Below are 57671 nucleotides of genomic sequence, written 5' to 3' on the forward strand. Positions count from 1 at the left end.
GCGTGGACCGATCTCATCTTCGTTAGGACCAATCAATGGGTTTTGACCTGTGAAGTTGATATGATCAGTAATCAACATCAAATCGCCAGGAACAAATGATTCATTTACCCCACCACTTGCATTCGTGACAATCACCGAATGAGCCTTTAATGCTGCCATTACCCGCACAGGATAAGTGACAGTTTGCATTGAATGACCTTCATAAAAATGGAATCGTCCTTGCATTGCCAGAACTTTTTTACCAGACAAGGTACCATAGACTAATTGACCAGCATGGCCGACAACTGTTGATGTTGGGAAAAATGGGATTTGGTCATAAGGAATCACGATCGCTTCCTCGATTTCTTCCGCTAACTCTCCTAAACCTGAACCTAAGATCAAACCAAAATCAATTTCTTTTACGCCCTTTTCTAGAATAAATTGAGTCGTTTCTTGTAACATTTCGCTTAATTGGGTCATTTACTTTCTCCTATTAACTATTTTTTTCTACAGAAGTCAAGAGGTTAGAAGCCCTGTCGTTCGACTAGCTAAAAAAACAGGTATGCCTGATTAACAAGGCTTTTTCACCTCTTGATTGATACTGTTAAAGCAAGATGGCTCTTTGAACAAAATGATTGACCTATCTTAGTTACGCTTTTTCAGGTCAAATTTTCAAACGCGGTCTGTCATTCCTATTTCAAAAGTTTTAAGAAACTTTCGCCGTTTTCGGTAGCAGGAACATCGAAGTTTTCAGCAATCGTTGCTGCGATATCTGAATAGTAGCCTTGTGGCAAGCTTCCTTGTCCTTGCATTTTTTTGCTGAAAACTAATAATGGTACATATTCACGTGTATGATCTGTTCCAGGGAATGTTGGATCATTTCCATGGTCAGCAGTAATCATCAGTAAGTCGTCCTCTGCCATTGCCTCTAATATTTCAGGAATACGTAAATCAAAATCTTCAATTGCGTGGGCATAACCTACAACATCCCGACGATGTCCAAATAATGCATCAAAATCAACTAAATTAGTAAAACTGATCCCTGTAAACTCTTTTTTCATCACATTTAATAATTGGTCAACGCCATCCATGTTGCTTTTCGTACGGACGAACTCTGTAATCCCTTGACCGTTGAAGATATCGTTGATTTTTCCAACAGCGATAACGTCTTTTCCTGCTTCTTTTAATGAATCTAAAACCGTATGCCCGAATGGATCCAATGCGTAATCATGTCGGTTGCTCGTACGAGTAAAATTACCAGGTTCTCCAACGTAAGGTCGCGCAATAATTCGACCAATCATGTATGGGTCGTCTTTAGTAATGTCACGAACGAACTGACAAATCCGATAAAGTTCTTCTAAAGGAATAATTTCTTCATGCGCAGCAATTTGTAGAACTGGATCTGCGGACGTATAGACGATCAAATCACCAGTTTTCATTTGATGTTCACCATAGTCATCTATAACAGCGGTTCCACTATATGGTTGATTGCAAACAATTTTGCGTCCTGAGAAGTCTTCAATTTGTTTGAGTAATTCATCAGGGAAACCGTTAGGAAATACTCGAAATGGTGTCTTGATGTTCAGACCCATGATTTCCCAGTGACCGGTCATTGTATCTTTTCCTACAGATACTTCCTCTAATTTAGTGGCATAGCCTTGGTGGTTTTTAACCGCTTCGACACCTTCTAATGGGCGAATCGTTCCTAATCCTAACTGTTCTAAATGAGGAATTGTCAAACCAGCTTCTTTTGCGATATGCCCTAGTGTATCTGAACCTTTATCACCAAATTTTTCAGCATCTGGCGCTTCACCGATTCCTACTGAATCCATGACAATCAAATGTACGCGTTTAAACATGATTATTCCTTCTTTCTTTTTTATTATTGCTATTAAATCAAAAAGGGCGAGTCGAAAAAACATTTCCCGTAACCCACCCTTTTTATTCACTAAAAGTTTATTTTGATTTTATATAATTTTTACCGTTCGCTTTAGGTCCAGATGCTTTTCCTAAGAACGCTACTAACACAATAACGGTTAATAGGTAAGGTGCAATCTGCAGCAATACTGGCGGTATCGAAGAAATCACTGGTAATTGAGCTCCGATGATACTTAAACTTTGCGCAAAACCAAAGAATAAAGAAGCGCCCATGGCCCCTAGTGGATTCCATTTACCGAAGATCATAGCAGCCATTGAGATAAACCCTTGACCTACGATCGTTCCGGCAGAGAAATTCCCTGAAATCGATTGAGCGAATACTGCGCCACCCATTCCGCCAAGTAAACCAGAGATCAATACCCCAGAATAACGCATCGCGTAAACATTGATTCCCAATGTATCCGCTGCTTGAGGATTTTCACCCACTGAACGTAAGCGAAGTCCGAACTTTGTCTTAAAGATAATAAACCAAGCAAGAATCGCAATTAAAATGGCACAATAAGCTGGTAAAAATGTATTTTTAAAGAAAATTGGTCCAATTACTGGAATTTTTGATAATCCAGGAAATGAGAAATATCCTAAGTTAACTGAAATGTTATCAGTTTGTCCTTTTCCATACCATGTTTTAATTAAAAATACACCCAAAGCTGGTGCCATCAAGTTGATAACTGTCCCGCTGATGATATGGTCTGCACGTAAACTAACAGTTGCTACTGCATGTAATAAAGAGAATAACACACCAACTATCCCACCGACTAAAATAGCGATCCATGGTGTCATGTCTCCTAAGGTAGGACTCATGGTTAGATTAAATACTACCGCACTGAAAGCACCCATAACCATGATGCCTTCTAAACCTACATTGACAATCCCACTTCGTTCAGAAAAAGTTCCACCTAAAGATGTAAGAATTAATGGTGTTGAATAAACCAACGTTGAAGTGAGGATTAAAGCAATTAACTCAGTTGTTGACATTATAATTCTCCTCCTTCTTGACTCTGATTTGTTGGTTTCGATTCAACAGTCTCCACGATCGCTTCTTGTTTTTTACCTTGGAAGAATTTCGCCATAATGAAACGAATCAAGAAGTTGATCCCAACAAAGAAAATAATCAATGCAATCGATACATTTACGATTTCAAATGGTATACCGGCACCTGTTTGCATCCCCAAACCACCGATTTTCAAGATACTGAACAAGAGTGCTGAAAGTAAAATTCCAATCGCTGAACCAGAACCTAACAGTGACACAGCCATTCCGTCAAATCCGATGGCTAAGGAAGTTGTTTGAACGAAAAAGTTTTGATACGTTCCTAATCCTTCGACTACTCCACCAAGTCCTGCTAAAGCGCCTGAAATCATCATGGAGAAGACGATCGTACGTTTACTACTCATTCCAGCATACTCAGAAGCAAAAGGATTTAGACCTACCGAACGAATTTCAAAGCCTAACGTCGTTTTCTTCATCAATAGCCAAACAACAACCAGTGCAATCAATGCTAAAAACAAACCAGCATTTACACGAGAACCGCCAAACATTTGTGTCAGCCAAGGTAATCTAAGAGAAGCATTTTGCCCAATCAAATTTGAAGAATCTAAGCTTGAACGATACGTATCTGGCATGATGTCATGTAAAGCAAAAGTACTTAAATAAAGTAAAATATAGTTCATCATAATAGTGACGATTACTTCACTTGTACCGAAAAAGGCTCTTAATACCCCTGGGATAGCCGCAGCCAAAGCTCCTGCCAAAGCACCTAAAATCACACAAGTCGGTAATAAAATGACTTTTGGCAGATCAGGAAAGGCAAGTGCTACCCACACACTAACGATCCAACCACAGAGTGCTTGTCCCGAAAGCCCGATATTGAAGAATCCTGCTGAGTTCGCAACAGAAAAACCTAATGCAGTAAAAATCAACGGTGTTGCTTGCCGTAATGTTTCACCAATACTTCTTTGAGAACCAAGGGACGCATTTAACATTGAAGAATAACCTTGGCCTGGGTTATAACCAAAAGCTGCCATCAAGATAGCACCTAAAACTAAACCTAGAATTACCGAAAAAATAGGAACTAGGAGATTACGTATCTTTTCATTGCGATCATTCATGTGCGCCACCAACCTTTTCTAACTCTTTTCTTGCTTCTTCTAAAGAATAGCCCGCCATAAGTAATCCTAGTTCATTTTCAGAAGTTTCTTTTGGATCAACGATTCCCACGATTTTTCCTTCGTGGAGTACCGCAATACGATCAGAAACATTCAAAATTTCTTCTAATTCAAAACTAATCAATAAGACCGCTTTGTATTTGTCTCTTTGTTCAATCAAACGTTTATGAATAAACTCGATTGCTCCAACATCTAGTCCACGTGTCGGATTAGCAACGATCAACAAGTCAGGATCACGATCGATTTCCCGAGCGATGATTGCTTTTTGTTGGTTCCCACCTGATAATGCTTTTGCTGGCACAAGTTCATTCGTTGTCCGAACATCATACTCTTCGATTAATTCACGTGCATGTTCATTTATCAAAGAATAATTCAATAAGCCATTCCTACTGTAAGGTTTTTGGTAGTAATTTTGTAAAGCAATATTCTCCGCTAACGTCATATCCAGAACTAAGCCATACTTATGACGGTCTTCGGGCACATGTCCTACACCAGCCTCCGTAATTTTTCTTGGCTTTTTATTCGTGATATCTTCATCTTTTAAGCGGATCGTTCCACTTTCTGCTTTACGTAAACCGGTTAACGCCTGGATCAATTCTGACTGTCCGTTACCATCAATACCAGCAATTCCTAAAACTTCTCCTGCTCGTACTTCTAAACTTAAGTCTTTGACTGCGTCCAATCCTCGGTTTTCTTTAACCACTAGATTTTCAATCGATAACACAACTTCTTGAGGCTGACTTTCTTTCTTCATTGTCTTAAATGAAACCGTACGTCCAACCATCATATCTGCCAATTGTTGTGAAGAGACATCTTTTACATTTACTGTACCAATCCCTTTACCACGACGGATAACTGTACAACGATCTGCTACAGCTTTAATCTCATCTAACTTATGGGTGATCAAAATGATCGATTTTCCTTCTTTGACCAACTCTTTCATGATTACAATCAGTTCGTCAATCTCTTGTGGCGTTAATACTGCTGTAGGTTCGTCAAAAATCAAGACATCTGCCCCACGATAAAGTGTTTTTAAAATTTCTACCCGTTGTTCCATTCCAACAGAGATATCTCGGACATACGCATCAGGATTGACCGATAAACCATATTGTTCAGAAAGCTTTTGGATTTCTTCACGTGCTTGGCGACGATCAAGTACCCCTGCTCGACTTGGCTCACTTCCCAAAACAATATTTTCAGTAACAGTAAATGCATCCACAAGCATAAAGTGCTGATGGACCATTCCGATACCTAGCTGGTTCGCTTTTGTCGGACTTGTAATTTTCACTTCTTTCCCATGCATCAGTATTTCACCTGATGTTGGCTCTAAAAGGCCTGAGAGCACATTCATCAAGGTTGATTTTCCGGCACCATTTTCTCCAAGTAAAGCGTGGATCTCTCCTGCTTTCACTTGCAAGTTGATGTTGTCATTTGCTTTGAACGTACCAAACTGTTTGGTGATATTCCGCATTTCGATGACAATATTTTCTTGAACCACAATTTTTCACATCCTAACGATTTCTATCTAGGCAACGATTAACAAAGATTTTTCATAAAATCTCAAATTGAAGCAAAAACTTCAGGGGATTATTCCCTTATCAAGAGGCTGTGAAAAGAGCGTTTTGACCTGATCATTAAGGAAGAAAATCTCGAAACAGCTTTTCATGTTTTGAGATTTTTTGACTTAATGCCGAAGGTCAGCTCTTTGAATGCCGTTTAGCAAGAGGCTGTGAAAGAAGCGTTTAGCTCCGAGCAAATAAGAGAGGATTTTTTAAAATAGCTTCTCATATTTTTAAAAATCATCGCTTATTGTTGAGGAGCTGCTTCTTGAACGCCGTTTAGTAAGAGGCTGTGAGCAGCATGTTCTACTTCAAGAATTAAGAACAAAAAAACGAAAATAGCTTCTCAGCAACATCTTGATAAAGAAACAATCGTTAGTTATTTACTAAACCATAGCCTTGTCAAACAATTGTCCAACAAGGCTATAGAAATTCGTTTGATTATTTTTCAGGAGTTTCTGGTACTTTGATATCTCCTGAGATGATTTTTTCTTTTGCTTCATTCACAGCTTTTTCTGCTTTTTCTGAAAGTTGACCTTTTGTGATACCAACACCGTCTTCTTTCAATCCGTAAACGGTATGTTCTCCACCAGGGAAATCACCGTCAGCTGATTTTTGAGCTAAGTCTTCAACAACAGTTCCTACACCTTTTAGAGTTGATGTCAAAGTAAAGTTTTTCTTTTCACCGTTTAAAGTGTATTCGCCTTCGTCCGATTGGTCACGGTCAACCCCGATAACCCAAACTTTTTTGTCGCCTGATTCGTTTAATGATTTCGCTTCTTGGAATACACCGTTACCAGTACCACCAGATGCGTGGAAAATGATATCTGCATTTTGTGCATACATTCCTTGAGCAATTGAACGTCCTTTATCTGGCGCTGAGAAGTCTCCTGCATATTGATTCAAGACTTTAATTTCTTTGTTTAAAGCTTTTGCACCAGCATCTACACCAGCTTTGAATCCTGCGTCAAAACGATCGATTACTTCACCTTTTACCCCACCAATGAAACCAACAGTGTTTGTTTCAGTTGTGTAAGCTGCGGCAATCCCAGCAAGATAAGAAGCTTCGTTATCTTTAAATGTTGCTGAAACCACGTTGTCTTTGCCGTCGATAACGTCATCAATAATAGCAAAGTTTGTTTCAGGATTTGATGCAGCTTGCTCTTCAATAGCTGGCTTCAATTTATAACCAATACCAAAGATTGTTTTAAAACCTGCATTCAAAGCTTGGTCAATATTAGGGATATAATCTGATTCATTTGCTGATTGGAAATATTGGAACCCATCATTTCCACGTGATAGATCATGATCTTTCCCCCAAGCTTGTAGTCCTTCCCAAGCTGACTGGTTGAATGAACGGTCATCAACACCGCCCGTATCTGTGATCAATGCTGCAGTTGCTGTTTTTGAACCGCTGTTTCCACCGGTTGAATCAGTTGAATCTGATCCGCTGCCACATGCGCCCAATAATAACCCAGCAGATAACGCTACAGCACTTAAACCAAATAATTTTGCTTTTTTCATTTCTGTAAAGCCCCCTAAAATAATTGTTTTATTTTTCAACAGTCAGCTGACTGAATGAACATGAGTGATAATTCTATAGATCTTTTTCTGTAAAGGCGTAAGGTAATAGTTCTTTAACCGTCATTGCCTTAGTCACACCGTTATCCCCTACTAAAGTTACCGGCATGTCTGGTACACAAAACTCAGCCATTACTTGACGACAAGCACCACAAGGAGAAATTGGCTCTGGCGTATGACCAGCCACTACTAAATGAGTAAACTCTTTTTCTCCTTCAGAAACAGCTTTGAAAAAAGCCGTGCGCTCCGCACAATTGGTTAAACCAAACGAGGCATTTTCGATGTTGACCCCTTGATACGTTTTTCCAGATTCAGTGACTAAACATGCACCTACTGGAAAATGTGAATATGGTACATATGCTTTATCCAATGCTTCTACTGCAATGTTGATCCATTCTTGCTTCACTTCTGTCATAAGCTTCCCCTTACTACTTAATAGCCTTCGCCAGTAGATCCTGACATAATCGAAACTCCTGCACTGGTACCAATTCTTGTCGCACCAGCTTCAATCATTGCCAAAGCTTCAGCTTCGTTATGGATACCACCAGATGCTTTTACACCCATTTCAGGTCCAACAGTTTCACGCATTAAACGAACATCTTCGACTTTTGCTCCTCCAGTTGAAAATCCTGTAGAAGTTTTAACAAAGTCTGCCCCAGCGGCTTTTGCCAGCTCACAAGCTTTTACAATTTCCTCATGATTTAATAAAGCTGTTTCGATGATGACTTTGACTAAAGCACGATCTTTGGCCGCTGCAACCACTGCTTCAATATCTTTTTGGACTTTATCAAACTGTTGAGACTTCATTGCCCCAATATTGATGACCATATCCACTTCATCTGCGCCATTTTCAATCGCATTTGTAGTTTCAAAAGCCTTAGTTTCAGCAGTATTAGCTCCTAAAGGAAAGCCAATTACTGTACATACTGCCACTGGTTCGCCTTTTAATTGTTCTTTTGCTAGTGCGACCCATGTTGGGTTGATACAAACAGAATAGAAATGGTATTTCTTTGCTTCTTCAATAATTCGCATAACGTCTTCTTGAGAAGCATCTGCTTTTAAGATGGTGTGATCGATCATTCGGTTCAATTCCATTTTTTTCTCTCCTTTTATTCGGTGATGATATCATGTATCAACGTAGGCTTTTCAGCCGAGTCACTAATTTGGATATTTTGATAGAGCAATTCTTGAACAGAAGAAATCTCTTTTGTATTACTGTAGATTGTCAACAATGATTCTCCCTCTTTTACAGGATCACCAATTTTTTTATTTAATTTAAGACCAACTGCGTGATCAATATCATCTTCTTTAGTTTTGCGTCCTGAACCTAACATCATAGCTGCAATCCCCAACTCATTCGCAACGAGTTTTGAGACAATACCACTCGATTTGGCTGGCAACTCAACAACATACTTAGCTGTCAGTAATCGTTCTGGTTGGTCTACGATAGAGTCATCTCCACCTTGATTACGGATCATTTCCTTAAATTTGTCTAAGGCTTTGCCAGATTCTAGCGCTTCTTGCAGTAAACTTCTAGCTTCTTCGATTGTTGCTGCTTGATTGGCTAAGACCACCATCTGACTCCCTAATGCATAACACATTTCCAGCAAGTCTTCTGGTCCATTGCCGTTTAACGTTTCAATTGCTTCCACAACTTCAAGACTATTACCAATTGCTTCACCAAGAGGTTCAGACATATCAGAAATTACGGCTACTGTCTGACGATGAGCTAATTTTCCAATACTAGTCATTGTTTTTGCTAAACGTCTAGCATCTTCAATATTCTTCATAAAGGCGCCGTCACCTGTCGTCACGTCTAAAACGATCGCATCTGCTCCTGCGGCAATTTTCTTACTCATAATCGAACTGGCAATCAAAGGAATCGAATCCACTGTCGCAGTCACATCCCGCAAAGCATAAAGTTTTTTATCTGCTGGTGCAAGATTTCCTGATTGTCCAATAACAGCCACTTTACTCTCATTGACAATTCGGATAAACGCTTCATCAGAAAGTTCGATTTGAAATCCAGGAATTGCTTCTAGTTTATCCAGCGTACCACCTGTATACCCCAAACCTCTACCAGACATTTTGGCAACTGTAACACCCACACTTGCGACTAAAGGTGCTAAGATCAACGTTGTCGTATCTCCCACACCACCTGTAGAGTGTTTATCCACTTTGATCCCATCTAAAGGACTTAAATCAATGACATCTCCTGAGTGGGCAATGGCAAGTGTTAAATCCGTGATTTCTCTATCGGTCATATCTTGATAAAAGATCGCCATCAACAATGCGCTGATTTGATAATCTGGAATTTCACCATTCGTGTATTTTGTAATAATATACTCGATTTCTTTTGTCGATAATTCATTTCCGTCTCGCTTTTTTTCAATCAGATCCACCATTCGCATTGCTTGATCCTCCTCGTCTTCATTCGGTATTATACAGGAATTTTCCAAAAGGTAAACCACTTTAGTAAACCAGTTTACTAAGAATACAAAGAGCTACTCAACGCCTTTGTAAACACTTACATAAGCAATATAACGCTGAGTTATCCCTTTGTCAATGTTTTTATGCTCTCACGAATAATTAATTTTGTTTCAAAGACTTTGTTCGGAACTTTGCGTTGTGGGAACTCGATCGTGTCGATCAAAAATCTTGCGGCATAAAATCCAATATCAGAACTTGGCTGTTTCACTGTTGTCAATTGAGGGATCATATACTCGGATAACTTCAACCCATCGAAACCAATAACTGAAATATCATCGGGGATTTTTTTGCCTAATTCATCAATCGCTTGGTAACAACCAATCGCCATTGCGTCATTTCCACAAAAAATTGCTGTAAGATCTTTGTGCTTTAAGAGCCGTTTAGACGCCTCGTATCCACCTTGGACCGTCAACTCCCCTTGTTCTACATACTTTCCATTGAAAGGGATTCCATGATCCTTTAGTGCATGACGATACCCGTTGAACCGTTCTTCTAACTGGTAATAGCCTGTTGTTTCTTTGAGCATACCGATTTTGGTATGACCGTTCTTAATAAACAAAGAAACTGCTTGATAAGCCCCCTCATACTCTTTTACAATCAACCGACCATTATCTCTGGTATTCAATCCACGATCAATCAAAATAATCGGCATATTTTTATAAAAACCACTATCTAAAGAATAGTCATCTGGCAAAACATTGGGCGTAGCCAATAAGATTCCATCCACTGAGCGATGAGCCAATTCTTTTAAATACTTGATTTCATTTTCTTGACTATGACGAGAGTTGCAAAGCATGATCACATACCCCAGTGGATTCAAGTAACTCTCGACCCCTTCAATCAATTTAGAAAAGAAGAAGTCAGTGACATCTGGCACGATCATACCAATCGTTTTAGAATGACGATTGATCACATTCGAGGCAAAGTAATCTGGTTTATAATGGTGCTCGTTAACAATATTCAGGACTTTTTTTCGTGTTTTATCACTAAAGCGGCTCCCTTTATTATTTAAAATTTGTGATACAGTGGTGACTGAAACACCTGCCATTTCTGCAATGTCTCGGATCGTTAGTTTCACTTCTTCTCCTCCTTTATGATGTAAATTCTTTTTTAGTTTACCAAAAGCATATAAAAAGAATAGATAGAAAAAATAAGAAAAAATCTTTTATTCACTAATAAAAATAAATAGCTTGGAAAGTGCCAATTTCCTAAACTGACTTCTTAAAAACTGCTGTAACTGCCGATCATCTGTCATTGTTCTTCTCTTTCATAGGAGTTTTTTCATTAGCTTGAGTAACTAGCGATTGATCTTTTCTATTATTGATTGCACTAGTTACTTTCTCACTCAAAGAAGACTTCTGACTTTGGGTTACTAAATTATCAGCAGCTAGATGTTCAGAATCCCGTTTTTCAATCGCTCCTACCATTCCATCTACCTGCTTGAGAAGTATTTTTTTCTCATCATGAGCTATTTCCTAATCGTTTAAGATTTCATTATGGAGTTCTAGAATCTTTTCTCGAACAGATGAAAAAAGTTGAAGCTCTTTTTGATAACCTGCCGTTCGATCCGTGGCGATCATCGTTTTGTTTTTCATTACTATTCGTGGCTTTTTCTATTTGTTCAAAAAGCGGCTGATAGGTTTTATCCGTTGCCACTAGTTCTTTTAGTACTTCTAACAGTTGCTTTCTAATGAAAAATTCCTGTTTGATAACTGATATTTTTTTGATGTTGTTCTTTTTCGCTTCCTCTGAGGGATTAATTTCAGAAATGAGAGCTTTTTTTATTTCTTCTGAATACTCTTTGCTTTGTTTGATGCTAGCTACCACTTCTCGGGTCAATTGTTTGTCACTCATCAGTGCTTTATATGTATCTAGTTTTTCTTGAGCCACTTGTTTTCTTACTAATTCTTCGGTCAACACATTCTTTGTTAGCCAATCCAAATTTGACTCATCTTTGATTCCTTTGAGCAAGTCAATTCGCTCTTGTGGTACATCTTTTTTGAACATCTTATGTAAATCCATATTTTTTTCACTTAAATCCGCAACTGCTTCTTCAAACAGTATAGCTTGACTATTAAATTTGGCGATACGTGCATCTAAATCGTTATGAAGTGCCTGTTTTTCTTCTGGAGTCAATCCATCTTGATGATCAATTTGTTCTTTCACATGTTTTACTTTAGAATAATCTGCCACACTTCTAATACTAACAAACTCCCAATAGACTGTTTTATTTCTCTGTGAAAGCTTGTCAAGCGTTGCCGCAGGACGATTTTGAATTTCTTGATTTAAGTTGTCTCGTCGCTGATCGTTGGGAATCGTATGGGTTAGAAATTCTTTTACCAGTTGTTCCCTCTCTGAGCGAGAAAAATCAAGTAGTTCAAACAGCAGCATGTTTCCAACAAATAGGACATCGTTGTTTTTTTGAGAATGGTAGCCTTTTTTGATCTGAGCAAATTTCTTTGGTTTTTTTGGTAAAGCTTAATAATAGGCTTGTCGTTCATGATTTGAGTGAACCCGTTCTTAGCATCTCGATTCTTAAGTAAGAAATCAAATTTTTCTTGATCTTTCCATATCAATAGATTTTTATACTTAGACACCAGCGTGGGACGATACTGATGCAAACCATGATGTACTAATCCATCTAAGAGATCTAAAAGTTCATTTGTTAAAGCAACATGTTGATCATCTGGCTGAACTTCACTTTTTTCTCTTTTGCTATTTAATTTTTCTCTTTTCGTTTTATTGTTCTGGACGATCCCCTTCGCCTTTTCTTCCCATGCTTTAAATGTTGTAGCCATTTCGACATGGTCTTTTTCTAAATACCTTAATACGTTTTCCTGGTTATACATGGGTAATTCTAAAATAGATTTAGTATCTACTATCATTCTGGTTTGTGTCATCTTTTTATTCTCCTTTCAAGTCACTCAAATTTTTCAATACCATGCTAGTTTTGTTTTCTAAAAAAGGAAGAAACGTTATTCAATTATTAGCTCCTTGAAATACGCCACTTTTCAATAGGAAAAAGTTCCACTAGTTAGCGAAGTGTTTCACTCCTTTCATCAACTTTTTTACGATCTCCATATTCCCATGACCTAGAGTACCTATCGCCTGTTTTTTAATAGAAAGAAAGGGACAAAAATAAACCGAAGGACCCGAAAATAGTTACTTCTATTTTAGGATTCTTCGGTTGCTTTTAGAGTGTGTTATTTTGTCATAGCTTTTTATTTAGTCTCAAACACCACAATCAAACAGTTATTCTTTGATACTTTTGATGATATAGTACCCTTTCTCTTTATGGACGATTTCAGCATTCCCAAAGGTCTCTGCCATTTTGCTTTTCGCACTAGGAGCCCCTTGTTTTTTTGAATGACAATGGTTAGTGTTCCACCCGATTTTAACCTTGGATATGCTTCGGTTAAAATTTCGTGTACCACTTTTTTACCGGCACGAATTGGCGGATTGCTGACGATTGCTGCATAAGTTTCTTCATGAACTGCTTCATAGATATTCGATTGATGAATATCCACCTGTTTGATCCCATTGCGGTTCGCATTTCCTTGAGCTAATTCTACTGCCCGAGAGTTAATATCGACCATCTCAACAAATCGCTGACTAGCAAAAGCGATCGCCAATCCAATCGGACCATAGCCACAACCAACATCCAAAATTTTGCCATCAGCTGGCAGCTCTTCCCAATTAAAGGTATCAATTAACACTCGTGAACCAAAGTCGACTGTTTCACGTGAAAATACTCCTGAATCTGTTACAAATTGGAAGTTTTTTCCTTTTAATTCAAATGACCATTGTTCAAAGTCATGTTCTGTCGTTGGCTCTTGCGAATAATAATGATTCGTCATATCGTTCATCCTTTTTATATTGTTTCTTGTTTCTTAGTCTATCCTTTTATCAATTGGCATGCAATGTCTATTTTTCCTAGTTTAAATAAATAGTTGATCAGAAACACGAACAGAATGAATTTTGATATGTCATCCTTTTTATTTATTCAGTTAAAAATAAGAGACTTATAACCATTCTCGTTTAGTGGTGGGGTTTAGCCGTGTTTTATGTTAAAATGATTCCATTGATGGGAGAATGCAGGAGGCTATTATGAATGATCCAATGAACTACTACCGTGTGGCAAGAGAAGAATGGCGTGAATTTTATCGTAATGGACAAGCACCTTTGACCCAAGACGAGCTAGATAACATCAAAAGTTTAAATGACCGTATTTCAATGCAAGATGTTCGAGATATCTATGTTCCTCTTGCTCATTTGATTTATCTATATATGAAAGAATTTGAATCTCTTTCATTAAGTAAAGGTCTATTTCTTCATAAATATGTCGAAGTACCGCCATTTATTATTGGAATTGCTGGGAGTGTTGCCGTTGGAAAAAGCACAACAGCTCGCCTGTTACAAACGATCTTATCACGTACATTTAAACGCAGGAATGTTCAGTTGATTACAACTGATGGTTTTTTATATCCTAATGAAACGTTAAAAGAACGAGGGATCATGAATCGTAAAGGATTCCCAGAAAGTTATGATATGGAGATGTTGATCGATTTTCTTAATCGAGTAAAATCCGGTCAGGAAGAAATAAAAGTACCTGTTTATTCACATGACATTTACAATATCATTCCTGGCGAATATGAATTGATCCAACAACCTGATATTCTGATTATTGAAGGAATCAACACGCTGCAACTGCCTGCTAATCAACAAATCTATGTCAGTGATTTTTTTGATTTTTCTGTTTATGTTGATGCTGATTCATCATTAATTGAAAAATGGTATTTAGATCGATTCGGTGCCTTACTCGACACCGCTTTTCAAAATCCACAAAATTATTACTATCAATTTGCTATTGGCGATCGTGACGATGCATTTAAAATGGCGCAAGAAGTATGGAAAAATGTGAATTTGAAAAATTTAAACGAATATATCTTGCCTACTCGTGGCAGAGCAGATATAATTCTCCATAAAACTGAAAATCATATTATCGATTCGATTTTCATGCGAAAATATTAGCATTTTAAAATAGTTTATTCTATTTTGAGATAAAATTTAAAGGGATAGGGGTAATAAATGTGACAAACGTTGCCGACATGACAAACGTTGAAAAGATTATCGTATTAGACTACGGTAGCCAGTATAACCAATTGATTACACGACGCATCCGTGATTTAGGAGTTTTTTCTGAATTATTGAGCCATCGGGTTTCTGCTGAAGAAGTAAAAGCAATGAATCCAAAAGGAATCATTCTTTCCGGTGGTCCTAACAGTGTGTATGATGAAAATGCTTTTGGAATCGATCCAGAAATCTTTAACTTAGGGATTCCTGTATTGGGTATTTGCTACGGTATGCAATTGATTACGTATAAGCTAGGTGGGAAAGTTGAACCAGCTAAAAACCGTGAATACGGAAAAGCTCAGTTAGAAGTAACCAGTGACGATGCAGTATTGTTCAATGACACACCTAAACAACAAACCGTTTGGATGAGCCACGGGGACTTAGTAACCCAAGTTCCTGAAGGATTTGAAATCGTTGGTACAAGTAAAGACTGCCCGATCGCATCCATCCAAGACACAAAACGTAATTTCTATGGTATCCAATTCCATGCAGAAGTTCGTCATTCTGAATACGGAATCGAATTACTCCGTCATTTTGCTTTTGATGTTTGTCATTGTGAAGGAAACTGGACAATGAATAACTTCATCGATATGCAAATCGAAAAAATTCGTGAACAAGTTGGCGATAAAAAAGTATTGCTTGGACTTTCTGGCGGCGTGGATTCTAGTGTCGTTGGTGTTCTTTTACAAAAAGCAATCGGTGATCAGCTAACTTCCATCTTTGTTGACCATGGTTTATTGCGTAAAGGCGAAGCAGACCAAGTAATGGAAAGCTTAGGCGGGAAATTTGGTCTAAATATTATCAAAGTGGATGCAAGAAAACGTTTCTTAGACAAGTTAGCCGGCGTTTCTGATCCTGAGCAAAAACGTAAAATCATTGGTAATGAATTTGTGTATGTTTTTGATGATGAAGCAACAAAATTAGCGGGAGAAGAAGGAATTGCTTTCTTAGCCCAAGGAACACTTTATACTGATGTGATCGAAAGTGGAACGGAAACTGCTCAAACGATCAAATCTCACCATAACGTGGGTGGACTACCAGAAGACATGCAATTCCAATTGATCGAACCTTTGAACACATTATTCAAAGATGAAGTCCGTGAATTAGGAACACAACTAGGAATGCCAGATTCAATCGTTTGGCGTCAACCTTTCCCAGGTCCTGGTCTAGGTATCCGTGTCTTGGGTGAAATCAGTGAAGAAAAACTAGAAATCGTCCGTGAATCAGATGCGATCTTACGTGAAGAAATCGCAGCAGCTGGCTTAGATCGTGACATTTGGCAATATTTCACTGTTCTACCAGGAATCCGCTCTGTCGGTGTAATGGGCGATGGCCGTACTTACGACTATACAGTAGGTATCCGTGCAGTCACTTCTATTGATGGGATGACAGCAGACTTTGCCCGTATCCCATGGGATGTTTTACAAAAAATCTCTGTCCGCATCGTAAACGAAGTCGCTCACGTCAACCGTATCGTGTACGACATCACTTCTAAACCACCTGCAACTGTGGAGTGGGAATAATAAAAAACAGCCAACAAACGTTGTTAAATCAATGTTTGTTGGCTGTTTTTCATTATCACACTTATTCTGTAGCCTTTTGATAAAATTCTTTCTATCTCCATTCCAATCAATCGTTCTAATTTCTTGCCACTCTTATCTTTGACAATCAATTGACTATTCGTATAAAATCGGAGATCTTGCTAAAAATAAAGAACGTAAAAAATCAGAAAAGCTAACTCGATGACCATAAAGTTAATAACTTGTTTTTTCTTATTGCAGTTATCTTTTCGACATCTTCCCTGTCCAACAGAACGATTTTCAATGGATTATCGGGATGTTGATTTAGATAATTCTCCCAAAACTGTGTTTGTTTCTGACTTGACGGAGCGATTATACTAAGAAGTAAAATACAAAAGGTTAATGCAATGATAAATAGGAAACTAGTCGAAAAATCTTGATAAAGCATACTAGTGACCAAAGCGCCTATAATACTTGCAAGTAATGCAACAGTCAATAACATTTGAATACCTCTTTTAAAAGTGGTATTCAAATACATATTTTGATAATTTATAATTGCTGTTTTTCTCAGCTTTAAGTCCTCTTTACTAAGTTCGGGGAACATTTCACTCACTTTATTTTTTTCTTCTTTTCCATAGCCCTTCTTTGATTACGTAATCTAAAACCACAAAAAATAAAGACGGGTATCGCTATAATTGCATAAAATTGACTAACTAATCTCAGTACTTCCATTGAGAACCTCCATCTGTTTCCTAATTAATTAGTCCATAATAGCAAAGTACATTAAACTTTTCATTAATATTAAATGAGTAATTTTTACTGCAAACTTACTTGAATTACTACCAAAACAATGAGGAAATATTTGCCTTCTCTAAAAGAACAGAAAGAAGTTTTTCTTCTTTCTGTCCAAATGATTCTAAGATTTCTCTTTACCAATATCATATCATTTAACAAAGAGCCCATAAAATTAGGTTAACTTTTAACCTATCTCTTCTTTTTGTTTCTTTTATCTGTGGAATATTCATTCACCATTGATCAGCGTTTCCCCTTATTGACCACCTATGTTCAAACTAACAATTTCTCAAAGTTAATAACTATCAAACACGCTATGTAATTTCTGTTCTTGTTTGTTGATAAAAGAAAATCAAGTTTTGAATTTCTCTTGATTTGGGATATATAGAAATACCAAATATAGGGATATTGAACTGTCTGTTCAGCATCGTATTGGAAACAATACAATCATAATTTTCCTTATGTAGCATCTGATCTGTAACTACCGGGGTTTTGCTGGCTACAAAACGATATCGTCCTCCTAGATAAAGCTCAAGCTTTGCAATAATGTAGCTAGCATATTGTTCAGAATTGGTTACAATCAAAGCCCTAATTTGTTTACTCGTTTCAATCTTTTTTAGCAGATCATGCCAGTAGACAAGTAACAAAGCGACTAATTTTCTGGTAAATTCGTCATTTTTCATATACTTTAATAACTCTTTTTGATCCTTGTTAATTAAATAATTCTTTAGTCCTACTTGAATACTTTCGATTTCTGGAAGTATCTGTTTTAAAAACTGATGATGTTTATCATATAAAATAAAAGAAAGATTTTCCATATAGTCGCCATCATTAATTATTTTATAGCAGATTTCTTGTCGTTCTTCACATTTGATCTGATATTTTATTTCCAAATAATCAAGCAATATCCCAACCATCTTTGTTAAATAAGGTTTTTGTTGGTAGTCATCGCTGTTGTTCTGTATATCCAGTAGCGAACAAACAAACGGCTGTTCAAAGATGTATTTTATCAGATCCTGATCCTCTTCAAGAGATAACCATAAAGAAGTATTTTGCTTCTCATTTGATTCTAGGCATAAAAGATTATTCTGCTCTTTTTCAATAAATTGTTTTTCGTTTTTACTTGGTAAATTTTCATAGCAATATAAAATAAAAGCTGATTATGTTTTCGGTGTTCCAGTTTACGAATTATATCTTGAAGTTGATTATTCGTTATGTATTTTAAGTATAATTGACGACTTTTTTGACAAATTTCTTCATTGAAGGCCTCTTCTAAACACACATATTTTTCTAAAAGTAACTGGATCGTCAACTTTTCAATTAATTGTGTATTTCCCGTTAATCGAATCAATCCTCGAATTCTTAAGTGATATTGCTCTAAGGAAAGGTTGATGCGCTTCACCATTCGTCTTAAAGTGCTCTCTGAAATAAATAGTTGTTCCGTTACTTCCAAGTAGTTCGTATATTTATTTAACACGATTGCTTCTAAAAATTGATACTCAATCGATTCATTCATAATAATTCGGTAAATATATTCTTCTGTGACATGAGGAGCAATTTCTGCAAATATCCCATTCTCACGATCAGTATGTATATTAATTTCTTTTGCATAAGAATCGATATCCATCAAGTCATTTCTCAATGTTTTTGAAGAACACTTTAATTGAGATTCTAAATCTTGAAAGCGATAGGTTTCTCCTTCAAAAAGCAATTCCAGTAGAAGTAACTGTCGTTTCATTTTTTTCGATAAAATATTTAACATTTACTTCCTCCCCTCTTTTTACCAACTATAAAAAAGCATTCACTTTTTTCTATTTGAATGTTCCTATTTATATTTTAAAGAAAATTTTTAACGAATTAGAATTTTTTTTTCAAAAAAATAGTAAAAATGGGTATAAAAAATATGAAAAATAAGCAATCCTATCTACCTATTTTATAAATAGATCATTTATGGCCTTTTTTTGCCCTTAGACCTTTCAAATAATCAGAATGCTGATCTTGCCAACAGAAAATAGTATCATTCGCCTTCTCATTTTAAAAAATAACTAAATAAATTATTTTAGCGAAATAATTTATTTGATTGAAACATTCCTTCAGTAAAACAAACTGCTAAAATTAAGTATTTTATGCTTTATTTTTTTTATATTTAAATTTATACTGTTTTTAAAGCAATTAATTAATAACAAAAATTAATAAAAAAAGGCATATATTATACCATTTTTAATGATTAAAAAACTATTTTTATCATAAATGTACTTTTTTACGTCATAACTGTTAGATGGGAGTGTCCAAGGTGAAGAAAACAATTATTATAGTTAGTAGTTTTTTAGGTTTAATTGCTTTATTTTTTATGATTGAATACTTTGCTTCTCCTGTAAAAGATGTTACTTCAAAAGCTGAAATGAAAATGACTACTGGAGCCAAGATGGAATATGTGCCAACAAAAGATGAACTAGTAAAAATTGAAGGAGATCAACTTCAATTACTGGGCATTTACACAGTAGTTGGTATCCATTTCGACAGACATTCTTATGTGACGTTAGCAAATGCCGAACAAGAAGAAATCAACTTTTCTATTTCAATTATAGACAAACAAAAACAGACATTTTCAATCCCCGCCATACAATTCTCACCTCAAAATTTACAGCTATCTGATTCTTTTGGCATAGCAAAAAAAGAAGCACGCTACTTTGCTTATAAAAAAAATTATCCTGTCGCAAGTGCCACTCATACAACAGACTGACCAATCAAATATACCCCTACAAGGTATATTTGATTGGCTTTTATCTTTTCAATGGAAAGAACCTCGAATAACTTTTCTGTTTATTTTTTTCTTCTCCCACTCGACCATTGATCTTTTATACTAACTATTTCATTCGAGACGGCTTGTTTCCTTTGTTTTTCGTCATTTTTCCTAATTTATTTGATTCTTCTTGTGAAAAAATAAACCAATTATTAAATCCGTTATTTTAAAAAGATAAAATAACACTATGTTCAAAAACCGAAAGTTATTTAATCAGATGGATTAATCTATATAAATTGTTGTCTGCCTATTCATTTAATATTTATACAAAAATATTGTATACCTGCTTTTATCGATAGGTTGGAACTTTTCGTTTTCGTTATCCCCTGTGGAAAACTTTCGGAACAGATTACCTCTCTGATACGTATCTGTGTATAATTAGATACAACGAATCCCGGATCTTTCAATTCTTTAGACTGAAAGATCCGGGATCAAAAATAAACGCTTCTTACTTCTTTAATGCTACAACAAATGGAATCATCATAGATAACAAAATAACCAATAAACTACATTGCCGATGATCTATATAGATAAGGATCGTTATCATGCTCGTAGTTAGACCGATATTCAATTTTTTTTGATTGATCATAAGCATCCCTCTTCAAGGAAGATTTTCCTCTAGAAGTTCGACCATTTTTTTATCTTTTTGTTATATTTCTCTTAATTTTTTTGAACATCTTTAATTACTATATTGAGATTCGATTTTACGGCTAGGAATCAGCCAACCAAGTAAAATCACAGCATTCGTTACTAAAACAGCTATTGGTGTAATGACATAGCCTAAAATAATTCCTAAAATATTTAACCCAATTGACCAGTAGGATTTTCGATAGTTATCTAGTAATTCTTTGATATTCTTTTTATTTTTAGGATCAGACTGAACCAACTCTCTTGCTAAAATATAGTAAGCAATATTAGCTCCTAAAGTTACTACACCGTATGTGATCTCTGGCGCTAAACTATGACTATACTCGCTGATCCAAGACGTGACAAAGGGAAAAAATGATAAAGCAAAGATAAAAAAGCTATTTGCCCACAAAACTCGCCAATTTACTTTATGAACGACTTGAAACATATGATGATGATTATTCCAATAGATGACCAATGTAAAAAAGCTGACAATATAGATCATAAAACGATATCCTAAGGCACTTAGCGCTTGCCAAGTGTCAGTGTTTGGCTGGTGAAGCTCTAAGACCAAGATAGTCATAATGATTGCGATAACTGCATCGGTAAAAGCTTCTAAACGATTTTTTGGCATATTTTTGCCTCCTTTTCTGACTTATTGTAGTAAAGATAGCTAGAAAAAAGCAACTAAATCAGTCTATAGTTGGAGGTAACGCTCACTTTATACTGCTATACTCAATGAAACAAGAGGATTTAACTATCCTAGTTCTCTAATAAATAAGCTAAGTTCTAAGTACATTTTTATTAAATTTAACTTATTTTGGGAACTAGAAAGAAATGAGGGGTTTGTATGGGACAAAAAAATACTTTTTCAACTATTTTCATGCTAGTAATGGTATTCATTATAGGTAGTTTTGTAATTAGCCTTTTTACTAGTATTTTATGGTTTGCAATTAAATTACTCATTCCTATTGCAATCATTATTTGGCTAATTCGTGTAATTTCTGGAACAAATCGTCGACATCATCGAAAATATTACTAATATTGAAAAAAGCAGCACACGACAGATTCCCCAGTCTTGTGCTGCTTTTTTCGTTATATTTTTATCAGTTGTTCCAAATGATATATCATTTGATGGTATTACCCTAAAGCTACATCTAGTACCATCATAATGATAAAACCTAACATCACCCCAAAAACGGCAAAATGTCGTTTACTTGATAATGTTTGTTGGGCTTCGGGAATTAATTCCTCAACAACCACATAGATCATCGCACCTGCTGCAAATGCCAGTGCATAAGGTAAAAGGATGGTTACTCGTGTCACTAGCACCGCACCAATCACACCTGCGATCGGTTCAACAATACCTGAAGCTTGTCCATATATAAATGCCTTTGTTCGACTCAATCCTTCTTGTCTTAAAGGAATCGAAACAGCTGCACCTTCCGGAAAATTCTGAATTCCAATACCCAATGCAACCGAAATGGCTGCCAAAACGGCCGCTGTTGGATTATCGGCTGTACTGGCAGCCCCAAATGCTACCCCTACAGCCAAACCTTCAGGGATATTGTGCAAGGTGATCGAAAAAACTAATAAGATTGTTCGTTTTAAATGCGTAGGTAGGCCTTCTTTTTCGTGCTGTGGGCCAAAGTGCATATGGGGAAGCGTTTTATCAGCGATATAAAGAAAGACACCACCTAATCCAAAACCAATACTAACGACCAGCCAAGCGATATCGCCATTTTCTTCAGCTTTTGTAATCGCAGGATCAAGCAATGACCAAAAACTAGCAGCAATCATGACCCCCGAAGCAAAACCAAGCATGAGATTCAATACTTCTTTTTTGATTTCTTTAAAGAAAAATACCAACCCAGCCCCCAGAGCTGTCATAAAATACGTAAATGCTGTCCCCGCTAATGCTTGTTGCCACGGGGCTAAGCTTAGTAGCCATTCTGTCATTTTATTCTCCTTTCGTGCCTTTACTTATTACTCTAGCATATTCAAAAAATCATGACTACTGTTTGTGTGAAAAAGCGAATCAGTTGGGCTTTTATTCTTAAAGCACTATACTTTAATTAATAAAGTTACGAAATTTTATCATTCATTTGATAAAGGAGTGGGAGAATATGGCAACAATCAATGCTGGTATCGCAATGGTCAAAGTAATGGAAAGTTGGGGAATCGAGCATATTTATGGGATTCCTGGTGGTTCGTTTAATTCAATCATGGATGCTCTTTATCATGAAAAAGATCAAATAAAATATATCCAAGTACGTCACGAAGAAGTAGGAGCGCTAGCCGCAGCAGCCGATGCGAAACTAACAGGAAAAGTTGGGGCTGTTTTTGGTTCTGCTGGACCAGGCGCCACGCATTTGATCAATGGTTTGTATGATGCACAAATGGATCATGTTCCAGTTGTTGCGTTGCTTGGACAAGTTGCAACTACTGCTATGAACTATAACTCTTTCCAAGAATTAAATGAAAATCCAATTTTTGCAGATGTTAGTGTCTATAATCGGACAGTTATGACACCTGAAAGTTTACCTCATGTAGTGGACGAAGCAATCAAAGCAGCCTATGAAAATAAAGGAGTAGCTATTGTAACCATCCCTGTTGATTTAGGTTTTGCAGACATTGAAGAAGAGAAAATATCTAACGCAGCTACTCATAAAACAGGTACTGTCCTTCCTGATGAAAAAGATGTAATTGCTGCTCTTCCTTTTATTGAAAAAGCTAAAAAGCCTGTACTTTACATTGGACAAGGTACTCGTAATGGCTTTTCACAAATCAAAGATTTTACAGAACACTTTTCCATGCCAGTTGTTGCTTCTGTTTTAGCGAAAGGCATCATTCCAGATAACTATAAAAACTTTCTAGGCTTTGCTGGACGTGTGGCCACAAAACCTGCAAATGAAGCATTAGCAGAGGCCGACTTGATTTTATTTATGGGTAGTGACTTTCCTTTTGGTCGTGCGTTCTTTAACCCAGAGGCTGAATTTATCCAAGTGGACATCGATGCTTCAAAATTTGGTCGAAGACATGCTACCTCCCATACCATTTTAGGGGATGCCAATACCACATTAGCGAGATTAACAAAGCTGGGCAAACCACGTCCTGAAGATCGCTGGTATCTAGCCAACCAAGAAAACAAAGCGAATTGGGTAAACTGGTTAAACTCATTCGCTGACCTTGAAGACCAACCGATTCGTCCTGAAGCTGTTTATAAAGAAATCAATCGGATCGCTGAAGAAGATGCGATTTTTGTAACAGATGTTGGGAATACGACGATCCATTCCATTCGATTATTAGACATGAACGGCAAACAAAAACACACGACCTCTGGTTGGTTCGCTACAATGGGGAATGGTGTTCCAGGTGGCATTGCTGCACAATTAAGTTATCCTAATCGACAAGTCTTTACTTTAAGCGGTGATGGTGGTTTTGCAATGGTGATGCAAGATATCATTACACAAGTGAAATACCAACTACCGATTATTAATGTGGTTTTATCGAATACATCGTTTGGGTTTATTGAAGCAGAACAAGAAGATACTGAACAGAAAAAATTTGGTGTGTTTTTAGAAGAGGCTGACTTCGGAAAAGCGAGTGAAGCACTGGGAGCTGATGGTTTCACGATTACTGAGTATCACCAATTAAGACCTGCATTTGAGGCCGCTAAAAAATCCCAACGACCAGTAGTAATTGATGTAAAAATCAATAACAAACGTCCTTTACCGGTTGAAGATCTTCATCTTGATCCAAGAAAATATACAGAAGAAGAAATCAAACAATTCAAAGAAAAATACGAAGTGCATGATTTACCTGTATTGAATGAATTATATGAAAAAAGGAAATAATTGAACCTCTACTCTTTGAGAGATTCAGACATATCAACTATAAAAAAAGAAGCAACCAGGAAAATTCAGCCTGATTGCTTCTTTATATACTTTACTTTGTTTATCTGAAAGCATATACGATATGGTTGATTCCAAAGAGCATAAAATAAAAACCGACAAGAAAACTTAAAGTCAAAGCGGAGGAAATAGGATTAAACAATAGTATACATCCTAATACCACACCCAAAATATTGATGATTACTGTAAACCAATAGTAGCCTGTGCTATAACCTTTCGCTAAATCAGCTGTAAATAAAGCTAAGATAGAGTCGGCAATAAACCAAATGGCAAAAACAAACGGTAAAGCAACTACTCCTGCACCAATATTGAACAAGAAGAAAATTCCGACTAAAATATCAATGATACCAATAACCAACGGCATTTTCCCTTTATATCCTGTCAATTCTTTCATGCGATTTCGTACAAATAATTCAAAAATTCCTTTTAAAAAGGCAAAAATAGCAAAAACAACGACAATCGCCACTAAATTACCAACAGGATCTTGAAAAGAGATTAATGAAACAAGGACAAATAAAATCCCTAAAATTAATGATCCCCAGTCTAGTGTTTTTCTTTCATTCATTTTCATTCCAACTTTCATTTTAATCTATTATTATACTAACGCTCTCTTTAAATAACGTCAAAACATATGCTGGTGATGAAAAGCAAAAGTAATTTCTTTTCTGATCAGCTTTTGCTGCTATTATTTTTTAGTAAAAGCTGCTCCACCTTTAACTTTCTGTAAACTCATTACCAACTTATTCTTCTACTAAATAATAAACATTTTGTCTTTCTTAACCACTTTCGAATCTCATCATTGCTTCATAGATACAATTTTTTCCATTCTTTCATGAGTTTTTGTCGTCATGTTCCACGTGAAACACAAAGAATAATTGATTACCTTGAAACTTTCTCTTTTCCCCTATATAATTCTAGGAGGCTCGTTAAATATTATAAAGATAAAGTGAGGAAAAAAATTGATTACTGTAAATGATGTAAGTTTGCACTTTTCAGACCGCAAACTATTTGATGATGTTAATATTAAATTTACTCCAGGAAATTGCTATGGCTTAATAGGTGCAAATGGTGCAGGTAAATCAACGTTCCTTAAAGTATTATCAGGAGACTTACAACCTTCTACAGGGACTGTTTCCATGGGACCAGATGAGCGAATGGCTGTATTGAAACAAAACCATTATGACTATGAAGAATATACAGTTTTAGAAACAGTTATTATGGGACATAAGCGTTTATACGAAGTTATGAAAGAAAAAGACGCTATCTATATGAAAGAAGATTTCACTGATGAAGATGGTATCCGAGCAGCTGAATTAGAAGGTGAGTTTGCTGAATTAAATGGTTGGGAAGCTGAACCTGAAGCTGCTGTTTTACTACAAGGACTGAATATTCCAGAAGAATTGCACCATCAATTGATGAGTGAACTTACTGGTGGTCAAAAAGTCAAAGTACTTTTAGCTCAAACATTGTTTGGTAAACCGGATGTGTTACTCCTTGATGAGCCTACGAATGGATTAGATATCCAATCCATCAACTGGTTAGAAGAATTTTTAATTGAATTTGAAAATACGGTTATCGTTGTTTCTCATGACCGTCATTTCTTAAATAAAGTATGTACCCATATGGCAGATTTAGATTTTGGAAAAATCAAATTATACGTTGGTAACTATGATTTTTGGTTAGAATCAAGTCAACTTGCTGCAAAATTACAAGCAAATGCCAATGCCAAAAAAGAGGAACAAATCAAAGAACTACAAGAATTTATTGCTCGTTTTAGTGCGAATGCTTCAAAATCTAAACAGGCAACTTCTCGTAAGAAAATGTTAGAAAAAATCACTCTTGATGATATTCAACCTTCTTCACGTCGTTATCCATTCGTTGGATTTAAACCAGAACGTGAAATTGGTAATGATCTCTTACAGGTCGAAAATGTGAGTGTAATGATCGACGGTAAGAAAATATTAAATGATATATCATTTAATTTAAGCAAAGAAGATAAAGTTGCGTTCGTTGCTGAAAATGATATTACAACTACAACTTTGTTTAAAGTAATCATGGGTGAAATCACTCCTGATACTGGAACCGTAAGATGGGGCGTAACAACGAGCAATTCTTATCTACCAAAAGATACTACGAAAGAATTTGACAATGAATTGACGATCTTAGATTGGTTACGTCAGTATGCAAGTAAAGAAGAAGACGATAATACATTCTTACGAAGCTTTTTAGGACGCATGCTATTTTCTGGGGAAGAAGTATTAAAACCTGTCAATGTCCTTTCTGGTGGTGAAAAAGTGCGTTGCATGCTTTCTAAAATGATGCTTTCTAAAGCAAATGTCCTAGTTTTAGATGATCCTACAAACCATTTAGACCTAGAATCGATTACAGCACTAAACGATGGCTTGATGGCCTTTACTGGTTCTATCCTTTTTGCTTCACATGACCATCAATTTATCCAAACATTGGCTAATCGTATCATTGCTGTTTCTGATAAAGGTGTTATCGATCGAGCAGATACAACCTATGATGAATTTTTAGAAAATAAAGATATCCAAAAACAATTAGAAGATCTCTGGAAGTAAAGCAACAATCATGTAGACTTAAGAAAATAGCCTATCAGGGACATCTCATCAGACGGTGAGATGTCCCTTTCTTTTATCATAAGCACTGTTTTTCACAACTAGCTAGAGGTACCTGAGTTCCATTTACTGTCTATAATCTATAGTATGAAGGAGACCATTATTTTTTCTCTTATTTTCTTTATTAACCGCTTTATTTTTTCTAACTGATAAGCTATAATTGGTAATGAAAAAGGGATTGCGCAAACAATCCCTTCATCAGTAATTCGTGCCGTTAAAAAGACGGTAGCTTTTTTATAGTATTGACCATCTAAAAACTTGGCTAAAAGTGGTTTAGATGGTTATTTTTTTGGTCTTTTTTGTCAATTAGCAACAGCACAAATGTCGCAAATGCGAGCATGAGTTGTATTGCTTCATATACTGACAACTTTATTCCTTTCCAGGGACAAAGCTCTTAACCATAAGCATCACCCCTTATCTAAGAGATTAGCTACCATCTTTTACACTCCACGAATTACTGGTTTTATTGTAGCAAACTTAGCGAAAACTTGCTATCCTCATTAACTTTATTTTTAAATAATAATGTTATTTTTTACCTGTCATGTATTTGATTCGTGTGCCTTCATTTTTTTTAATCAACAGCTTTACTTTTTTCCAATTGATAAGCTATAATGGATAGTGAAAAAGGGATTGCTCTAACAACCCCTTCATCAGTAACTCGTGCCGTTAAAAAGACGGTAGCTTTATTTTTTGGGTATATATACCATCTAAAAACTCTGCTAAAAGTGGTTTAGATGGTTATTTTTTTGGTCTTTTTTGTCAATTAACAACAACACAAATGTCGCAAATGCGAGCATGAGTTGTATTGCTTCATATACTGACAACTTTATTCCTTTCTAGGGACAAAGCTTTTAACCATAAGCATCACCCCTTGTTCAAGAGATTAGCTACCATCTTTTACACTCCACGAATTACTGGCTTTATTATAGCAAATTTAGGAAGTACTTACTATCGACAAAAGATTTAACTTAATATAAATCAGTTATTTTATATTCTAAAAAAGAACCACTCGAAGAATATTCTTTTTCTTCTGAATGGTTCTTTTTTGGGGCATTTCTTCTACAATGACTACAATTTTTTATCGAGTGATTCCCATTGAGAATATCGCAATACATCCATATCCTGTATGGCTTGCGATGGTAGGGCCAAGTGGATATAACTTAACTTCTTTCATCTTAATATTCTCTTCAAGTAATTGTTTTGTTTTTTCAGCACTTTCTAAATCGCCAGCATAAGCAATATAAACAGTTTGTTCTAATGGAGCGACAATGGTTTTAACAGTTTCTTCAACAATTTTTTGTATCGATTTATTTCGTCCTCGTACTTTGCTGATATTCGTCAAACGTCCTTCCTGATCGACTGTGATAATTGGCTTCACGTTTAGAATACTACCTAGTGTAGCACTAGTTTTAGAGATACGCCCCCCACGTTCAAGGTGTTTGAGATCATCAACGGTTACCCAAGAATGTACTTTTAAGTAATTGTTTTCTAACCATTCTAAGTTCTCTTCTAATGTTTTCCCCTCGTTTTTCAATCGAACAGCTTCCAATACTAATAACCCTTCCCCAACGCTTGCGGCTTTTGTATCAAAGACCTTTACTTGTGGATCTGGATATTCTTCTTTTAATAATTCTACTGCTTGTAACGCACTACTATAGGATCCACTTAAAGCACTGGAAAAAGCAACATAAAGGATAGGAATATTTTGTTCAACATAAGGACGGAAAAATTCTAAGTATTGACCCACATTGATTTGTGAGGTCGTTGGGGTAGCCCCATTTCTTAATTGTTCCATATAATGATCATAATTAAACGTTTTTCCCAGATCATCTACTAATTCTTCTTCATCTAACTGGATCTTCATTGATAAATAATCAACCTTGGCTGCTTGTAGCACTTGATAAGGCAGATCACAACATGAATCGGTTACGATTTGATACACACCCTTCAACTCCTTCAACTTTTCATTTTACCCTTAACTCCTATTATAGCAAATCTCTTGCATGGAAAATAACGTTAACTATGTTTGTAAAAAGGAAAACCATTGTCTTCGTAAAATTTAAATGGATGATTAAAAAGAAGAACAACGCTCACCTCTAAACCAACTTTGATTACTTATTGAAAAAAAACGCCAAAATCTACAAAAATGTTAAAAACAAATTTCGCAGTTTCGACGTTTTCTTTCTTTACCGCATGAGCATTCTTACCTATACTTCTGCTATTTCGTTCATTCTTAAGGAACAAGAATGTCCTGTCTCAACGAACTTAGCTGAATGGCTTAAATTTGTGCCCAGACGCTTTCTAAGATATTTGTTTGTGTTCTATCAGGTCCAACAGAAAATGTTGAAATACGCACACCTACGAGTTCAGAAATACGTCTGACATAGTTACGTGCATTTTCTGGTAATTCAGCAAGTGTTTTGCATGCTGTAATATCTTCAGACCAACCTGGAAGTTCTTCATAAACAGGTTTACAACGTTTCAATTCTTTCAAACTTGCTGGATAATGATAAATCAATTCTCCATCGAGCTCATAAGCTGTACAAATTTTTACTGTATCAAGTCCACTTAAGACATCAATTGAATTAAGGGATAGATTAGTAATTCCTGAAACACGTTTTGAGTGACGCATCACTACTGAATCAAACCATCCCACACGTCGTGGACGACCTGTAGTCGTTCCGTATTCGCGACCAACTTCACGAATTTGTTGTCCCGTTTCATCAAACAATTCAGTTGGGAATGGACCATCTCCTACACGAGAAGTATAAGCTTTACATACACCAACAACTTTATTGATTTTAGATGGACCTACGCCACTACCGATCGTTACGCCACCTGCGACTGGGTTTGAAGAAGTAACAAATGGATAGGTTCCTTGGTCGATATCCAGCATAACCCCTTGTGCGCCTTCAAATAATACTCGTTTTCCTGCATCTAGGGCATCATTTAAAATGACAGATGTATCAGTAACATACTGTTTGATTTGTTGACCATATTCATAATATTCTTCAAATATCGAGTCAAAATCAATTGGCTCAGAATCAAACATTTTTACAAATTGACGGTTTTTATCTTCTAAGTTTAAACGTAAGCGTTCTTCAAAAATTTCTTTGTCTAGTAAGTCAGCGATGCGGATCCCTACACGAGCTGCTTTGTCCATGTATGCTGGTCCGATCCCTTTGATTGTTGTACCGATTTTATTTTCACCTTTTGCATCTTCTTGTAATTGATCCAACTTGATGTGATAAGGCAAAATAACATGTGCTCGGTCAGAAATACGTAAGTTATCAGTAGTTACACCTTTTTCATGTAAATAAGCTAACTCTTTGACTAATGATTTAGGATTGACTACCACACCATTCCCGATCACACTGATTTTATCTTTATAAAAAATCCCCGAAGGAATCAAATGCAGTTTATAAGTAACACCGTTGAATTTGATCGTGTGTCCTGCATTATCGCCACCTTGGTACCGTGCGATCACTTCAGCATTTTCACTAAGAAAGTCAGTAATTTTTCCTTTCCCTTCGTCGCCCCATTGTGTACCTACCACTACTACAGATGACATTTGAACACCTCGTTTTATTTTATTTAATCCTGAATTATTGTAACAATAACTCATTACTTATTCAACTAAAATCGAATGATTCTTTTATTTATTTTATAAAAACGCTTGAAAAACGAACGATGATAAATTTTAAATAGAAACTAGTGTAAACCAAACTATTCAGAGAAGAAAGTTCCTTTAGTACAAAGCAAATAAGATAGTTTTTTAGGGTTTATTACTCGTTGCCACTGACAGAATCGTAATCTAAACATCTTTGCTTATTAGAAATAATGATTACTAGGGTAGACTGCTTCCTAATTTACTATACTATTATTTCCCAAATGTGATTCTGCTGCGTTTTCTTTTGATAAAGAACAGTTGGAATGATCGATAGCTAAAAAAGCACCTCCAAATTAACGAGATAATTTGGAGGTGCTTTTTTATAGTCAATTTATAATCAATATTCTTCTCTCGGGGATAACGACGAAAATTTGTTGTATTCTTTGATAAACAGTAATTCTACTGTACCACGGGCACCACTACGGTTTTTTTCGATGATGACTTCAATGACATTGTCGTTTTTTGGTTCGTTATCCTCATTGTCTTCGCCACCTTCTCTTTCATAGTAATCATCTCGATATAAGAAGGCTACGATATCAGCATCTTGCTCAATGGAACCCGATTCACGGATATCACTTAATACAGGACGTTTATCTTGACGTTGTTCTACTCCACGGGAAAGCTGAGACAACGCAATAACGGGTACTTTTAATTCTTTGGCTAGCTTTTTTAATTGACGTGAAATATCAGATACTTCTTGTTGACGATTTTCTCTCCCGTTTCCTTCAATCAATTGCAAGTAGTCAATCAAGATCAATCCAAGATTTCCTTTTTCCTGCGCTAATTTTCTGCATTTGGCACGAATCTCAGAAATTTTTATTCCTGGAGTATCATCAATAAAGATATTTGCCCGTGACAAACTACCCATTGCAACGATCAAATTGGACCACTCTTCTTCAGAAAGTTGACCGGTACGCAAATGGCTTGCTTCGATCGACCCTTCCGCACAAAGCATCCGATTAACAAGTGACTCAGCCCCCATTTCCAAACTAAAAATAGCAACTGAACGATCGGTTTTTGTCCCGACATTTTGAGCTATATTTAATGCGAAAGCTGTTTTCCCTACCGCAGGCCGAGCTGCTAGGATGATCAATTCCTCAGGTTGAAAACCTGCTGTCATTTTATCAAGTCCTTGGTATCCAGTCGGTAATCCTGTGATTTCTTCATTATTTTGGGCCAGCTGGTCAATATTTTCAATGGTTGAGTTCAAGACTTCTGCAATAGATAGAAAGCCACTGCGGTTTCTTTTTTCGGATACTTCTAAAATACTGCGCTCGGCATCATCCAGAATCGATTGGACTTCTTCCCCTTGTTCAAACCCTTTTGTCACGATCCCAGTAGCTGTTTGGATCAGTGTGCGAAGCAATGATTTTTCTTCAACGATTTTCGCATAGTAGACGATATTTGCTGCAGTAGGTACTGCTAACGCTAAATCTGAAAGGTAGCTTAACCCACCAGAATCTTCTAATAAGTTCGCTTGCTCCAACCGATCTTTTACAGTCACTACATCTATTGCTTCATTACGGTCATTTAATTCGATCATTGTTTCAAAAATGATTTGATGTCCCCGACGATAAAAGTCTTTCGGTTCTATGTACTCCATGGCATCAATGATCGTTTCAGCATCTAAAAAAACCGATCCTAAAACCGCTTGTTCAGCTTCAATATTTTGCGGTGGAATTCGATCCTGCCACACTTCATTCATACATATCGCTCCTTGTCTTCAATTGCTTTATTTTACAAGAAAATCGTAAAAAAGTCACTTTAAAAAAGTGAGTGTAATGGTTGCTTATCTTTCGAAATCAATAAAAGAGACAGTCAATACCAAGAATAAGTACAAAAAATACATATGTAGATTCATCAAAATCTTAAACTAGCAAAAAATTTGAGAACGAAGATCCCTTGATAAAATGAAACAACTATAAAAAGTATATCAGTCAAGTGATCCTTTATGCTAGTACCAAACTAGCTATATGTTCAATAGGTGTTGTCATAATCGAAAAAAAAAGGAAACTTTTTTCCTGTTTTTTCATTTTTGACAAAAAATAGATCGCTTATGATTATTTAATACTATATACTATTGATTGTGCTAGAATCCATCAAAGAAATCGTTTTCTATCCCGCGCAAAAAATTTTAGGAGGAAATGTGTTACGAAAAAAATGAAACTCGTTGCTATTTTATTGTCTTGTCTGTCTTTATTTGGATCCGTAGTACCAGGAGTAACACAAATCGTTGATGCAGCTGAGAAAACCGCTAGTGTACCAGCTGAAAACCATTTTTAACTAGATCAAGTCAAGATTGTCGAATCCAATGAATTATACAAAACTTTTGTGCAAGAAGTGAATCGTCCAGAGATCAAACAACAGTTACTGAATCAGCCAGACTCAGCAGAAACAAAAGCTTTGATCCAGTCTCTTATCTTAAAATATGATGGCGCTGAAGTCCACTATGCTTATGGTGACAATACGTTCGCACGAGGACTTTACGATACTACCGGGTGGTCAGAAAAATTTGTTAATGGTGGTATCAACGATTATGCCACTAGTAAGACAGGATTAGCTAATTTAAGAGACTATTTAGGTTTTTGTTCTGTTGGTTTAGCAGTAAATGGTGCGGGTTATGGTGCTGTAATTGGTGGTGTGATTGGAGCTGTAGTTGGGACAATTATTGGTACTGCAGTATTAGCCAAACGTTGCGATCAAGGTCAAAGTGATGTAAAAACAATGATTAGTAAAAATAGATCAAATGGAGGAGTGCGGATGACTTTAACAGCAGAATTTCCGATTTGCAGTTTAACGTCACAAACGCAGTGTAGTATATGAGACTGGGAACCTTATTAATTTATTCAACAATCCTTGTGATGATATTACTATTTTTGAAATATCGCAAGAAAAAATAATCTAAGCTTAAAGAGTCTAGGACATGAACAAAAAAATCTGGTTAATGTCCCACTTTTTTGATCTAGGGTATTAAAAAGCACATAATCTTGTAAGAATAAAGTAGCTAAAATCAATTGAAAAGAAAGTATGCTTTCCATACCATCCTATCAAATATCTTTACCATTAAATGAAAAAAATCAGCCGGATTTTGACATGATTCATCAAAATCCGGCTGATTTCTTTTTGAAGAGAACTCTCAGTCTCTGCGATCATTTCTCAACAAGTCCTATTACAAAACCTCAAGAGACTGCTAACAGAAATGATTGGTGAGGTAGCTATTCTGCTACCACATGCACTTTGATCGTTGCAGTCACTTCATGATGCAATTTGACTGGTACGTTCGTGTAACCTAACGTACGGATTGGATTATTCAATTCGATTTTTCGTTTATCTAGTTTTACTTTGTATTGCTTGTTCAATCCTTCAGCAATTTGTTTTGAAGGGATTGAACCGAATAAACGTCCATCTTCACCAGCTTTGGCTTTCAGTTCGACAACCGTTTCTTCTTTTTCTAAAAATCCTTTTAGTTCTTTTGCTTCTTCTAAAATTTCAGCTTCTTGTTTTTCTTGTGCCTTTTTTTGTCCAGCTAATTGGCTAATACTACTTTTATTTGCTTCTTTTGCCAAATTATTTTTTAATAGGAAATTTTGTGCGTAACCATTCGGTACTTCTTTAACGTCACCTTTTTTTCCTTTACCTTTTACATCTTGTAAGAAAATGACTTTCATATCCATTACTCCTTATCATATAATTGATTCCTATTTTCTTTGATTGCAGCAAGTAAACGCTGTTTGGTTTCTTCTACTGTGACACCTTCCAATTGGGTCGCTGCATTGGTGAAATGACCGCCGCCGCCAAGAGACTCCATGATCACTTGAACATTGATCGTGCCCGAACTACGAGCACTGATCCCGACTAGCCCGTCCGTTCGTTTCGTGATGACAAAAGCCCCATTGATATTGATCATTGATAAGAGGGTGTCTGCCGTTTTCGCAGCGATCACACTATTATATTCCTTTTCATCTGTCCCAGCTGCTACGACAATATCTGAAGTTACATATTCGCTCTGTGCAATCAAATGGCTGATTTCCAAATAGGTTGCTAAATCTGAACTCAATAAATATTGTACTAGGGAAGCATCCGCACTACAAGACCTTAAATAACTTGCTACATCAAAAGTTCGTGCTGTTGTGCGTACATTAAAACTGTTCGTATCAACAGTCATGCCTGCCAATAACAACGTCGCTTCAAAACGATCTAAGCGATTCGTGCGATTGCTTTGATACTGAATTAGTTCTGTTACTAACTCTGAAGCAGAAGAAGCAGAAGATTCGATATACGTCAACAGCGGCTTACTTGGGAACTCCTCCCCACGTCGATGATGATCAATAATAACGATCTTATCAAATTGCTCATATAGGCTCTGAGAGATCGATAGCGAGGGTTTGTGGTAATCTACCATAACTAGCAGGTCTTCATCTTTTTTAAGCTCCATCGCTTTTTTGGGCGAAATCAGCTGTGCTTCTAGTTCAGGGTGTTTATGAATTTCCTCTAAACATCGTTCTACGTCTGGAATAATCTCGTTTTCATCAAGTACGATATACGCTTTTTTTTGATTGAAACGAGCTAAGCAACTTACCCCAAATGCTGAACCAATAGCATCCATATCGGGGAATTTATGCCCCATGATAAATACATCGCCAGTTTCAGTAAAAATCTTACGAAGTGCAGTACTCATCGCTCGTGAACGTACACGGGTTCGTTTGACTGACTTAGCTGATTTTCCTCCATAGTAAACAGGTTTTGCTCCCTCACGTAGTTCTTTCACGACAACTTGGTCGCCACCTCGAACTAGAGCAATGTCCAAATTATTTTGGGCTTCTCCCCCAATTTCATCTAACGAATCTTGACCGTAAGCAATCCCCATACTTAGAGTAATTGGCAAATTTTGTCGCTCTGCTTCTGCACGTAAACGATCCAACAGATCAAATTTTTTGTCCATCATTTTTTTCAAATCAATCATTTGTGCGACAAAGAAAAAGCGTTCTGCAGTGATCCGCTTAAAAAAGACATGGTATTCGTTCATCCAATCAGACACCATTGTAGTCACAAACGAATTGAGATAAGAGATTTCTTTGTCATCTAACTTATCGATAGCATCTGCATAATTATCAATTGATAAGATACCAATCACTGGCTGACTGTTGGTTTGATGGAGCTTCAACAATTGATTTTGGGTGATATCGTTGAAATAAACGACCCCCTTTACTGTATCCATTTCAAATTGAAAGGTTCGATCTGCTAAATATACTTGTTTTTTCTTTTTCTCTTTTGCCGAAAAAAAAGCATCTAATAGTTCTTCTTCTGTTAAGCTGCTTTGATCTTTGATTTTTAAGGCGAGTGGGTTCAACCATTCAATTTTTTGGCTTGTTGGTTGGTACGCAATCACTCCTACTGGCATCACTTCGGAGACATAAGCAAGATTGTTCTCAGCCACCGTTGAGGCTTGTTGGATTTTTTCACGATTTTTTATCATTAGCCATCGTTTTAATTTCAACCAATAACGTAAGCCAAAAAGGTTCATCAAAAGCACAACCAAAGCGCTAACAAAACGAAATGGCATAAATAATACAACCAGTACTTCAAGCAATAAAAATAAAAAAATGAAGAGAGGTCTAGGGGTTAAGTTTTCTTTTTCTTTTTCTTTTTCCATCTTCTTCCTCCCATAGTTGATTAGTTTAATTTTACCATAACTTCCCGTATTCAAGCGACTAAACAAATGCTTGATTATTTAACTGAAAATACTTTTCACTGTATTAAAAAAAATGGTAGAATAACTTGTTTTCAACCTTGAAATGACAGTTATCATCTAACCTCAAACCGAAATAAAGCAAATTATTACTACTTTGAATGTTCAAATGAGCAATTTATAAAAGGCAAAGGAGCATTATATGAATAAAATGAACAAATTAAGCTTCCATCATATCGGTAAACCAATCGATCTGGAAGAAATCAAAGATCATCCAGAAACAAAGTATAGTCCTTTATTCGATATGTACTCACTGGATGTGAAAAATTCTTTATCTATGCCAATCGAACTCCATGCCTTTGGTCCCGATTGTCGTCTTGATCCAATCATTCAAAAAGAAGCTCATGTTGCTTTTACAGTCGATAACATTGAGCTAGCATTGAAAGGACAAGAAATCATCATGCCTCTTTATCAACCTTTCGCTGGCTACCGTTGTGCAATGATCTTAGTCAATCAGCAACCAATCGAGTTGATTGAGAGCAGCTTGTCGGAAAGTCAGATTTGGGGAGATGGAATTTTTAAAGATAGTATTCTTTATCCCCAATCCTAAACGAAAATCGTGGATGCTTTTCTCTATGATTCTTCTAAGTATAGATGACACTCTTTTTTTTGATAATAAAACATCTAAACATTTATTCTCAAAAAGTAAAAAACGAGGGAACGGTAGTAAAACCATTTCCTCGTTTCATTATTTCAATTAATCTTCACTTACGAAAGGTAGTAAGCCCATGATACGTGCGCGTTTGATAGCAACAGTAATTTTACGTTGGTTTTTAGCGCCTGTACCTGTTACACGACGTGGCAAGATTTTTCCACGTTCTGAGATAAATCTTTTTAGTAATTCAATATCTTTATAATCGATATATTCAATATGGTTAGCAGCAATATAGTCTACTTTACGACGTTTACGTCCGCCTCTTCTTTGTTGTGCCATTCTATTTCCCTCCTATCAAATTCGTTTAGAATGGTAAATCATCGTCTGAAATGTCGATCGTTGAACTTGAACCAAATGGATCAGAATTGTCACGATCAAAATCAGGCATACCGTTGGATGATTGAGATGTTTGATTATAGTTATTACTTCCGCCAAAATCATTTGTCGATTGACCAGAGCTTTGGTAACCGCCAGTTTGTTGACGATTTTCAGATGCAGCACGACTTTCCAATAATTGGAAGTTTTCAGCAACTACTTCTGTTACGTATACACGTTGTCCTTGCTGATTATCATAAGAACGAGTTTGGATACGTCCAGTAACTCCTAAAAGAGTCCCCTTACGAGCATAGTTTGCTAATGTCTCTGCTGATTTACGCCAAATCACACAATTAATAAAGTCAGCCTCACGATTGCCGTTTTGGCTAGTAAAATTACGATTAACAGCTAAAGTAAACGTTGCTACTGCAGTGCCACTTGATGTATATCGTAAATCCGGATCTTTAGTTAGACGTCCAACTAGTACAACATTATTAATCAAAAGATTCATCTCCTCTCATCGTTGTTCTATTGTTCCACATGAAACAATAAATTATGCTTCTTCTTTCACGATCATGTGACGAATGATATCGTCGTTGATTTTAGCAAGACGGTCAAATTCATTGACAGCAGTTGCTGATGATGGAGAAGACACTTTAACGATGTGATAGATACCTTCACGGTAACCGTTCATTTCATACGCTAAACGGCGTTTTTCCCAATCTTTAGATTCGATAACTTCAGCTCCGTTATCTTTCAAGATTGCATCGAAACGTTCGATTAAAGCAGTTTTTGCTTCTTCATCAATGTTTGGACGAATAATGTACATGATTTCATATTTCGTATTTTCCATTGATTTTCACCTCCCTATGGACTTTCGGCTCTTAGATTCCCAAGAGCAAGGAGAGTTTTCTAATAAATTAGACTACTCACAATCTTTAATTATACACGTATAGAGTGAAAAAAGCAATAAGCTGAAGGGAAAATAGTGTAGAAAGAAGTTTTTAATAAGATGCTTTACTAAATGACTGCCGAAAGTTCTCTTTTTGAATCTCTTGAAAAACACGATCTCCTACAATAACAAAGTATAAAAACTACAAGAGCTATTCGTAGGTGGATTCTTTTTTATGTTGCAAAAGAATCCATGAACATAAAACAATAATAAGCCACAACCTCCGACAATCATTGTGTATCGGAGGTTGTGGCTTATTTTTACAAGCTTCCCATCGCTGAGACAAGCCCTGTTTTTTGACTATTCTTCTGTTTTATCTATTGTGGTATCTTCCACGGTCTCTGTTGGTGTCTCAGTTTCTTCTGTGCTTTCTGGCTCGACGGCCGCCATTGTCACAACCTTCGTATCAGCTTCCATTTTGATCAAACGTACGCCAAGTGTAGCACGTCCAGTTTGAGAAACAGTTGAGACATTGAAACGAATAATAACGCCTTTATCTGTGATCAGCATGATATCTTCTGTTCCAACAATCGTGGCTAGTCCAGCTAATGGACCATTTTTTTCAGTGATATTGGCTGTTTTGATCCCTTTACCGCCGCGACCTTTCACTGGATACTCTTTCACTTTCGTTCGTTTACCATAGCCTTTTTCAGTAATGATCAAGACTTCATGATTTTCATTCATCAAGGCAGCACCAATCACATAATCGTCTTCTCTTAAACGAATACCTCGAACTCCTGACGCTGTCCGTCCCATGTCCCGAACAGCTCCTTCCGCAAACGTTACCGAATAACCATCATGTGTACCAATGATAATGTTTGATTGACCATCTGTTAACAACACGTTGACTAATTCATCGTCTTCTTTTAAGCCAATCGCAATCAATCCATTACTGCGGATATTCGCAAAAGCAGTTACGGTGGTCCGTTTCACCGTTCCTTGACGAGTAGTGAAGAAGAGGTAATGTCCTTCTTGAGCTTCACCGGTGACTGCGATAATTGCTTGAATTTTTTCACTTGAATCGATCCCTAACAAGTTAATGATTGGAATTCCTTTCGCAGTTCGACCATATTCTGGAATTTCATATCCTTTGGCACGATAGACTTTCCCGTTATTGGTAAAGAACAGCAAGGTGTCATGTGTCGAACAAGAGACAAGGTTTTTGACGAAGTCATCGTTATGCACGCCCATTCCTTGTACACCGCGTCCACCACGACGTTGTGCTCTAAATTCATTGTTCGCTAAACGTTTGATATACCCATTGTTCGTGAGTGTAATAACGATTTCTTCTTCTTCGATCAAGTCTTCATCTTCAAGACTTAAAACTTCACCCACTAGTAATTCTGTACGACGTTTGTCACCAAAACGTTGGTTTAATTCTGCTAGCTCTGTTTTGATGATTTCGGTCACACGTTCTGGACGAGCAAGAATATCCGTTAAATCTTCGATCAATCGTAATAATTCTTGGTATTCATTTTCGATTTTCTCACGTTCTAAACCAGTTAGACGACGTAAACGCATATCTAAGATCGCTTGCGCTTGTCGATCAGATAATTCAAAACGATCAATCATCGTTGTTTTTGCTTCATCGTCAGATTTAGACCCACGGATAATTGCAATGATTTCATCAATATGGTCCAATGCGATCCGTAAACCTTCTAAAATGTGAGCTCGTGCTTCTGCCTTTTCTTTTTCAAAAATCGTTCGGCGAGTGATCACTTCACGCTGATGCTCTACATAGTTTTCAAGTATTTGTTTAAGACTCAGTACTTTAGGAACGCCTTTTTCAATGGCCAGCATATTGAAACCAAATGAATTTTGTAATGAAGTCAACTTATACAGGTTATTTAAAATAACCGAAGCACTTGCATCACGGCGGATATCGATAACGATCCGCATTCCTTCACGAGAAGACTCATCACGCAAATCCGTAATTCCTTCAATCCGTTTATCACGGTGTAATTCAGAGATTCGTTCGATCAATTTTGCTTTATTGACCATATAAGGAAGTTCCGTTACGATAATTCGTTCTTTGCCATTAGGCATCTCCGTGATTTCTACTTTTGCTCGAACAGTTATTGACCCTTTCCCCGTTTCGTAAGCACGGCGAATACCTGATTTACCCATTACGAGACCACCGGTTGGAAAATCGGGACCAGGTAAAACTTCCATCAATTCATTGGTTGTTACTTCTGGATTTTCCATCAATAGATCGATCGCTGCTACTACCTCAGATAAATTATGAGGGGGGATATTCGTCGCCATACCAACTGCGATCCCTGTTGTTCCGTTAACTAGCAGATTAGGAAAGCGTGCTGGAAGTACGACTGGTTCCCTTTCTGTATCGTCATAGTTACTTTGGAAATCTACAGTATTTTTATTGATATCCCGTAGCATCTCCGTGGCAATTTTACTCATACGTGCTTCGGTGTACCGCATCGCAGCTGCTCCATCACCATCGACAGAACCAAAGTTACCATGTCCATCCACTAGCATGTACCGATAACTAAATGGTTGTGCCATCCGTACCATGGATTCATAAATAGCACTGTCTCCATGGGGGTGATACTTACCCATAACATCCCCAACGATTCTGGCAGATTTTTTATGGGCTTTATCTGGGGTCACACCCAATTCGTTCATCCCGTATAAAATACGGCGATGAACAGGTTTTAACCCATCTCGAACATCCGGTAGTGCACGAGCAACAATAACACTCATCGCATAATCGATGAAGGAGTCTTTCATTTCGCTAGTTAGATTGACATCATGGATGTTCTCTCTGATTTCTTCACTCATCTTTTTTCCTCCTTCATGACTAAATATCTAAGTTTTTCACATAATGGGCATTTTCTTCAATGAATGCACGACGAGGTTCCACTCGATCACCCATTAACATTTCAAAAATTTGATCAGCTGCGATAGCATCATCCACACTAACACGAGCCATCATACGATTGCTAGGGTCCATCGTTGTTTCCCATAGTTGATGGTCATCCATTTCACCTAACCCTTTGTATCGTTGAACACTTGGTTTTGGTGTAGCTGGTAGAGAAGCAACTACTTGTTTCAAATCTTCTTCAGCGTTTTTACCGGGTTGTACATACGTGATTTTTTTCCCTTGTTTTACCCCGTATAGCGGCGGTTGTGCAATATAAACATATCCCGCTTCAACAATTGGGCGCATATAACGATAAAACAAGGTTAAGAGCAATGTTCGAATATGGGCACCATCGACATCGGCATCCGTCATAATCACTAATTTGTGGTAACGAGCTTTGGAAACATCGAAGTCTTCACCGAATCCTGTTCCCATAGCGGTAAATAAAGAGCGGATTTCTTCATTGGCTAGAATTTTATCCATACTTGCTTTTTCAACATTTAAGATTTTCCCACGAATCGGTAAAATTGCTTGAAATTCACGATTTCGCCCTTGTTTTGCTGAACCGCCGGCAGAATCTCCTTCGACGATGAACAATTCGCATTTTTCTGGATCATTACTTGAGCAATCCGCCAGTTTACCAGGCAAATTACTGATTTCTAATGCGCCTTTTCTTCTGGTTACTTCACGGGCACGTTTCGCTGCTAGACGTGCTTTAGAAGCCAACAATCCTTTTTCAATGATTTGTCGTCCAACACTTGGATTTTCTAACAAGAATTTCATGAAATGCTCGCTAAACAGACGATCTGTTACTGTCCGAACTTCAGAATTACCTAATTTTGTTTTGGTTTGCCCTTCAAATTGTGGATCTGGGTGTTTGATCGAAATTACTGCGGTCAGTCCTTCCCGCACATCTTCACCAGTTAAGTTATCATCATTTTCTTTCATCAATTTTTGTTTACGTGCATAGTCATTGATCACACGTGTCAACGCTGTCTTGAAGCCAGATTCATGCGTACCACCTTCATAAGTATGGATATTATTTGCAAAACTCATGATGTTGGAGTGGTAACCATCGGTATATTGCATGGAAACTTCTACCGTGATGTCTTGTTGTTCTCCTTCTAAATAAACTGGCTCTGGAAAAATGACCGTTTTATTTGCATTCAAATATTCCACATAGCTCTTGATCCCACCGTCATAATGGTACTCTTTTACTACTGGAGATTCTTCTCTCTTATCTTCAATCGAGATCTTCATTCCCCGGTTCAAGAATGCTAATTCGCGGATACGGGTCGCTAGCTTATTAAAATCAAAAACTGTTGTTTCCGTAAAGATTTCTGGATCTGGTATAAAATGAACAGTTGTCCCGTTTCGATCGGTTTGTTCAATAATCTTCAGATCATCGACAACAGCACCACGACGATATTCCTGATAGTACACATTTCCATCTTTGTAGACTTTTACATCAAGCTGAGTGGAGAGCGCATTTACAACCGAAGAACCTACCCCGTGAAGACCACCAGATACTTTATAACCGCCTCCGCCGAATTTCCCACCAGCATGGAGTACCGTAAACACCGTTTCTACCGCTGGACGACCAGTTTTGGCTTGGATATCAACGGGGATACCTCGGCCATCATCGATGACAGTAATACTGTTATCTTTTTCAATTATTACTTGGATTTTCGTCGCAAATCCTGCTAGGACTTCATCGATAGAGTTATCAACGATTTCCCATACTAAGTGATGTAATCCTTCCGAACTTGTGGAGCCGATATACATACCAGGACGTTTTCGAACGGCTTCAAGTCCTTCAAGAACTTGGATCTGACTGGCATCATATTCTTTTGCACGTTCTACTAAACTTTTTTCATCTGTCATTTAGCCTTCTTCTCCTTTTATTTCCCCTTGCTGAACATAAAAAATCTCTGGTTCAACAGTCATTTTGTTTTTTACATGATCAAGTGTCGTTGTTGTTAAGAAAGTCTGTACCTTTCCTTCAATCGTTTCTAGTAAATGTAGTTGGCGATTATCATCTAGCTCACTCATTACATCATCAAGTAAAAGAATTGGATACTCCCCAGTTTCTTCTTTGATCAAATCAATTTCAGCCAACTTGACACTTAAAGCAGTGGTCCGCTGCTGTCCTTGAGAACCATACGTTTGCACGTTTTTTTGATTGACGAAAAAAGAAAGATCATCACGATGTGGTCCAATTGTCGTTGTTCCGCGAAACATATCTTTCTTTTTGTTTTGATTCAACAATTCTAAAAATTGTGTTTGGATCTCTTCTTGTGTTTGTGTACTTAAAGAAGAAAACGAGGTGACATATTCAATCTCTAATTGCTCTTTTTGATGGGTGATTTGTTGGTGCAATGTATTTGCCCAAAATTCCAGTCGTCGAACAAACTGTGCACGTGCTTTCAATACTTTACTTCCAAATTCAGCTAACTGTTCAGATAAAATATCTAAATAAAGTAAATCTGTTTGTTTTTTTTCATTCAGTTGTTTCAAATATTGATTTCTTTGTTTTAGGATACCTTGATATTGAACCAAATCGTAAAGATAGATCGGATTGATCTGTCCTAACTCCATATCAAGAAATTTTCGCCTGATCTGCGGACTACCCTTTACTAATGAAAGGTCTTCAGGTGCAAATATAATGACATTTAATTGACCAACATAGCTACTTAATTTTTTTGTTCGATATGATTGATCTTTGTTTTGCGTCCCTTTTTTGAAAGAAGGATCTCCAAAGGAATCTTAGAGGTTCCTTTTGTCACTTCGCCCTGGATCAGTGCTTGCTCGCCTTGCCATCCGATCAATTCTTGCTCACTGCTGGTACGGTGACTTCTCGTCATAGCCAAAACATAAATACTTTCCAAAAGATTCGTCTTACCTTGGGCATTTTCTCCTAAAAAAATGACAAGGTTTTTAGTAAACGTAATCTTTAATTCCTGATAGTTTCGATAATTTTTTAGATACAGCTTATTCAGCCTCATTATCGTTTATTCCTTTTTTTACCATAAAAAAAGTTCCCACTTCTGGAACTTCAACCATCATGCCGGGATAAAGTTTTCGTCCACGACGATTCTCTGGTTCGCCGTCTACCAAGACAGTGTTTTCAGCTAAATACCATTTTGCTTGTCCACCACTGCTAATTACTGTGACTTCTTTTAGCATTTGACCCAACGTCATAAATTCTGTTTTTAGAATGACTTGTTGTTTCAATGTTCATCCCTCATTTTCATTAATAAATGTATACTCTATTATACCTTTTTTTAGGCAATAAAACAAATTTATCCATATATTTTTCCATATAAGACGATTTAAGCGAAAAAAGGTGTTTTAAACAAAAATAAACAAAAGAGCCTTAAAAGTGATTTTATGGCTTTTTGTTTATTTTTGTTTTTTTCATTACTTTTTCAAAATGATATACAGATTAGTTCGTACGTACTGGTGTGATTAACTGGATAAATTGAACACCATCTTCTGTTGGTTCTAATGTAAACGGACGAATAGAAGAAATAAATTTCACTTTGATACTCATATCACCAAACGCACGTAACGCAGCTTTCATGTAATCAGGGTTAAAGGAAATATCCAAAGGATCCCCACTACTTGCCACATAATTCAGACTTTCTTCTACTTTTCCGATTTCAGGTGAGTTTCCATATAGAATCACCGCATCTGATTGGATGGATAAACGAACGATATTATTACGTCCTTCATGAGAAAGTAATGAGGCACGTTCAATCGCTGCAAGGAAACTTGGAACAGAAAATTCTACTTCTGTGTTGAAGCTTGAAGGAATCAACCGATTCGTATCGGGGTAGTTTCCTTCCAACAGACGGGAATAAAAATACATGTTTTCTGTTTTAAAGAGTACTTGGTTTTCCATGATACTGATCTCAACGATTTCTTCTTCATTTGTCAATGAACGAGATAATTCAGTCAGACTTTTACCAGGAATCACGATATCAAAATGATCAGCTGCTTGTTCAACTGGAATCACTCGTTGGCTTAGACGGTGGGAATCAGTTGCGACAGCCAAAAGAGAATTTCCTTCTAAAATAAAATGGACCCCTGTTAGAATTGGACGACTTTCATGTTGTGAGACAGCGAATACTGTTTCATTGATCAATTTCGTTAAGACATGTACCGGTAATTTCATTTGATTATGGCTTTCAACGACAGGTAAATGAGGGTAATTGTCTGCATCTAACCCATTTACTAAGAAGTTGGCTTTTCCTGAAGTAATGGCTACTTGTTTATTCTCTAAGACTTCAAGAGTAAAGGTGTCTTCTGGTAAGCGACGGATAATTTCACTAAAGAAACGAGCTTGTAACACAATTGCTCCAGTTGATTCAATTTGCATTTGGGCTTTTTCATTTTCAACAGATAAAAAAGTTTCAATAGAAATATCTGCATTACTCCCAGTTAGCGTTAATCCTTCTTGAGTCAAAGTAATTTTGACTCCAGTCAAGATTGGAATAGTGGTTTTACTTGAAATAGCACGTTGAACAGTTTGCAATTCTTGCATAAAACTTGCTCGATTTAAAGTTACTTTCATGTTGTGTCTCCTTTAAGCGTTTATTTATTATTAGTTAATATATAAATAATAAAAGTATTAGGTACTGTTGATTCTGTGGAAAACTAAAAAAATGCAAGAAATAAAAGAAAAAACAGCTGTGGAAAATCTGTGTATAACTTTTAGGCTTTTTTTGACTTTATCCACAAAGCGTTTTTTCGTTTTTCAAAGTTAATTTAATAAGAAATTTTTGATTTCGGATACTTCATTTTGCATGCTGACACTTGATTCCATTAATTGCTGGATTTTTTCGTGAGCATGAATCACTGTTGTATGGTCTTTCCCACCAAATTCAGCACCAATTTTTGGTAAAGAACTATCCGTTAGCTCTCTTGCTAAGTACATAGCGATTTGTCTCGGTACAACGATTGATTTGACACGTTTTTTTCCTTTTAGGTCTTTTAACTGAATATGATAATATTTCGCGACTTCTTCTTGGATCTGTAAGATAGATAATTGCGGATGACCTTTACCAGATTTTAGTGTTTTCAGTGCATCTGCAGCTAAACTAGTTGAGATATCTTCACTATTCATCGCAGCAAATGCTTGAACGCGAACGAGTGCTCCTTCTAATTCACGGATGTTTGAATCAATTTGTCCGGCAATGTAACTCAAGGTATCATCGGGTATTTCCAAACGTTCGGCTGCTGCTTTTTTACGTAAAATCGCAGTTCTCGTTTCTAAATCGGGTGGTGTGATATCAACTGACAATCCCCACGCAAAACGTGAAACCAAACGTTCTTGTAATTTTGGAATCTCATTTGGTAAACGATCACTCGTCAATACAATTTGTTTTCCTTCATTGTAGAGTGCATTGAAAGTATGGAAAAATTCTTCCTGTGTTGCTTCTTTTTCAGCAAAGAATTGAATATCATCGACCAACAAAAGATCGACGTTTCGGTATTCTTGGCGAAATTCCTCTGCAGTTTTGTTTTGGATCGAGTTAATAAAGTCATTGGCAAATGTTTCACTACTAACGTATTTGACCTTTGCATCAGGCTCGCTTAACAACATTTGATGTCCGATAGCATGCATCAAATGGGTTTTACCGAGGCCGACACCACCATAAAAGAACAAAGGATTATAAATGGAACCAGGGTCTTCTGCAACGACTAAAGCTGCCGCATGAGCCATTTGGTTTCCTTTACCGATAACGAAGGTATCAAATGTATATTTCGGGTTCAACATCGCCTTCTTTATTGGATTTGCAACAGGTATTTTAGGACTTTTAATTTCTTCGACGACTTCTTGCTCCACCTCTTCACCAGTTACAAACCTTGGAATGATCTCTTTTCCAGTTAGCATGTAACCAACTTCAACAATTTTGGTTGTTAGATTCTTTTCCCAATATTCTTTATGAATTTTACTTGGTACTTCGACGACTAATTGACTCTGATCCAATGAACGTGGATGAGCGGTTTCGATCCAAGTATTATAGCTCGCAGGTGAGAGATCCTTTTGATAAGTTGTTTTTAATTCGTTCCATAAAGCATCGAGGGATACCATATAAGGCTTCCTCCTTCATTAAAAAGTGAATAACTAGTACTAATTTATCATTTTTTCATATAGTTTTCCACAGAAAGAGCAGAAAAAATTTTTTATTTGAGATTATCCACAAAATTAAGAGAGAAAAAAACAAAAAAAATCACAACGAGGAAAAATACTTATCCACATCACTAATCAACAGGTGGATAAGTGTGTTTTAAAGACAGAAATCCCAGGTAGGTTGTGGATAAAAAATCTTTGTTTATCAAGGAGTTAAGCATTCAATTCACAGATAAATGACTGTTTGTGGATTACTTTTTTTACAGGTGTTTATTCTGTGTAAAAAACCCTAAAAATAATTGTGGATAAATCTTGTGTATAACTTTTTCCACAAACGAATCACACGAAAAAAACTAAACTGTGGAAAAATAGAATGCATAAATCCAGAAGTTTCCTTTCATTTTATATTGACAAATTACCTTGATTGTCGTTATACTATCAAAGTATGTCTGTGTTTTAACAGTAGATAAGAAATTTTGGAGGTGGAATACATGAAAAGAACATACCAACCAAATAAACGTAAACGTCAAAAAGTTCACGGATTCCGTAAACGTATGAGTACTAAAAATGGCCGTCGTGTTTTAGCAAGCCGTCGCCGTAAAGGAAGAAAAGTTCTTTCAGCTTAAGCCACTGGGGTTTCAGTGGTTTTTTTTATGCCCTTTTTTAGGGAAAAGCTGAAAGAATAAAGAGAAATATGTTATGATTATGGACGTAAGTGAAAGATAGAAAAGGAAAGAAAACGAATGAGAAAAGCGTATCGAGTCAAAAAAGAACGAGAGTTTCAAAACGTATTCCATACAGGAACGTCATTTGCTAATCGTAAATTTGTCGTTTACCGCTTAGAAAAAAAAGACCAGCCACATTTTCGTGTCGGGCTTTCAGTAGGTAAAAAAGTGGGCAATGCAGTATGTCGCAATGAGGTAAAACGTAAGATTCGTGCGGCGGTCTATTCTGTAAAAGAACAGATCGATCCGGAATTGGATTTTATCGTGATTGCAAGACCAAGTGTCAAGGGACTAACTTACGATGAGATTCGTTCCAATCTAGTCCATGTCTTAAAACTTGCAAAAATAATCGATAGAGAGGAAAAGAGTAAGTGAAGAAATACAAACGTTTACTTTTGATGGCAGGCATTATCAGTCTAGTCGTTGTCTTATCCGGTTGTGGAACTGGAGAAGTAAGTGCACAAAGCACAGGAATTTGGGATCGCTACATCGTTTATTATTTTGCAGAAGCGATCAAGGCATTGTCATTTGGAAATGCAGGGATTGGGATTATTTTATTCACTTTGATCATTCGTGTGATCTTGATGCCGTTGATGCATTTTCAAACAAAGAGTATGCGAAAAACCCAAGAACTTCAACCAAAATTAAAAGCACTACAACAAGAATATAGTTCAAAAGATCCTGAGACACAAAGTAAGTTACGTGAAGCGCAACAACGTTTATATGCGGAAAATAATGTGAACCCATATGCTGGTTGTTTACCGTTGTTAGTACAGATGCCGATTTTGATGGCGTTATGGCAATCGATTTCACGTGTGCCTGAATTAAAACAAGGAAACTTTTTATGGTTAAATCTAGGAACAGCAGATCCAACCTTTATTTTACCGATCCTTGCTGCGGTATTTACTTTTGCAAGTACGTATCTAAGTAGCATGAGTCAAATTGAATCAAATGCATCAATGAAGATCATGAATTTTGTGATGCCTGTGATGATCTTAGTTATGGGGGTCAACTTAGCAAGTGGTCTTTCATTATATTGGGTAATATCTAATGCTTTCCAAGTCGTTCAAACATTACTAATCAATAATCCATTTAAGATTAGAAAAGAGCGAGAAGAAGAAGCTCAACGTATTCGTGAAAAAGAACGTGCGTTGAAAAAAGCCATGAGTCCGAAGAAAAAACGTAAAAATAAGGGAGGGAATGCTAATGCCGATTTATGAAGCTGCGACAATTGATGAAGCAATCCAACTTGGTTTAAACGATTTAGGATTGGATAAAGAGAAAGTTGAAATTGAGATACTAGATGAAGGTAAGAAAGGATTTCTGGGGATCGGGCGTAAGAATGCTCGTCTTAAGATTGAACCTTCAATTAGTGAAACTGTTTCAGAAGCAATTGAAGAAACGGTAGAAGAAGTTTTAGAAGAACCTTTAGAAAAAACGATAGAAGAAACTGAAACCATTGAAGTCTTCACAGAAGACCAACCAGAAGAAGTAGAAACCAGTGAATTAGGCGATGAAGCAGCTTTAACGGAATTAGCAGTCTATCTCACGGATATTACCAAGCAATTAGATGCGCCAGCTTTAGTAAAAATGACCCGCGAAGCAAATACCGTCGTTTTTCAATTAGATACACAAAAACAAGGGATTTTAATTGGCAAACACGGCAAAACATTAAATGCGTTGCAGTATTTAGCCCAAGTTTTCATTCACCGTATTGCTAAAAATAAACTATCTGTAGTAGTAAACGTTGGTAATTATCGTGAAAAAAGACAAGAAATCATTCAACGCTTAGCAGATCGTACTGCCGAAAAAGCAATTAAATCCGGTCAACCAGTCTTCTTAGAACCAATGCCGGCATTTGAGAGAAAACAAATCCATGCGGCATTAAGCAAGAATGAATATGTGAAAACTCATTCTGAAGGAGACGAGCCTTATCGTTATCTAGTAGTAGAACCTGTAAAAAAACGATTATAAACACTAAAAGAGTTTCCTTCATTAACAAATGCTTGTTAATGAAATAATGCTTGATAAATAAGAGAAGTTTAAATCAATGAAGTAGCGAAAAAGTAAACTGATTACTTTTTCGCTACTTTATTTTTGTTGTGTTTTGCAAGAAATCTTTTTTTCTCTGTTTTCTAAAAAAAAGTTTCTTTCTCCAAAATAATCTATGTTACTGTGAATACGACTGGGGGGAAAGGAAGGGAAAAATGGAAGAGAAAAAAGAAAAAAATGATAAAAGATATCGAAAAAGCTCGTGAAAAATATGTAAAAAATGAACAAAAATATATTGCAGAAATGTCGCATGTCTTTAATCAAAAATGGAATTGGACTTCCAATATGCTGGATAATGAGGCTGGAGTAAAATATGATAACCTTATAGAGTATATGTATTTGTATAAAAAGGTAGTTGAAAAAAATCCTGAACAGTTTACAGAAAATGGTAGAGAACGAAAGAACTTAATAAACTCTTTAAACGGTAGTATAGGATGTAGTTACGATAACAAATATTTTAAGCCATGCATGAAAGACTTGGTAAATAATGATCCGGATAGTTTTTTAGTTATACCAATCATGTATAACCGAAGAACAGGCGATGTTCATAGTGTCAGCCTGCTTATTCAAAAAGAAGACAATAAAATTAAAGTGCGCGTTTGTAATAAAGGAGGTCAACTTGTACCTAATGAAGCGCCAAATGTTGATGGAAAAATTTCTCTTGAGCATTTAAATAAAATAGCGTCGTTTTATCAATGGGAAAACTGGAATGATTTTTCCGATAAAGAGAAATTAGACCTTTGGAAAGGCGTTAGTAAGGAGGATAAAGCAGAATGTGTAGAGAGTTTCGCAGCAGTAGAAAAATTGTGGGTAGATCTGGATACCAAACAATTAAAATCAATCTATGTATATGAGTTTGAAGAATCAAAAGAAAACATAGAAGCCATTTCAAAAGCTGTTCGTATAGGAAGATATGCTCCTACATGGCGAGATTTTTTAAGTTTGTCCCGAAAAGAAGGTGTGAGCTTTGGAAGCTTTTTTCAAGATAAATATATGTTGTTTTTTCATAAGACAACAGAATTTCCGTTAAAAGAGCTTCATCATCATGCATCAGAATGTAAGTTTGAAAATTATGTTGCAAGGTCACAAATGACAGGGGCATGTATCGTAAAAAATATAGGATTAGCATTCAAATATACACTAGGTTATAAAACTAAGGCAATTATTAAAGACAAAGAGTATGATCAATGTAAACAAATTGAGGGTATGGATGAAATGCTGCTAAAAGTTGCTAAAGATGAGGTCAAGAACCAGAGTTATAGTGATTTACTTGATCAGAATTACGCGTTTTTTCTTAAAAATAAAAAGAATTGGCGCAAGAGACGCCAAGCATGAAAATAGTAAAAAAGAATTGTTAATAGATGTTGTAAATGAAGCTGGAGAAAAAGTTGGAGACGTGCTTACAAACCAGTTTCTTATAAATCAGAAAGATGTTAAAAACGAGTTACATAATAGAAAAACGGGTGAAGAATACCTGAGAAAAGTTGCTGCTGTAAATAAAAAAGTTTCAAAAAAGAAAAAAGCAGAAAGACTAAACTCTGGATTGGAAAGATAGAGGTAAACCCTCCTGAATAGGGATAAAATAAATGTCGTTTTATCCTATAGTTGAAAATTCATTCAATCATACATAGAAGATCAGTTATATTGAGAAAAACAAAATTTAATGGTTGATATGCGTGGTTCTTTTTAGGAATCACATTGACAAACTTTTTTAAACAAAGTATATTTTATTAGAAATCATTCTTATCGGAGTATACGATGCTTAAGTAGTCTTACTTTGATAGAAAAAGCACATGGAGGTTAGCCTTCGTGTGTTTTTTTGTAGAACTGAGATGAGATAGCGATTTGTTTTGAATGGCTATTTTTTATGTTGAATAGTCGTGAAAAGGATCGCGACGATACAAAGGATGAAATAAAAAGAATGTACAATATCCTCAAATCAGAATGAATGTATAAATGAAAAAAATTTTTACGATATTGTAAAAAAGCAGAAGTTGTCAGAGTTCTCTATTTTCAATACTTGTGTCTTGTAACTAAATATGATAACCTATGTTCAGAATTTAATCATGGACAAGCAGTCAAAGTGCGAAGTTCACCATTTATTGTAAAGGGTGAAGTGGGCACTTTTTTTGTGCGTAAAATTAAAAAGGGAGTGAAAAAATGGCTGAAATTACTTTAGAATTTGATACGATTGCTGCAATTTCTACCCCACCAGGAGAAGGAGCGATCAGTATTGTTCGACTTAGTGGAGACCAAGCGGTAGCTTTAGCAGATAAAGTCTATCGTTGTGGCAAGAAAAGCTTATTGGAAGTACCTAGTCATACGATTCATTATGGGCATATTACTGATCCAAAGAATGAACAGATCATTGATGAAGTGATGGTTTCTGTTATGTTAGCACCTAAAACATTTACTCGTGAAGATGTCGTTGAAATCAATTGTCATGGTGGGATCGTAGTCGTAAATCAAATTTTACAACTGCTATTACGAGAAGGAGCAAGACTAGCTGAACCTGGAGAATTTACAAAAAGAGCTTTCTTAAATGGTCGTGTGGATCTTTCTCAAGCAGAAGCCGTGATGGATTTAATTCGGGCAAAAACGGACAAAGCAATGGGATTAGCTTTAAATCAATTAGATGGCAATCTTTCTTCGTTGATTCGTTCATTAAGACAAGAAATTTTAGAAACATTAGCACAAGTGGAGGTCAATATCGATTATCCTGAATACGATGATGTGGAAGAATTGACTACACGATTATTGCTTGAAAAAGCGACGATGATCCAACAAAGGATCCAAGCTTTACTTGCTACATCGAAACAAGGAAAAGTCTTGCGTGAAGGATTAAGTACAGCTATCATCGGTCGTCCAAATGTCGGAAAATCAAGCTTGTTGAATCACTTATTGCGAGAAGAAAAAGCAATTGTAACAGATATTGCGGGAACGACACGAGATGTCATCGAAGAATACGTGAACGTTCGTGGTGTACCATTGAAATTAATTGATACAGCAGGAATCCGTGAAACAGAAGATCTCGTTGAACAGATCGGAGTAGAAAGAAGTCGAAAAGCATTATCTGAATCGGATTTGATTTTATTGGTCTTGAATCAAAGTGAGCCACTGACCAGAGAAGACGAGCAGCTTTTAGAAGCCACTAACGGTTTGAAACGGATTGTACTTTTAAATAAAACAGATTTGCCGCAAAAGTTAGAAAAAGAAGAACTTGATCAGTGGTTAGAAGATGAACCGGTGTTTGCCGTTTCTGTGGCTAAAAATGATGGTTTAGATCAATTAGAAACAGCTATCGCTGATTTATTCTTTGGTGGGCAAACCGGTGAAAGAGATGCTACGTATGTATCAAATACCAGACATATTGCTCTACTTGAAAAAGCATCAATTTCATTAGCAGAAGTAGTTGCTGGGATTGAAGCAGGGATGCCTGTAGATCTTGTTCAAATCGATATGACACGCTGTTGGGACTACTTAGGGGAAGTCGTTGGAGACAGTGTACAAGATGAATTAATCACTCAATTATTCAGTCAATTCTGTTTAGGAAAATAAAAGGAGGAAATGTACTTGAATCATTATCAAGCAGATACTTATGACGTCATCGTTGTAGGGGCAGGACATGCTGGTTCAGAAGCAGCGTTGGCTGCAGCCAGAATGGGCTCCAAAACGTTATTACTAACTATCAACCTAGACATGGTAGCGTTCATGCCATGTAACCCTTCAGTCGGAGGACCAGCAAAAGGTGTCGTAGTGAGAGAAATCGATGCTCTTGGTGGCGAAATGGGTAAAAATATCGATAAAACGTACATTCAAATGAGAATGTTAAACACAGGAAAAGGGCCTGCTGTGCGTGCTTTAAGAGCGCAAGCAGACAAGCATGCTTATTCCGCAGAAATGAAGCATACGATAGAAAAAGAACCTAATTTGACGTTGCGTCAAGGAATCGTCGAAGAATTAATCGTCGAAGAGGGCGTTTGTCGAGGTGTGGTGACGTCAACTGGTGCTTGCTACCAAGCAAAAGCTGTTGTTATTACTGCTGGTACAGCTTTACGAGGCGAGATCATCATTGGAGAATTGAAGTATTCATCTGGACCAAATAATTCACAGCCTTCTGTTGGATTAGCTAATAATCTAAAAGAATTAGGTTTTGCGATTGATCGTTTCAAAACAGGAACACCTCCTCGGGTTAAATCAAGTACGATTGATTATTCAGTGACTGAAGAGCAACCTGGCGATAAAGAACCAAATCATTTTAGTTTTAGCACGCCAGATAGTGCGTACAACTTAGAACAAGAATCTTGCTGGTTGACTTATACCGGTGAAACGACTCATAAAATCATACGTGATAACTTGCATCGTGCACCGATGTTTACTGGAATCGTTGAAGGTGTGGGCGCTCGCTATTGTCCATCGATTGAAGATAAGATCGTACGTTTTGCAGATAAACCAAGACATCAATTGTTTTTAGAACCAGAAGGCTTGCATACGGAAGAAGTATACGTTCAAGGATTATCGACTTCATTACCAGAAGATGTCCAAGTGGATATGCTACACTCTATCGCAGGACTGGAAAAAGTTGAAATGATGCGTACGGGATATGCGATCGAATATGATGTTGTCGAACCCCATCAATTACGTCCAACGCTCGAAACGAAAGTCATCGAAAACCTTTATACTGCAGGTCAAACGAATGGGACTAGTGGTTATGAAGAAGCAGCGGGCCAAGGTCTGATTGCTGGAATCAATGCAGCGCTCAAAGTCCAAGGAAAAGAGCCTTTGATCATCAAACGCAGTGACGGTTATATTGGTGTTATGATTGATGACCTAGTGACTAAAGGAACCAATGAACCTTATCGCTTGCTCACTTCACGTGCTGAATATCGTTTATTATTGCGTCATGACAATGCAGATCTACGTTTGACGGAGATGGGACACCAAGTAGGTTTAGTCAAAGAAGACCAATACCAAGCTTATCTGAAAAAGAAAGCTGCTGTTGAAGCAGAAATTAAACGTTTGATGACTGTCCGGATCAAACCGACAGAAGAAGTCCAAGCATTTTTGGCAACTATCAATGCTGCGCCATTAAAAGACGGGGTTTTAGCGAGTGACTTTTTGAAGCGACCTGAAATTAGCTACAGCGATTTAATGTTGTTTATTCCGGAAAATGAAGCATTGACAGCGAAAGAAATTGAACAAGTTGAAATTCAGATTAAGTACGAAGGATACATTAAAAAAGCACTTGAAAAAGTAGAAAAATTAAAACGAATGGAAGCCAAAAAAATACCAGAAAATATCGACTACGCAGCAATTAATGGATTGGCTACAGAAGCAAAACAAAAACTACAAAAAATCCAACCAGAAACCATCGCTCAAGCTAGCCGTATCAGTGGTGTAAACCCCGCTGATCTAAGTATTTTGATGGTCTACATCGAACAAGGGAAGATTGCGAAAGTGGAAAACCTCTGATTTACGGTTTTCCAGAAGTAGCTACATTGGAAAATTAGCCGAAGATTTCAAAAAATAGGAGGAACTATTTTTGGATTCTCCGGCTTATTTCTCAGAGCTAGATACTCCTGTTGGAATCTCTAGAAGATAGTTTTTTTTCGTCTTTTTAGCAACGATACCAGTAAAGAGAAATCTTAGCACCATCAATGGATAGGAAGTATTTTGCTTTTTGTCCATTTTTTGATGGTGTAAATCTCCTTTTTTCAGGGCACAATTCAATTGGGTAGGTTGAGCTAGAATTGATGGGAAATTACCTCGTAAGTCTCGAGTCTCCTCCTATTTATAGACTGAGCCAAAAATTTGAGAAGTATCAAGTAGGTAACAATCAACAGCAAAAACTAGTGTTTGTGTTTTCTGTCAATTTCTGGAAATTCTTTCTTCTTTCTTGATGCTAAACACTTTTGTCTCAACCCCCACTTAATTTTTTATGAAAAATAAAGAAATTGTTGTTATACTAAATGATGTTGATAGAAACGAGAGCGAAACATTGGAGCCTCAACATCTAAATAAAGATAGAAGAAAGGAGCGATTGGTTGTTCAAAACTTATTTTCGTTTTAATAAGATTCAAGATAACCCATTTCGTATCATGAACCTGATGCTATTGATTTTTATCGTACTATGGTTAGGATACATAAACCAGAATTTCTTGATTTCAAGTTTTTCTTCATTAGGGATCTTTACTTTTTTCTATTATCAAAATATACCCATGAAACATTTAATTAAGCGCATGTTTTTCATTGGTTGTGGACTTTTATTTGCCTTTGTATTAGGAATGTTATCAACCTATGTTTTATGGTTGGAACCTTTTGCTGTAGCTGTAGTGGCTTTTGCCAGCCGGTTTATTTTGCGGTTGTTCCATATTTCAAAACCAGGTGGCTTATTTTTTGCGATGCTTTCGGCGATGGGAACAAGTATGCAGTTACCGATTGATCATTTGCCAATGGTTTCTCTTTATTTTTTCATGGGGGTCATGTTTTCATTGATTGCTGCAGTTATCACCAAGTTACTTGATTCACGTCCAGAACAAGCCATTGAACAAATCTCTTTAAAAGAGAGATTCCAAGAAGAACCGTTAGTAATCATTGATTCTGTTTTCTACAGTGTTGCTTTATTTCTTTCCGTCTATATTAGTCACGGATTGCAGTTACACAATCCTTACTGGTTAACTCTTTCTTGTGCTTCTATTCTTTTAGCTGAGAATTTGGATGCAATGAAACATCGGCAAGTACAATATTTGATTGGTTCCATGGGGGGCTTATGTGTGTCGGCTGTTTTATCCTTTGTACCATTTACTCAGTTACAAACGATTTTTCTGATCACTTTTCTTTACGGTATCTCACAATTTTTGGTTGCTAGAAATTATGCGGTTGCCAACATTTTTCTTAATCCGATGGCACTGATGTTATCGACACTAATTCGTGGGGCCTACTTGATATCCTTGATCGAATATCGCTTTTTGGGAATCGTTATCGGAAGTTTTATTGGTTTAGGTGCTGCATGGGTCATGACCGTTGGGTTACAGCACTATCTCAATGTTGTGCGGAGAAAATTAGAGACAAAATAATAAATAAAAGTATATACAAAAAAAGCCAGTTCGTTTTTGAAGTGAGGATCAAAGACGAGCTGATTTTTTTAACCCATACATTTGATATGTGTTCATTTTTTGTTTAAATTTGAATAAAAAATCAACTGGCGTTAAAAATTAGAGATAACCTAGTTAAGGCATTTATTTTTTTTAATTACTTACATATAGAAGGATGTGTACTTCCTAGTGCTTCCTTTTTAATTTTTTAAAACCTCCTATAAATTTACCGGTAGAAAGATTGCAACTCGGTTCATTTTGCGTTAAAGTAAAAAGAGATTTCGTGAAACAATTGCTGT

Annotated in this window: 53 protein-coding genes and 2 pseudogenes (1 of these 55 running past the window's edge); 18 read left to right on the top strand and 37 right to left on the bottom strand. The window is 36.6% G+C overall.

The window, feature by feature from the left end; all coding sequences use genetic code 11:
- From EHR_RS04270 to EHR_RS04335, 14 genes and pseudogenes are all read right to left on the bottom strand, one after another.
- Positions 1 to 459: the 5' portion of a purine-nucleoside phosphorylase gene (locus EHR_RS04270; RefSeq protein WP_010736792.1), read on the bottom strand. It extends 360 nt beyond the left edge of the window; 459 of the gene's 819 nt are visible here — the first part of the coding sequence; the start codon lies at positions 457 to 459; the stop codon falls past the left edge of the window.
- 212 nt (positions 460 to 671) lie between these two features.
- Positions 672 to 1838: a phosphopentomutase gene (gene deoB / locus EHR_RS04275; RefSeq protein WP_010720467.1), complete on the bottom strand. Its 1167-nt coding sequence runs from the start codon at positions 1836 to 1838 to the stop codon at positions 672 to 674.
- Positions 1839 to 1935: 97 nt separating this feature from the next.
- Complete coding sequence (locus EHR_RS04280; RefSeq protein ID WP_010720468.1) at positions 1936 to 2892, bottom strand: ABC transporter permease; 957 nt, start codon at positions 2890 to 2892, stop codon at positions 1936 to 1938.
- Positions 2892 to 4025: an ABC transporter permease gene (locus EHR_RS04285; protein ID WP_010720469.1), complete on the bottom strand. Its 1134-nt coding sequence runs from the start codon at positions 4023 to 4025 to the stop codon at positions 2892 to 2894. The genes EHR_RS04280 and EHR_RS04285 overlap by 1 nt, the downstream gene beginning before the upstream one ends.
- Entirely contained in the window at positions 4018 to 5580 is a 1563-nt protein-coding gene (locus tag EHR_RS04290; RefSeq protein ID WP_010720470.1) for an ABC transporter ATP-binding protein, read from the bottom strand. Before EHR_RS04290 ends, EHR_RS04285 begins: the two co-directional genes overlap by 8 nt.
- 502 nt (positions 5581 to 6082) lie before the next feature.
- Positions 6083 to 7165, bottom strand: a complete 1083-nt coding sequence (locus tag EHR_RS04295; RefSeq protein ID WP_010720471.1) for a BMP family lipoprotein — start codon at positions 7163 to 7165, stop codon at positions 6083 to 6085.
- 73 nt (positions 7166 to 7238) lie between these two features.
- Positions 7239 to 7637, bottom strand: coding sequence for a cytidine deaminase (locus tag EHR_RS04300; RefSeq protein ID WP_010720472.1), 399 nt, complete (start codon positions 7635 to 7637; stop codon positions 7239 to 7241).
- Positions 7638 to 7654: 17 nt separating this feature from the next.
- Positions 7655 to 8317 (bottom strand): deoxyribose-phosphate aldolase, encoded by a 663-nt coding sequence (gene deoC / locus EHR_RS04305; RefSeq protein ID WP_010720473.1) that lies wholly within the window; start codon positions 8315 to 8317, stop codon positions 7655 to 7657.
- 14 nt (positions 8318 to 8331) lie between these two features.
- Positions 8332 to 9633: a pyrimidine-nucleoside phosphorylase gene (locus EHR_RS04310; protein WP_010736791.1), complete on the bottom strand. Its 1302-nt coding sequence runs from the start codon at positions 9631 to 9633 to the stop codon at positions 8332 to 8334.
- A 140-nt stretch (positions 9634 to 9773) separates the two neighbouring features.
- A complete protein-coding gene (locus EHR_RS04315) occupies positions 9774 to 10790 on the bottom strand; it encodes a LacI family DNA-binding transcriptional regulator (protein ID WP_010720475.1) in 1017 nt (338 codons plus the stop codon).
- A 166-nt stretch (positions 10791 to 10956) separates the two neighbouring features.
- Positions 10957 to 11139 carry a hypothetical protein gene (locus EHR_RS04320; protein ID WP_010736790.1) on the bottom strand — a complete coding sequence of 61 codons (183 nt, stop codon included), beginning with the start codon at positions 11137 to 11139 and terminating at the stop codon, positions 10957 to 10959.
- A gap of 67 nt (positions 11140 to 11206) precedes the next feature.
- Positions 11207 to 12103: a hypothetical protein gene (locus tag EHR_RS04325; RefSeq protein ID WP_042969858.1), complete on the bottom strand. Its 897-nt coding sequence runs from the start codon at positions 12101 to 12103 to the stop codon at positions 11207 to 11209.
- Entirely contained in the window at positions 12049 to 12612 is a 564-nt protein-coding gene (locus tag EHR_RS04330) for a hypothetical protein (protein WP_014834367.1), read from the bottom strand. Before EHR_RS04330 ends, EHR_RS04325 begins: the two co-directional genes overlap by 55 nt.
- A 352-nt stretch (positions 12613 to 12964) precedes the next feature.
- Positions 12965 to 13569, bottom strand: a pseudogene (locus EHR_RS04335) (class I SAM-dependent methyltransferase).
- 250 nt (positions 13570 to 13819) lie between these two features.
- Here EHR_RS04335 and coaA point away from each other — a divergent pair.
- Positions 13820 to 14743 carry a type I pantothenate kinase gene (gene coaA / locus EHR_RS04340; RefSeq protein WP_010736787.1) on the top strand — a complete coding sequence of 308 codons (924 nt, stop codon included), beginning with the start codon at positions 13820 to 13822 and terminating at the stop codon, positions 14741 to 14743.
- A gap of 59 nt (positions 14744 to 14802) precedes the next feature.
- A complete protein-coding gene (gene guaA, locus EHR_RS04345) occupies positions 14803 to 16368 on the top strand; it encodes a glutamine-hydrolyzing GMP synthase (RefSeq protein ID WP_010720480.1) in 1566 nt (521 codons plus the stop codon).
- A gap of 211 nt (positions 16369 to 16579) precedes the next feature.
- On the opposite strand, the gene EHR_RS04350 is transcribed toward guaA, so the two are convergent.
- The 3 genes from EHR_RS04350 to EHR_RS13560 all read right to left on the bottom strand — a co-directional run bounded on the left by EHR_RS04350 (position 16580) and on the right by EHR_RS13560 (position 18919).
- On the bottom strand, positions 16580 to 16978 hold the full coding sequence (locus EHR_RS04350; protein WP_014834369.1) for a hypothetical protein: 399 nt from the start codon (positions 16976 to 16978) through the stop codon (positions 16580 to 16582).
- A 493-nt stretch (positions 16979 to 17471) separates the two neighbouring features.
- Entirely contained in the window at positions 17472 to 18062 is a 591-nt protein-coding gene (locus EHR_RS13555) for a hypothetical protein (protein WP_014834371.1), read from the bottom strand.
- A 164-nt stretch (positions 18063 to 18226) separates the two neighbouring features.
- Positions 18227 to 18919: a helix-turn-helix domain-containing protein gene (locus tag EHR_RS13560; RefSeq protein WP_014834372.1), complete on the bottom strand. Its 693-nt coding sequence runs from the start codon at positions 18917 to 18919 to the stop codon at positions 18227 to 18229.
- A gap of 531 nt (positions 18920 to 19450) precedes the next feature.
- On the opposite strand from EHR_RS13560, the gene EHR_RS04365 reads away from it, so the two are divergent.
- Positions 19451 to 19900, top strand: coding sequence for a hypothetical protein (locus EHR_RS04365; protein WP_010736785.1), 450 nt, complete (start codon positions 19451 to 19453; stop codon positions 19898 to 19900).
- A gap of 508 nt (positions 19901 to 20408) precedes the next feature.
- Here EHR_RS04365 and EHR_RS14215 read toward each other — a convergent pair.
- Positions 20409 to 20549, bottom strand: a complete 141-nt coding sequence (locus EHR_RS14215; protein WP_014834373.1) for a hypothetical protein — start codon at positions 20547 to 20549, stop codon at positions 20409 to 20411.
- Positions 20550 to 20639: 90 nt separating this feature from the next.
- Positions 20640 to 21221, bottom strand: coding sequence for a TMEM175 family protein (locus EHR_RS04370; RefSeq protein ID WP_010720484.1), 582 nt, complete (start codon positions 21219 to 21221; stop codon positions 20640 to 20642).
- Between the two features lie 216 nt (positions 21222 to 21437).
- Here EHR_RS04370 and EHR_RS04375 point away from each other — a divergent pair, with 216 nt between their 5' ends.
- A complete protein-coding gene (locus EHR_RS04375; RefSeq protein ID WP_010736784.1) occupies positions 21438 to 21629 on the top strand; it encodes a hypothetical protein in 192 nt (63 codons plus the stop codon).
- A 98-nt stretch (positions 21630 to 21727) separates the two neighbouring features.
- Here the strand turns inward: EHR_RS04375 and EHR_RS04380 are convergent, their stop codons facing one another.
- A complete protein-coding gene (locus EHR_RS04380; protein WP_010720486.1) occupies positions 21728 to 22546 on the bottom strand; it encodes a ZIP family metal transporter in 819 nt (272 codons plus the stop codon).
- Between the two features lie 167 nt (positions 22547 to 22713).
- Here EHR_RS04380 and spxB point away from each other — a divergent pair, with 167 nt between their 5' ends.
- Positions 22714 to 24444 (top strand): pyruvate oxidase, encoded by a 1731-nt coding sequence (spxB, locus tag EHR_RS04385; protein ID WP_010736783.1) that lies wholly within the window; start codon positions 22714 to 22716, stop codon positions 24442 to 24444.
- Between the two features lie 100 nt (positions 24445 to 24544).
- Here the strand turns inward: spxB and EHR_RS04390 are convergent, their stop codons facing one another.
- Positions 24545 to 25066, bottom strand: coding sequence for an HdeD family acid-resistance protein (locus EHR_RS04390; RefSeq protein ID WP_010720488.1), 522 nt, complete (start codon positions 25064 to 25066; stop codon positions 24545 to 24547).
- 394 nt (positions 25067 to 25460) lie between these two features.
- Between EHR_RS04390 and EHR_RS04395 the strand changes: the two genes are divergently transcribed.
- Positions 25461 to 27083, top strand: a complete 1623-nt coding sequence (locus tag EHR_RS04395; RefSeq protein ID WP_010736782.1) for an ABC-F family ATP-binding cassette domain-containing protein — start codon at positions 25461 to 25463, stop codon at positions 27081 to 27083.
- 319 nt (positions 27084 to 27402) lie between these two features.
- Here EHR_RS04395 and EHR_RS14745 read toward each other — a convergent pair whose 3' ends face one another.
- From EHR_RS14745 to dnaB, 5 genes are all read right to left on the bottom strand, one after another.
- Positions 27403 to 27480, bottom strand: a complete 78-nt coding sequence (locus EHR_RS14745; protein ID WP_370566569.1) for a hypothetical protein — start codon at positions 27478 to 27480, stop codon at positions 27403 to 27405.
- A 379-nt stretch (positions 27481 to 27859) separates the two neighbouring features.
- Complete coding sequence (locus EHR_RS14750; RefSeq protein WP_370566569.1) at positions 27860 to 27937, bottom strand: hypothetical protein; 78 nt, start codon at positions 27935 to 27937, stop codon at positions 27860 to 27862.
- A gap of 281 nt (positions 27938 to 28218) precedes the next feature.
- A complete protein-coding gene (locus EHR_RS04400) occupies positions 28219 to 29082 on the bottom strand; it encodes a DegV family protein (RefSeq protein ID WP_010736781.1) in 864 nt (287 codons plus the stop codon).
- Between the two features lie 336 nt (positions 29083 to 29418).
- The gene (locus EHR_RS04405) at positions 29419 to 30711 is read right to left on the bottom strand and encodes an adenylosuccinate synthase (RefSeq protein ID WP_010720491.1); all 1293 of its coding nucleotides are present in this window, start codon (positions 30709 to 30711) and stop codon (positions 29419 to 29421) included.
- Between the two features lie 436 nt (positions 30712 to 31147).
- Positions 31148 to 32515 carry a replicative DNA helicase gene (gene dnaB / locus EHR_RS04410; protein ID WP_010736780.1) on the bottom strand — a complete coding sequence of 456 codons (1368 nt, stop codon included), beginning with the start codon at positions 32513 to 32515 and terminating at the stop codon, positions 31148 to 31150.
- A gap of 455 nt (positions 32516 to 32970) precedes the next feature.
- Between dnaB and EHR_RS14595 the strand changes: the two genes are divergently transcribed.
- Both EHR_RS14595 and EHR_RS04415 read left to right on the top strand, forming a co-directional pair.
- Positions 32971 to 33093, top strand: coding sequence for a hypothetical protein (locus EHR_RS14595; RefSeq protein WP_014834375.1), 123 nt, complete (start codon positions 32971 to 32973; stop codon positions 33091 to 33093).
- 48 nt (positions 33094 to 33141) lie between these two features.
- Complete coding sequence (locus tag EHR_RS04415) at positions 33142 to 33633, top strand: hypothetical protein (protein WP_010736779.1); 492 nt, start codon at positions 33142 to 33144, stop codon at positions 33631 to 33633.
- Positions 33634 to 34025: 392 nt separating this feature from the next.
- On the opposite strand, the gene rplI is transcribed toward EHR_RS04415, so the two are convergent.
- Together rplI and EHR_RS04425 are read right to left on the bottom strand one after the other, a co-directional pair.
- On the bottom strand, positions 34026 to 34478 hold the full coding sequence (gene rplI, locus EHR_RS04420; RefSeq protein WP_010720494.1) for a 50S ribosomal protein L9: 453 nt from the start codon (positions 34476 to 34478) through the stop codon (positions 34026 to 34028).
- Between the two features lie 5 nt (positions 34479 to 34483).
- A complete protein-coding gene (locus tag EHR_RS04425; RefSeq protein ID WP_010736778.1) occupies positions 34484 to 36463 on the bottom strand; it encodes a DHH family phosphoesterase in 1980 nt (659 codons plus the stop codon).
- Between the two features lie 238 nt (positions 36464 to 36701).
- Here EHR_RS04425 and EHR_RS04430 point away from each other — a divergent pair, with 238 nt between their 5' ends.
- Complete coding sequence (locus tag EHR_RS04430; protein WP_010736777.1) at positions 36702 to 37109, top strand: hypothetical protein; 408 nt, start codon at positions 36702 to 36704, stop codon at positions 37107 to 37109.
- A 147-nt stretch (positions 37110 to 37256) separates the two neighbouring features.
- On the opposite strand, the gene rpsR is transcribed toward EHR_RS04430, so the two are convergent.
- The 9 genes and pseudogenes from rpsR to dnaA form a co-directional block, all read right to left on the bottom strand.
- On the bottom strand, positions 37257 to 37493 hold the full coding sequence (gene rpsR / locus EHR_RS04435; RefSeq protein WP_002288370.1) for a 30S ribosomal protein S18: 237 nt from the start codon (positions 37491 to 37493) through the stop codon (positions 37257 to 37259).
- 25 nt (positions 37494 to 37518) lie between these two features.
- Complete coding sequence (gene ssb, locus EHR_RS04440) at positions 37519 to 38031, bottom strand: single-stranded DNA-binding protein (protein WP_010720497.1); 513 nt, start codon at positions 38029 to 38031, stop codon at positions 37519 to 37521.
- A gap of 51 nt (positions 38032 to 38082) precedes the next feature.
- Positions 38083 to 38382: a 30S ribosomal protein S6 gene (gene rpsF / locus EHR_RS04445; protein WP_010720498.1), complete on the bottom strand. Its 300-nt coding sequence runs from the start codon at positions 38380 to 38382 to the stop codon at positions 38083 to 38085.
- A 399-nt stretch (positions 38383 to 38781) separates the two neighbouring features.
- Positions 38782 to 41280 carry a DNA gyrase subunit A gene (gene gyrA, locus EHR_RS04450; protein ID WP_010720499.1) on the bottom strand — a complete coding sequence of 833 codons (2499 nt, stop codon included), beginning with the start codon at positions 41278 to 41280 and terminating at the stop codon, positions 38782 to 38784.
- Positions 41281 to 41299: 19 nt separating this feature from the next.
- The gene (gene gyrB / locus EHR_RS04455) at positions 41300 to 43246 is read right to left on the bottom strand and encodes a DNA topoisomerase (ATP-hydrolyzing) subunit B (RefSeq protein ID WP_010736776.1); all 1947 of its coding nucleotides are present in this window, start codon (positions 43244 to 43246) and stop codon (positions 41300 to 41302) included.
- A pseudogene (recF, locus tag EHR_RS04460) lies at positions 43247 to 44367 on the bottom strand (DNA replication/repair protein RecF). It lies immediately after the preceding gene.
- Positions 44354 to 44596, bottom strand: a complete 243-nt coding sequence (gene yaaA / locus EHR_RS04465; protein ID WP_010720502.1) for a S4 domain-containing protein YaaA — start codon at positions 44594 to 44596, stop codon at positions 44354 to 44356. The pseudogene recF and the gene yaaA overlap by 14 nt, the downstream one beginning before the upstream one ends.
- A 211-nt stretch (positions 44597 to 44807) precedes the next feature.
- Positions 44808 to 45938, bottom strand: a complete 1131-nt coding sequence (gene dnaN, locus EHR_RS04470; RefSeq protein ID WP_010720503.1) for a DNA polymerase III subunit beta — start codon at positions 45936 to 45938, stop codon at positions 44808 to 44810.
- Positions 45939 to 46127: 189 nt separating this feature from the next.
- Complete coding sequence (dnaA, locus tag EHR_RS04475) at positions 46128 to 47462, bottom strand: chromosomal replication initiator protein DnaA (protein WP_010720504.1); 1335 nt, start codon at positions 47460 to 47462, stop codon at positions 46128 to 46130.
- 530 nt (positions 47463 to 47992) lie between these two features.
- Here dnaA and rpmH point away from each other — a divergent pair.
- The 9 genes from rpmH (at position 47993) to EHR_RS04520 (ending at position 57354) form a co-directional block, all read left to right on the top strand.
- Positions 47993 to 48127 (top strand): 50S ribosomal protein L34, encoded by a 135-nt coding sequence (gene rpmH / locus EHR_RS04480; RefSeq protein ID WP_002293121.1) that lies wholly within the window; start codon positions 47993 to 47995, stop codon positions 48125 to 48127.
- 117 nt (positions 48128 to 48244) lie between these two features.
- The gene (gene rnpA / locus EHR_RS04485) at positions 48245 to 48601 is read left to right on the top strand and encodes a ribonuclease P protein component (protein WP_010720505.1); all 357 of its coding nucleotides are present in this window, start codon (positions 48245 to 48247) and stop codon (positions 48599 to 48601) included.
- Positions 48598 to 49446 (top strand): YidC/Oxa1 family membrane protein insertase, encoded by an 849-nt coding sequence (locus tag EHR_RS04490; protein WP_014834377.1) that lies wholly within the window; start codon positions 48598 to 48600, stop codon positions 49444 to 49446. Before rnpA ends, EHR_RS04490 begins: the two co-directional genes overlap by 4 nt.
- The gene (gene jag / locus EHR_RS04495) at positions 49433 to 50200 is read left to right on the top strand and encodes an RNA-binding cell elongation regulator Jag/EloR (RefSeq protein WP_010736774.1); all 768 of its coding nucleotides are present in this window, start codon (positions 49433 to 49435) and stop codon (positions 50198 to 50200) included. The genes EHR_RS04490 and jag overlap by 14 nt, the downstream gene beginning before the upstream one ends.
- A gap of 255 nt (positions 50201 to 50455) precedes the next feature.
- Entirely contained in the window at positions 50456 to 51613 is a 1158-nt protein-coding gene (locus tag EHR_RS04500) for a hypothetical protein (RefSeq protein WP_014834378.1), read from the top strand.
- A gap of 16 nt (positions 51614 to 51629) precedes the next feature.
- On the top strand, positions 51630 to 51833 hold the full coding sequence (locus EHR_RS04505; protein WP_014834379.1) for a hypothetical protein: 204 nt from the start codon (positions 51630 to 51632) through the stop codon (positions 51831 to 51833).
- A gap of 605 nt (positions 51834 to 52438) precedes the next feature.
- On the top strand, positions 52439 to 53836 hold the full coding sequence (mnmE, locus tag EHR_RS04510; protein ID WP_010736772.1) for a tRNA uridine-5-carboxymethylaminomethyl(34) synthesis GTPase MnmE: 1398 nt from the start codon (positions 52439 to 52441) through the stop codon (positions 53834 to 53836).
- A gap of 15 nt (positions 53837 to 53851) precedes the next feature.
- On the top strand, positions 53852 to 55750 hold the full coding sequence (gene mnmG, locus EHR_RS04515; protein ID WP_010720510.1) for a tRNA uridine-5-carboxymethylaminomethyl(34) synthesis enzyme MnmG: 1899 nt from the start codon (positions 53852 to 53854) through the stop codon (positions 55748 to 55750).
- 572 nt (positions 55751 to 56322) lie between these two features.
- A complete protein-coding gene (locus tag EHR_RS04520) occupies positions 56323 to 57354 on the top strand; it encodes an FUSC family protein (RefSeq protein WP_010736771.1) in 1032 nt (343 codons plus the stop codon).
- Positions 57355 to 57671 lie beyond the last annotated feature (317 nt).

It is taken from the genome of Enterococcus hirae ATCC 9790 (genome assembly GCF_000271405.2).
Classification (GTDB): Bacteria; Bacillota; Bacilli; order Lactobacillales; family Enterococcaceae; genus Enterococcus_B; species Enterococcus_B hirae.

Coding starts and splice junctions, on each gene's coding strand:
- deoB (WP_010720467.1), bottom strand. CDS start 1,838: ATGTTTAAACGCGTACATTTGATTGTCATGGATTCAGTAGGAATCGGT.
- EHR_RS04280 (WP_010720468.1), bottom strand. CDS start 2,892: ATGTCAACAACTGAGTTAATTGCTTTAATCCTCACTTCAACGTTGGTT.
- EHR_RS04285 (WP_010720469.1), bottom strand. CDS start 4,025: ATGAATGATCGCAATGAAAAGATACGTAATCTCCTAGTTCCTATTTTT.
- EHR_RS04295 (WP_010720471.1), bottom strand. CDS start 7,165: ATGAAAAAAGCAAAATTATTTGGTTTAAGTGCTGTAGCGTTATCTGCT.
- EHR_RS04300 (WP_010720472.1), bottom strand. CDS start 7,637: ATGACAGAAGTGAAGCAAGAATGGATCAACATTGCAGTAGAAGCATTG.
- deoC (WP_010720473.1), bottom strand. CDS start 8,317: ATGGAATTGAACCGAATGATCGATCACACCATCTTAAAAGCAGATGCT.
- EHR_RS04310 (WP_010736791.1), bottom strand. CDS start 9,633: ATGCGAATGGTGGATCTGATTGAAAAAAAGCGAGACGGAAATGAATTA.
- EHR_RS04320 (WP_010736790.1), bottom strand. CDS start 11,139: ATGGTAGGAGCGATTGAAAAACGGGATTCTGAACATCTAGCTGCTGAT.
- EHR_RS04325 (WP_042969858.1), bottom strand. CDS start 12,103: ATGCTGCTGTTTGAACTACTTGATTTTTCTCGCTCAGAGAGGGAACAA.
- EHR_RS04330 (WP_014834367.1), bottom strand. CDS start 12,612: ATGACACAAACCAGAATGATAGTAGATACTAAATCTATTTTAGAATTA.
- coaA (WP_010736787.1), top strand. CDS start 13,820: ATGAATGATCCAATGAACTACTACCGTGTGGCAAGAGAAGAATGGCGT.
- EHR_RS13560 (WP_014834372.1), bottom strand. CDS start 18,919: ATGTTAAATATTTTATCGAAAAAAATGAAACGACAGTTACTTCTACTG.
- EHR_RS14215 (WP_014834373.1), bottom strand. CDS start 20,549: ATGATCAATCAAAAAAAATTGAATATCGGTCTAACTACGAGCATGATA.
- EHR_RS04370 (WP_010720484.1), bottom strand. CDS start 21,221: ATGCCAAAAAATCGTTTAGAAGCTTTTACCGATGCAGTTATCGCAATC.
- EHR_RS04375 (WP_010736784.1), top strand. CDS start 21,438: ATGGGACAAAAAAATACTTTTTCAACTATTTTCATGCTAGTAATGGTA.
- EHR_RS04380 (WP_010720486.1), bottom strand. CDS start 22,546: ATGACAGAATGGCTACTAAGCTTAGCCCCGTGGCAACAAGCATTAGCG.
- spxB (WP_010736783.1), top strand. CDS start 22,714: ATGGCAACAATCAATGCTGGTATCGCAATGGTCAAAGTAATGGAAAGT.
- EHR_RS04390 (WP_010720488.1), bottom strand. CDS start 25,066: ATGAATGAAAGAAAAACACTAGACTGGGGATCATTAATTTTAGGGATT.
- EHR_RS14745 (WP_370566569.1), bottom strand. CDS start 27,480: ATGCTCGCATTTGCGACATTTGTGCTGTTGCTAATTGACAAAAAAGAC.
- EHR_RS14750 (WP_370566569.1), bottom strand. CDS start 27,937: ATGCTCGCATTTGCGACATTTGTGTTGTTGTTAATTGACAAAAAAGAC.
- EHR_RS04405 (WP_010720491.1), bottom strand. CDS start 30,711: ATGTCATCTGTAGTAGTGGTAGGTACACAATGGGGCGACGAAGGGAAA.
- dnaB (WP_010736780.1), bottom strand. CDS start 32,515: ATGAATGAAGTGTGGCAGGATCGAATTCCACCGCAAAATATTGAAGCT.
- EHR_RS14595 (WP_014834375.1), top strand. CDS start 32,971: ATGAAACTCGTTGCTATTTTATTGTCTTGTCTGTCTTTATTTGGATCC.
- rplI (WP_010720494.1), bottom strand. CDS start 34,478: ATGAAAGTCATTTTCTTACAAGATGTAAAAGGTAAAGGAAAAAAAGGT.
- EHR_RS04425 (WP_010736778.1), bottom strand. CDS start 36,463: ATGGAAAAAGAAAAAGAAAAAGAAAACTTAACCCCTAGACCTCTCTTC.
- EHR_RS04430 (WP_010736777.1), top strand. CDS start 36,702: ATGAATAAAATGAACAAATTAAGCTTCCATCATATCGGTAAACCAATC.
- rpsR (WP_002288370.1), bottom strand. CDS start 37,493: ATGGCACAACAAAGAAGAGGCGGACGTAAACGTCGTAAAGTAGACTAT.
- rpsF (WP_010720498.1), bottom strand. CDS start 38,382: ATGGAAAATACGAAATATGAAATCATGTACATTATTCGTCCAAACATT.
- gyrA (WP_010720499.1), bottom strand. CDS start 41,280: ATGAGTGAAGAAATCAGAGAGAACATCCATGATGTCAATCTAACTAGC.
- gyrB (WP_010736776.1), bottom strand. CDS start 43,246: ATGACAGATGAAAAAAGTTTAGTAGAACGTGCAAAAGAATATGATGCC.
- dnaN (WP_010720503.1), bottom strand. CDS start 45,938: ATGAAAGTAACTTTAAATCGAGCAAGTTTTATGCAAGAATTGCAAACT.
- dnaA (WP_010720504.1), bottom strand. CDS start 47,462: ATGGTATCCCTCGATGCTTTATGGAACGAATTAAAAACAACTTATCAA.
- rpmH (WP_002293121.1), top strand. CDS start 47,993: ATGAAAAGAACATACCAACCAAATAAACGTAAACGTCAAAAAGTTCAC.
- rnpA (WP_010720505.1), top strand. CDS start 48,245: ATGAGAAAAGCGTATCGAGTCAAAAAAGAACGAGAGTTTCAAAACGTA.
- jag (WP_010736774.1), top strand. CDS start 49,433: ATGCCGATTTATGAAGCTGCGACAATTGATGAAGCAATCCAACTTGGT.
- EHR_RS04500 (WP_014834378.1), top strand. CDS start 50,456: ATGATAAAAGATATCGAAAAAGCTCGTGAAAAATATGTAAAAAATGAA.
- mnmE (WP_010736772.1), top strand. CDS start 52,439: ATGGCTGAAATTACTTTAGAATTTGATACGATTGCTGCAATTTCTACC.